Origin of the sequence: Geothrix sp. 21YS21S-2 (assembly GCF_030846775.1) — a bacterium.
Taxonomy (GTDB): Bacteria; Acidobacteriota; Holophagae; order Holophagales; family Holophagaceae; genus Mesoterricola.
In genome coordinates this window covers 168,448-215,000 of sequence record NZ_CP132910.1, presented here as the reverse complement: position 1 = coordinate 215,000, position 46,553 = coordinate 168,448, and the positions used below count along the sequence as shown (strand labels likewise).

41 protein-coding genes (2 of these 41 only partly in view) are annotated in these 46,553 nt (G+C 67.3%); 16 read left to right on the top strand and 25 right to left on the bottom strand.

All coding sequences use genetic code 11. From position 1 onward, the window contains the following. A protein-coding gene (gene trmFO / locus RAH40_RS00995) for a methylenetetrahydrofolate--tRNA-(uracil(54)-C(5))-methyltransferase (FADH(2)-oxidizing) TrmFO (protein ID WP_306600182.1) crosses the window boundary here: on the top strand, positions 1-290 show its end. It extends 1,054 nt beyond the left edge of the window; the window shows 290 of its 1,344 coding nt (coding positions 1,055-1,344); its start codon lies beyond the left edge, outside the window; it ends in the stop codon at positions 288-290. 29 nt (positions 291-319) lie between these two features. Continuing rightward, positions 320-1,513 carry a hypothetical protein gene (locus tag RAH40_RS00990; protein ID WP_306600181.1) on the top strand — a complete coding sequence of 398 codons (1,194 nt, stop codon included), beginning with the start codon at positions 320-322 and terminating at the stop codon, positions 1,511-1,513. Positions 1,514-1,642: 129 nt separating this feature from the next. Here RAH40_RS00990 and RAH40_RS00985 read toward each other — a convergent pair whose 3' ends face one another. The 16 genes from RAH40_RS00985 to hpt form a co-directional block, all read right to left on the bottom strand. Beyond that, positions 1,643-2,944 (bottom strand): IS701 family transposase, encoded by a 1,302-nt coding sequence (locus RAH40_RS00985; RefSeq protein WP_306600180.1) that lies wholly within the window; start codon positions 2,942-2,944, stop codon positions 1,643-1,645. A gap of 463 nt (positions 2,945-3,407) precedes the next feature. Then, positions 3,408-4,709: an IS701 family transposase gene (locus RAH40_RS00980; protein ID WP_306598195.1), complete on the bottom strand. Its 1,302-nt coding sequence runs from the start codon at positions 4,707-4,709 to the stop codon at positions 3,408-3,410. A gap of 64 nt (positions 4,710-4,773) precedes the next feature. Next, the gene (gene flgL, locus RAH40_RS00975) at positions 4,774-5,709 is read right to left on the bottom strand and encodes a flagellar hook-associated protein FlgL (protein ID WP_306600179.1); all 936 of its coding nucleotides are present in this window, start codon (positions 5,707-5,709) and stop codon (positions 4,774-4,776) included. A 14-nt stretch (positions 5,710-5,723) separates the two neighbouring features. Next, positions 5,724-7,247, bottom strand: a complete 1,524-nt coding sequence (gene flgK, locus RAH40_RS00970; protein WP_306600178.1) for a flagellar hook-associated protein FlgK — start codon at positions 7,245-7,247, stop codon at positions 5,724-5,726. Between the two features lie 9 nt (positions 7,248-7,256). Beyond that, the gene (locus RAH40_RS00965) at positions 7,257-7,553 is read right to left on the bottom strand and encodes a hypothetical protein (protein WP_306600177.1); all 297 of its coding nucleotides are present in this window, start codon (positions 7,551-7,553) and stop codon (positions 7,257-7,259) included. A 45-nt stretch (positions 7,554-7,598) separates the two neighbouring features. Beyond that, on the bottom strand, positions 7,599-7,904 hold the full coding sequence (locus tag RAH40_RS00960) for a hypothetical protein (RefSeq protein WP_306600176.1): 306 nt from the start codon (positions 7,902-7,904) through the stop codon (positions 7,599-7,601). Between the two features lie 10 nt (positions 7,905-7,914). Further along, positions 7,915-8,211: a flagellar biosynthesis anti-sigma factor FlgM gene (gene flgM / locus RAH40_RS00955; protein ID WP_306600175.1), complete on the bottom strand. Its 297-nt coding sequence runs from the start codon at positions 8,209-8,211 to the stop codon at positions 7,915-7,917. 57 nt (positions 8,212-8,268) lie between these two features. Further along, entirely contained in the window at positions 8,269-8,577 is a 309-nt protein-coding gene (locus RAH40_RS00950) for a rod-binding protein (protein WP_306600174.1), read from the bottom strand. Beyond that, positions 8,574-9,674: a flagellar basal body P-ring protein FlgI gene (locus RAH40_RS00945; protein WP_306600173.1), complete on the bottom strand. Its 1,101-nt coding sequence runs from the start codon at positions 9,672-9,674 to the stop codon at positions 8,574-8,576. Before RAH40_RS00945 ends, RAH40_RS00950 begins: the two co-directional genes overlap by 4 nt. A 9-nt stretch (positions 9,675-9,683) precedes the next feature. Continuing rightward, positions 9,684-10,364, bottom strand: a complete 681-nt coding sequence (locus RAH40_RS00940; RefSeq protein WP_306600172.1) for a flagellar basal body L-ring protein FlgH — start codon at positions 10,362-10,364, stop codon at positions 9,684-9,686. Between the two features lie 40 nt (positions 10,365-10,404). Then, positions 10,405-11,235, bottom strand: coding sequence for a peptide chain release factor N(5)-glutamine methyltransferase (prmC, locus tag RAH40_RS00935; protein WP_306600171.1), 831 nt, complete (start codon positions 11,233-11,235; stop codon positions 10,405-10,407). Positions 11,236-11,376: 141 nt separating this feature from the next. Next, positions 11,377-11,961 (bottom strand): FumA C-terminus/TtdB family hydratase beta subunit, encoded by a 585-nt coding sequence (locus RAH40_RS00930; protein ID WP_306600170.1) that lies wholly within the window; start codon positions 11,959-11,961, stop codon positions 11,377-11,379. A 9-nt stretch (positions 11,962-11,970) separates the two neighbouring features. Next, positions 11,971-12,951, bottom strand: coding sequence for a fumarate hydratase (locus RAH40_RS00925; protein ID WP_306600169.1), 981 nt, complete (start codon positions 12,949-12,951; stop codon positions 11,971-11,973). 64 nt (positions 12,952-13,015) lie between these two features. Continuing rightward, complete coding sequence (holA, locus tag RAH40_RS00920) at positions 13,016-14,044, bottom strand: DNA polymerase III subunit delta (protein ID WP_306600168.1); 1,029 nt, start codon at positions 14,042-14,044, stop codon at positions 13,016-13,018. Continuing rightward, positions 14,045-14,593 (bottom strand): LPS assembly lipoprotein LptE, encoded by a 549-nt coding sequence (gene lptE / locus RAH40_RS00915; RefSeq protein WP_306600167.1) that lies wholly within the window; start codon positions 14,591-14,593, stop codon positions 14,045-14,047. 9 nt (positions 14,594-14,602) lie between these two features. Beyond that, positions 14,603-15,136 (bottom strand): hypoxanthine phosphoribosyltransferase, encoded by a 534-nt coding sequence (gene hpt, locus RAH40_RS00910; RefSeq protein ID WP_306600166.1) that lies wholly within the window; start codon positions 15,134-15,136, stop codon positions 14,603-14,605. 141 nt (positions 15,137-15,277) lie between these two features. On the opposite strand from hpt, the gene RAH40_RS00905 reads away from it, so the two are divergent. The 3 genes from RAH40_RS00905 to RAH40_RS00895 are packed head-to-tail and all read left to right on the top strand — an operon-like array spanning position 15,278 to position 16,862. Continuing rightward, the gene (locus tag RAH40_RS00905; protein ID WP_306600164.1) at positions 15,278-15,865 is read left to right on the top strand and encodes an RNA polymerase sigma factor; all 588 of its coding nucleotides are present in this window, start codon (positions 15,278-15,280) and stop codon (positions 15,863-15,865) included. Beyond that, positions 15,865-16,344, top strand: coding sequence for a hypothetical protein (locus RAH40_RS00900; RefSeq protein WP_306600163.1), 480 nt, complete (start codon positions 15,865-15,867; stop codon positions 16,342-16,344). The genes RAH40_RS00905 and RAH40_RS00900 overlap by 1 nt, the downstream gene beginning before the upstream one ends. A gap of 23 nt (positions 16,345-16,367) precedes the next feature. Next, positions 16,368-16,862, top strand: a complete 495-nt coding sequence (locus RAH40_RS00895; RefSeq protein WP_306600161.1) for a hypothetical protein — start codon at positions 16,368-16,370, stop codon at positions 16,860-16,862. 46 nt (positions 16,863-16,908) lie between these two features. Here the strand turns inward: RAH40_RS00895 and RAH40_RS00890 are convergent, their stop codons facing one another. From RAH40_RS00890 to RAH40_RS00865, 6 genes are all read right to left on the bottom strand, one after another. Next, positions 16,909-18,675: a ribonuclease J gene (locus tag RAH40_RS00890; protein ID WP_306600160.1), complete on the bottom strand. Its 1,767-nt coding sequence runs from the start codon at positions 18,673-18,675 to the stop codon at positions 16,909-16,911. Between the two features lie 9 nt (positions 18,676-18,684). Further along, complete coding sequence (rsmA, locus tag RAH40_RS00885) at positions 18,685-19,482, bottom strand: 16S rRNA (adenine(1518)-N(6)/adenine(1519)-N(6))-dimethyltransferase RsmA (protein WP_306600159.1); 798 nt, start codon at positions 19,480-19,482, stop codon at positions 18,685-18,687. A 26-nt stretch (positions 19,483-19,508) separates the two neighbouring features. Continuing rightward, the gene (locus tag RAH40_RS00880; protein WP_306600158.1) at positions 19,509-19,976 is read right to left on the bottom strand and encodes a hypothetical protein; all 468 of its coding nucleotides are present in this window, start codon (positions 19,974-19,976) and stop codon (positions 19,509-19,511) included. After that, complete coding sequence (locus RAH40_RS00875; RefSeq protein ID WP_306600157.1) at positions 19,973-20,605, bottom strand: hypothetical protein; 633 nt, start codon at positions 20,603-20,605, stop codon at positions 19,973-19,975. Before RAH40_RS00875 ends, RAH40_RS00880 begins: the two co-directional genes overlap by 4 nt. Positions 20,606-20,723: 118 nt before the next feature. Continuing rightward, positions 20,724-21,017 (bottom strand): prepilin-type N-terminal cleavage/methylation domain-containing protein, encoded by a 294-nt coding sequence (locus RAH40_RS00870; RefSeq protein ID WP_306600156.1) that lies wholly within the window; start codon positions 21,015-21,017, stop codon positions 20,724-20,726. Between the two features lie 148 nt (positions 21,018-21,165). Continuing rightward, on the bottom strand, positions 21,166-21,594 hold the full coding sequence (locus RAH40_RS00865; protein WP_306600155.1) for a type IV pilin protein: 429 nt from the start codon (positions 21,592-21,594) through the stop codon (positions 21,166-21,168). Between the two features lie 277 nt (positions 21,595-21,871). Between RAH40_RS00865 and RAH40_RS00860 the strand changes: the two genes are divergently transcribed. The 5 genes from RAH40_RS00860 to RAH40_RS00840 are packed head-to-tail and all read left to right on the top strand — an operon-like array spanning position 21,872 to position 30,040. Next, positions 21,872-22,591, top strand: coding sequence for a Tfp pilus assembly protein FimT/FimU (locus RAH40_RS00860; protein WP_306600154.1), 720 nt, complete (start codon positions 21,872-21,874; stop codon positions 22,589-22,591). Continuing rightward, the gene (locus RAH40_RS00855) at positions 22,591-23,157 is read left to right on the top strand and encodes a prepilin-type N-terminal cleavage/methylation domain-containing protein (protein ID WP_306600153.1); all 567 of its coding nucleotides are present in this window, start codon (positions 22,591-22,593) and stop codon (positions 23,155-23,157) included. Before RAH40_RS00860 ends, RAH40_RS00855 begins: the two co-directional genes overlap by 1 nt. Then, entirely contained in the window at positions 23,150-24,325 is a 1,176-nt protein-coding gene (locus RAH40_RS00850) for a PilW family protein (RefSeq protein ID WP_306600152.1), read from the top strand. Before RAH40_RS00855 ends, RAH40_RS00850 begins: the two co-directional genes overlap by 8 nt. Before the next feature lie 12 nt (positions 24,326-24,337). Next, complete coding sequence (locus tag RAH40_RS00845; RefSeq protein ID WP_306600151.1) at positions 24,338-24,970, top strand: pilus assembly PilX N-terminal domain-containing protein; 633 nt, start codon at positions 24,338-24,340, stop codon at positions 24,968-24,970. 9 nt (positions 24,971-24,979) lie between these two features. After that, positions 24,980-30,040 (top strand): hypothetical protein, encoded by a 5,061-nt coding sequence (locus RAH40_RS00840; RefSeq protein ID WP_306600150.1) that lies wholly within the window; start codon positions 24,980-24,982, stop codon positions 30,038-30,040. Positions 30,041-30,096: 56 nt separating this feature from the next. On the opposite strand, the gene RAH40_RS00835 is transcribed toward RAH40_RS00840, so the two are convergent. Then, a complete protein-coding gene (locus RAH40_RS00835; RefSeq protein ID WP_306600149.1) occupies positions 30,097-31,065 on the bottom strand; it encodes a DUF1573 domain-containing protein in 969 nt (322 codons plus the stop codon). Between the two features lie 29 nt (positions 31,066-31,094). Continuing rightward, positions 31,095-33,380, bottom strand: coding sequence for a primosomal protein N' (gene priA / locus RAH40_RS00830; RefSeq protein ID WP_306600148.1), 2,286 nt, complete (start codon positions 33,378-33,380; stop codon positions 31,095-31,097). Between the two features lie 116 nt (positions 33,381-33,496). Here priA and RAH40_RS00825 point away from each other — a divergent pair, with 116 nt between their 5' ends. The 6 genes from RAH40_RS00825 to RAH40_RS00800 all read left to right on the top strand — a co-directional run bounded on the left by RAH40_RS00825 (position 33,497) and on the right by RAH40_RS00800 (position 45,870). Then, entirely contained in the window at positions 33,497-34,237 is a 741-nt protein-coding gene (locus RAH40_RS00825) for a response regulator (protein WP_306600147.1), read from the top strand. Positions 34,238-34,422: 185 nt separating this feature from the next. Next, positions 34,423-38,196, top strand: coding sequence for a response regulator (locus RAH40_RS00820; protein ID WP_306600146.1), 3,774 nt, complete (start codon positions 34,423-34,425; stop codon positions 38,194-38,196). A gap of 177 nt (positions 38,197-38,373) precedes the next feature. Further along, positions 38,374-38,688, top strand: a complete 315-nt coding sequence (locus RAH40_RS00815) for an STAS domain-containing protein (RefSeq protein WP_306600145.1) — start codon at positions 38,374-38,376, stop codon at positions 38,686-38,688. Continuing rightward, positions 38,689-41,409, top strand: a complete 2,721-nt coding sequence (locus RAH40_RS00810; protein ID WP_306600144.1) for a chemotaxis protein CheA — start codon at positions 38,689-38,691, stop codon at positions 41,407-41,409. Next, positions 41,406-41,867, top strand: coding sequence for a chemotaxis protein CheW (locus RAH40_RS00805; protein ID WP_306600143.1), 462 nt, complete (start codon positions 41,406-41,408; stop codon positions 41,865-41,867). Before RAH40_RS00810 ends, RAH40_RS00805 begins: the two co-directional genes overlap by 4 nt. Positions 41,868-41,928: 61 nt before the next feature. Beyond that, a complete protein-coding gene (locus RAH40_RS00800) occupies positions 41,929-45,870 on the top strand; it encodes a methyl-accepting chemotaxis protein (RefSeq protein WP_306600142.1) in 3,942 nt (1,313 codons plus the stop codon). On the opposite strand, the gene RAH40_RS00795 is transcribed toward RAH40_RS00800, so the two are convergent. Continuing rightward, positions 45,867-46,553 carry the 3' portion of a DUF5777 family beta-barrel protein gene (locus tag RAH40_RS00795; RefSeq protein WP_306600141.1) on the bottom strand. The gene runs 90 nt beyond the window's last position, so the window shows 687 of its 777 coding nt (coding positions 91-777); the start codon falls outside the window, past its right edge; its stop codon occupies positions 45,867-45,869. The genes RAH40_RS00800 and RAH40_RS00795 overlap by 4 nt on opposite strands.

Below are 46,553 nucleotides of genomic sequence, written 5' to 3'. Positions count from 1 at the left end.
CGGCGTCGCTCTTCATGCGCCAGCACGCGCTGGGCGTCGAGCCCGCGCCCCTCCCGAGGGCGACGATGCTGGGGTCGCTGCTGCACTACCTGGCCCACGCCTCGCCCAAGGACTTCTGCCCCACCAATGCCATGATCGGGCTGCTCCCCGAGATCCCCGACGGGATCCTGGACCACAGGATGCTGAAAAGGGCCGGCGGACTTCGCGGCCTCAAGCAGGCCAAGGGGGCTTATCATCGTGAGCGGGCCCTGGCGGCGCTGGAGGCCCATATCGCGGAGGCGAAGCTGTGAGACCGATCCTTCCCGTAGGGCTGGGAGTCATGCTGCTGCTGGCCGCAGGCGTCTACCTCGGCACCCGCCACCAGCCGTCGGGCTCGCTCCTTGACGAACCGGCCAACCCCTTCGGCGTCGAGGCCGCCCAGCCCGGGTGGCGCGTCAAGTTCGTGGACTCCCAGATCCCGCTGCGGGCCCTGAAATGGCTCGCTCCCCGCCAGCCCGGGATCCTGGTGGCGCAGGTGCAGACCCAGAGCGATCGGCAGCTGGTGGCCGTCTTCCGCGACGGGTCGGCGGCGGCCTCCCTCCAGGTGGCCCGGCCCCAGGGCGTCAGCGAGGGATTCTGGCGCTTCGCGCAGCTCCTGGACGCGTGGGTCGCTCCGGACGGCACGGTGGTGCTCCTCTACCGCGGGGAGGCCTCCAGCACGGAGCCCGCCCTGGCCATGGCCCTGGAGCCCGGCGCGCCCGAGCCGCGCTGGGTCCACCGCGGCTTCTACGACCGCATGGCGGTGGGCGGCGGCACGGAGTCCGCGGTGTTCCTCTTCGGGGCCAAGGGCCCCGTCCAGCGGCTGCCGCTGGCCGGGGACGTCCGGCGCCCCATCGCCAAGGACATCGACCTGCCGCCGGAAGTGCCCGAGCTCGAGGACCTGCTGCCCACCGGGGCCTGGACCTTCCTGGCCTCCACGCGCAACGGGCTGTCGGCCTTCCTTGGAACCAGGGGCTGGAGCCACGTCCCGGCCCCCGAGGACAAGGGCGTGCCCTGTGCGGGCTGGCGCTCCTCGCTGGCCCAGGCCGGCAGGCGATTCTGGTGGCAGCCCGCGCCGGGCAAGGTCGTGCAGGTGGCCCAGGACGGCTCGGTGGTGGCGGACCGCGAGGTGACGGGCTTCGCGCCGGAGGATGTCCTCGCCCGCGATGCCAAGCTGCTCCGGCTGCTCGGGGCGGACGCCTCGGGGCGGCTCTGGTTCGGCCTCGCCATGCCCGTCGCCCAGCCGGCCGCTATGGAGGACTGGGCGGCCTACGCGGCCCTGGGCCTCGGCCGGGTCTATCGCTGGAACCCCGACAAGGAGGGCCTGGAGCGCCTGCTCTGGAGCCAGGCCTGGGCCTCGCTGAACCCGCCGCCCGAGGTGGCCCTGGGCGCGCCGGTGCTGCATCCCGCGGCCGGCACCATGCTGCTGGAAGGAAGCCGGGCCGGGTGGTGGCTGCCGCTGGGGTCCCTGCCCTTCAAGAATTGTGCGAGCTAGCTCTAGCACTACTGTGTCATAAACTAGGCGCATTGGCTTTTCCCGCATGTCGGACAGTATGCGAGAGAACCCACGAGAATTCGCTCCAGCCTTCGACGTAGCGTCGTGATGGAATAAGGCGAATGCCGCTCAGGGCGGAAGGGCGCGGTGTCCTCTGGGAAGGGGGGCGGGCTGGGGTGGTGCGTGAATGAAGCCAAAGATGGATTGGATCGTAGGGGGGGAAAGGCGGCTTCGTTCCGCCACAATGAAGGCATACGTGGCGGCGCATAGACTCAAATGATGGTGGAATCCCCTCCATCCACGGCCCTCATAGTGGTCCAGGCCGAGTTCGTCTTTCATTTCCTGGTAGTCCCGCTCGATCCGCCAGCGCAGTTTAGTGACCCGGACCAATTGCCGGAGTGGCGTGGCCTCAGGCAGGGTCGAAAACCAATACTTGGTGGGCTCCTGCTCGGATTCGGGCCACTCAATCAACAACCACTCCTCCGGGTGCATTTCCGCTCGGGTGTTGTCTCGATGAGCGGGACGAACGCGGAGCGCCGCGAACCGGGATTCCATGATGCCCCGGGTTCCCTCTCCCCACGGCACCTTCGCCCAGGCGGCCTTGGGCAGGGCCTCCGCCAGGGCTTTGACCGTCTCGGGCTGATGCTCATCATCCCTCCTCAGTCTCTTGGCCGGATGTCCCTTTCCGCCGGGCTTTCTGGGAGGCAGCGGCCCTTTGCCGTTCGCCCAGACGGTCGTGGTTTTGCTGACCCCCACAGCGTAGACGAGGTGCCGTTCCGTCAACCCTTCCCTGAAACCGAAAATGTCGCCGTAGCCCGCATCAGCCAGCACGGGCAGGTCAGGTTCCTTGTCCGTGCGCTGACCATCAATGAGGGCGAGCGCAATTTGCCATTTGGGCTGAAAGACAACCGCCTCGGGAACACCGGCCTCGGCCCGGCGTTCCATATCCTTGGCCCAGGCCTCCGGAAGATACAACCGGAACGCCACGGGCACGCTGCTCCAGCGGGAGGCCATGGACAGGCTGACGGCACATTGGCAGTTGGAGGTCTTTCCGAATGGTCCGCAATACTGGTGGGCCACGCCAACTGAGTGCGTCCCCTTTTTGGGGAAACCGGTGTCATCAACAATCCAGGCTTCAATCGGCCCCTGGATCTCCATGGCTTCGCGAGCGTAGTCCCGGGCCACCCGGAGAACCGCGTCATCACTCCAACCCGCTTGAGCCACCAGGTGGTGCAAGGATTGGTGCCGGGCCTGGACGTGCACCGGGTCCAACCGCGCTGCCATCGGCTCAACGCTTTTTCGATCCCCAGGCAGGATCAAACCCTGGCAATAGAGCGCCATTGGCTTACGGCGATCGGCATGGCCAGCGGCCTTCGCCAGCAATCCGGCGTAGGCATCGAAACGCGCTCGGCTTTCGGCAGTGTCAACCATAGGTAGCCCTAGCCTATAGGATAGGCAGGGCGTCGAGGTTGTCAAGACTTATGACACAGTAGTGCTAGGAGCCTGTCTACGTAATAGGAGGCCCCGCGATGATGGCACCGGGGCTAGCAAATCAAGGAAGGCGAGGAAAGCCGCAGCGGGACTGCGGTTGACGAGCCTGACGCAGAGTTGCTGGCCCCGCTGCCATCACCCGAAGGGCGGCGCCCAGAAGCGCGCTTATCGTGTGCAAGTCCCTTGAAGGATTGACCTAATCCTCCTGCGGGCCTTGCGCTCGATAATCACGCTTCTGGGCGCCGTCGCGGGGCCTCCTATTACGTAGACAGGCTCCTAGCACTACTGTGTCATAATATTGGCGCCTTGGTTTTTCCCACATGTCGGACAGTAGGCGAGAGAACCCACGAGAATCCGCTCCAGCCTTCGACGTAGCGTCGTTATGGAATAGGGCGAATGCCGCTCAGGGCGGAAGGGCGCGGTGTCCTCTGGGAAGGGGGGCGGGCTGGGGTGGTGCGTGAATGAAGCCAAAGATGGATTGGATCGTAGGGGGGGAAAGGCGGCTTCGTTCCGCCACAATGAAGGCATACGTGGCGGCGCATAGACTCAAGTGATGGTGGAATCCCCGCCATCCACGGCCCTCATAGTGGTCCAGGCCGAGTTCGTCTTTCATCTCCTGGTAGTCCCGCTCGATCCGCCAGCGCAGTTTCGTGACCCGGACCAATTGCCGGAGTGGCGTGGCCTCTGGCAGGGTCGAAAACCAATACTTGGTGGGCTCCTGCTCGGATTCGGGCCACTCAATCAACAACCACTCCTCCGGGTGCATTTCTGCTCGAGTGTTGTCTCGATGAGCGGGACGAACGCGCAGCGCCGCGAACCGGGATTCCATGATGCCCCGGGTTCCCTCTCCCCACGGCACCTTCGCCCAGGCGGCCTTGGGCAGGGCCTCCGCCAGGGCTTTGACCGTCTCGGGCTGATGCTCATCATCCCTCCTCAGTCTCTTGGCCGGATGTCCCTTTCCGCCGGGTTTTCTGGGGGGCAGCGGCCCATTGCCGTTCGCCCAGACGGTCGTGGTTTTGCTGACCCCCACTGCGTAGACGAGGTGCCGTTCCGTCAACCCTTCCCTGAAACCGAAAATGTCGCCGTAGCCCGCATCAGCCAGCACGGGCAGGTCAGGTTCCTTGTCCGTGCGCTGACCATCAATGAGGGCGAGCGCAATTTGCCATTTGGGCTGAAAGACAACCGCCTCGGGAACACCGGCCTCGGCACGGCGTTCCATGTCCTTGGCCCAGGCCTCCGGAAGATACAACCGGAACGCCACGGGCACACTGCTCCAGCGGGAGGCCATGGACAAGCTCACGGCGCATTGGCAATTGGAGGTCTTTCCGAATGGCCCGCAATACTGATGGGCCACGCCAACCGAGTGCGTCCCCTTTTTGGGGAAACCTGTGTCATCGACAATCCAGGCTTCAATCGGCCCCTGGATCTCCATGGCTTCGCGAGCATAGTCCCGGGCCACCCGGAGAACCGCGTCATCACTCCAACCCGCTTGAGCCACCAGGTGGTGCAAGGATTGGTGCCGGGCCTGGACGTGCACCGGGTCCAACCGCGCTGCCATCGGCTCAACGCTTTTTCGATCCCCGGGCAGGATCAAACCCTGGCAATAGAGCGCCATTGGCTCACGGCGATCGGCATGGCCGGCCGCCTTCGCCAGTAATCCGGCGTAGGCATCGAAACGCGCACGGCTTTCGGCAGTCTCAACCATAGGTAGCCCTAGCCTATAGGATAGGCAGGGCGGGGAGGCTGTCAATACTTATGACACAGTAGTGCTAGGCCAGGTAGTCGAACAGGCTCTTGCTGCCGATTTTCGCCATGACGCTCAGGGTCGCGGACTGCGCGGTGCTCTCCCTCGTGAACCCGGTGATGGCGCTGGGGTAGTCCACGCCCTCCACCGTGTCCTGCACGGCCTTCAGGTTCGTGTTGATGTCGGCGAGGCTCGTCTTGATGTTGTCGATGCCGTTCTGGAGCCCGCCCAGCTGGGTGATGGAGTCGTTGAGGTGGGCGCTGATGGCCTGGAGGTTGGTGTAGGCGGTCTGGATGGCGGCGGTGTTGCCGGCGGTGAGGGCCTGGCTCAGCGACTTGGTGGCGTTGAAGAGGTCCAGGTTGCCGCCGTAGGCGGCGGGCGCGGCGCCGCCCAGGAAGAGGGTGTCGCCGGCGATGTTGGTGGCGGAAGTGGCGCTGGCCCCGACGGTGAAGTTGATGGTCGCGTTGTTGCCGTTGTAGGTGATGGAATTGGGGGAGCCCGCGGGGGCCGTGGCGGAATCGAAGGGGACGGTGGTCGTGTTGGTGCCGGCGAAGATGTACTTGCCCTGCACCTTGGTGTTGGCGAGGTTCACCAGGCTGGTGAAGATGCCGTCCACCTCGGAGGCGATGGCGCCGCGGCTGGTTGCGCTCTGGGTCCCGTTCATGCCGCTCTGGGCCAGCTCCATGAGGCGGGTGACCTGGGTCTGCACGGAGGTGGCGACGGTCTCCGAGTTCTGGAGGAACCCGGTGGCGGCGTCGATCTGGCTCATGAACTGGCTGTTCTGGTCGATGGAGGCCTGGAAGTTCAGGATGGCGGCGGAGCCCGCCGGGTCGTCCCCGACGTTCACGATGGCCTTGCCCGTGGTGAGCTGCGTGGCGTAGTTGGAGTAGCGCTCCTTGGAGCGCTGCAGGTCCAGAAGCATCTGGGAGGAGTTGATGGGGTTGGGGGTGCGGATGGTCATGGTTCCTCTCCCGCCTAGACGCCGAGGTTGTTGATGAGCTGGTCGGTGAGCTGGCTGATTACGGACACGAACCGGGCCGAGGCCTGGTAGCCCCGCTGGTAGGTGATGAGATTCGCGGCCTCGGTGTCGAGGTCCACGGCGGAGACGCTGTCGCGCTGGGTCGTGAGGGCCGTGGTGATGTTCTCCACGTTGGTGGAGGTGATCTTCCACTGGGAGGCGTCGGTGCCCACCTTGGTGACCAGGCCCGTGATGAAGGTGCTGAAAGGGCCGGTGACGGCGCCCGCGGGACCCACGCCGGTGCTGTCCACCGTGGAGGCCGAGGTCTGCAGGGCCACCATGGCCTGGACGTTCCGGTTGTCGCCCACGGCGCCGGTGGAGCTGGCGGCGAAGAGGGAGGGGTTGGCCACGATGGCCGCGTTCACCGAGAGGGCCAGGACCATCCCCTTGTAGTCGTTGGCGGGCACCTGCGCGCCCGCGTCCGGGGGAACCTGGATGGCCGACGGCAGGTGGTTGGTGTTGCCCCCCGCGTTCTGGAAGAAGTCCAGGTTGTGCTGGACGCCGTCCAGGGAGTAGCCGCCGCTCTGCAGGACGTTCATGTTGTAGGCGACGCCCGCGGCCAGCTCATCCATCTGCTTCTCGTAGCCGGCGATGAGGTTGTCCCTCAGGTCCAGCTGGGCGCCCATTTCGCCGTTGGTGATGGAGGCGGTGACGTCGGTGAAGGGGGCCGTGCCGCCGAGGCTCACCTCCACGGCGTTGTAGAAGGGCGCGGTGGCGGGGGGCGTGTTGTTCTGGATCGAGGTCATGGTGTAGGCCGTGCCCCCGATCACCAGGGGCGCCACGCCGCCGTCCAGGTTGATGTTCATCTGGCCCTTGCCGTCGATGTAGGTCTGGATCCCCACGATCTTGGCCAGCTGGTTGGCGAGGTCCTGCCGCTGGTCGATGGAGGTGTTGTCCTGGGAGGGGTTCACTTCGCCGGCCAGCTTCTTGTTGAGGGCGGCGATCTGGGCGGTGAGGGTGTTGACGGTGGGCACCAGGGTCGCCACCTGCTGGTCCGCGCTGGTCTGGGCGTCCCGCAGCGACTGGTACTTGGTCTGGAGGGTGCTGATCAGGTTCTGGGCCGAGCCCACCAGGTTGGTGCGCAGGGAGGCGTCCTCGGGCTGCGCGGAGACCTTCTGGAGGCTCGTGAAGAAGGCGTTGAGCTGGGAGCTGATGCCCGAGGTGCCGTCGTCGGTGAAGATGCTCGAGATGGTCTGGAGTCCCTGGTACCGGGCCTGGGCCCCGCTCTGCTGGGCGGTGCTCACGGTGATCTGGAGGTTCAGGAGCTGGTCGCGGATGCCCTGGATGGCCTGGAGGTTGACGCCGGTGCCGTAGACCAGGCCGCCGAAGCTGGAGGAGCCGGCGGTGGCCAGCTGCGCGATCTGCCGGCTGTAGCCGGGAGTGTTGACGTTGGCGATGTTGTGGCCGATGACGTCCAGGGAGTTCTGGGCCGCCGTGAGGCCCGAGAGGCCGATGTTCAGTCCTGCGGTCAAGCCCGGCATGGGGATCTCCTAGGCGTTCTGGTGGAGGCGGATGGAGACGGTGGGCGGGAGCGGCACGCCGCCCCGGGCGGCGTACGTGGCGCCGTCGCTCAGTTTCGAGAGGGTGGCCCGAAGCGGCGCCTCCAGGGTGTTGATGAGGAGCCTCAGGTTCCGGAGCCGGGTCTGCAGGCGCAGGGCCTCGTCCCGGTCCCTGGGCCACCCGATGACCTCCTGCCACCGGACGGTGGCCAGAAGGGGGATGGGATCCTCGCCCGCGATGAGCCTGGCCTCAAGGTCGTTGAGCAGGGCGGGCAGCGAGTGCAGCATGAAGAGCCTCCAGGCCCTCCCTGCGCAAAGGCTGTGCCGGAGCCGTCAGGCCAGCAAATCCAGGTGTCCTTCGGCAGGAATTGCCTGCTCCAGGTCCTCGGCGTCCGGTTCCTCGTCCTCGCGCTCGCTCTTTCCCTGGCCCGGTTGCTGCTGCCTGCCCTTGCGTTCCTCGGTGCGGAGCGCGTCGGCCTTGGGAATTAATGGAACATTGTTCTGCTCCAGCGCCGTTTGCTCGCCCACGTCCCGCCTGCGCGCGGCGTCCCTAGCCTGCAGCTCATGGACCCCCTGGGCTTCCCGGAGGGCTTCCAGATTGGCGTTCTGAAACGACTGGCGCAGGGTGAGTGGGTTCATCTGCGGCCCGTCAGGGCTCCTGCCGGGCCGGGGTGTGCTCCCGCACCAGGCCGTCGGCCACAGCCTCCCCGTCGGGGTTGTAGGCATCGGCGTCGATCCTCGCGCGGATGGCCTCGACCTTCTCCTGGCGCACATCGGGGATGGCGTCCAGGCGGGCCCGGGCGACGGCGATGAAATGGGCCCCGTTGGAGACGCTGAACGCATCCGCCGGAACGGTGGCCCCCACAGGGCCCGCCGAGGTCGGCTGGGGTCCGCCCCCCACCTTCTGGGATGCCGCTGGCGCCCCGGTCTTGATTGAAACCCTCATCACTCACCTCAACTCGATTCTAGTATCGGCAGAGACGGGGTTCCAATTAAGTCCTGTTCATCTATTTTGCTTGGCAGACTTTAAGGAGGACTCCAGGCGTTCACTCAGGCCCCACGTTTTCCCACTTTCCATGGCGTGGTTGACAACGGCCTGGTCAAGCAAATATTCATATGTGCCCCGGGCGGAGTCGCTGGTGCCGAACAGCCCGGAGGGGTGGACGGTCTTGCGCATTTCCTTGAAAAGATTGGCCATCAGCAGGCCCTCGAACTGCCTTGCCGCCTCCTTCGCGTCCTTCCCGCCCGGGATGGCCGGGGCCACCAGATCCTGGGCCGGGGCGGACGTGGAACTGAGGATGGGGGAGCTCACAGGACCCTCAGCTCGGCATTGAGGGCGCCGGCGTCCTTCATGGCCTGGAGGATGGCCACCAGGTCCCGGGGGGTGACCCCCACATTGTTGAGCATCTCGGCGAGCCGGCCCACGGTGGTGCCGGGTTCGAGGGTGAGGGACTTGACCTTCTCGTCCTCGGCCTTCACCTCGCCGGTGGTGGTGGTGGCGGTCTTGCCCTTGCTGAGCGGCCTGGGCTGGCTCACCTGGCTCGCGCTCGTGACGGAGATGGAGAGGCCGGCCTGGACGATGCTCACGGCGCCGATGCGCACGTCCGAGCCCATGATCACGGTGCCGGTCTTCTCGTTGACCACCACCCGGGCATGGGACTGAAGCTCGATCTGCAGGTTCTCGAGCCGGGCCACCAGTTCGACGATCCGCCCCTGGAACTCGGAAGGCACGGGCACCTCGATGGTGCGCGCGTCCAGGGCCCGGGCCGAGGCCGAGGGCAGCTCCTGGTTGATGGCCTTGACCACGCGCACGGCGGTGGTGAAGTCCTCCATCAGCAGGCTGTACCGGAGCACCTTGCGGTCGTTGAAGTTGCCGCCCACCTCGCGCTCCACCAGGCCCCCTTCCGGGATGCGCCCGGCGGTGGGGTGGTTCTTGGTGTTGGAGGCCCCGGCGGTGGCCACGGAGAAGCCGCCCACCAGGAGGGAGCCCTGGGCCACCACATAGACCTGGCCGTCGGGGCCCTGGAGGGGGGTCATGAGGAGGGTGCCCCCGGCCAGGGACGAGGAGTCCCCGTTGGAACTGACCGTGACGTCCACCCGCTGGCCGGGCCTCCCGAAGGCGGGCAGTTCGGCGGTGACGATCACCGAGGCGACGTTCTTCACGTTCACGCCCGTGGTGGGGATGCTGATGCCCTGGCGGGCCATGAGGTTGGCCAGGCTCTGGATCGTGAACTTGGACTGGATGGTGTCGCCGGTGCCCTTGAGGCCCACCACGAGGCCGTAGCCCATGAGCATGTTGCCGCGAACGCCCTGGAGGGAGGCGACTTCCCGCAGGGGGAGGCCGATCCCCTTGTCGGGGATGGCCGCCGTCAGGAGGAGGGGGGCGAGGAGAAGGAGGAGTCTGCGCATGTGCCTGCCTCAGAACGGCCAGATGAAGGACAGGAGACGGCTTATGTAGCCCGGTTTCAGGGTTTCGTCCACCACGCCCTGGCCGCCGTAGCCCACGCGCAACTCGGCCACTTGTGCCGAGCCGATGGTGTTGGCGGTGTCCAGGCGCGCGGGGTCGAGCATCCCGGCCACGTACAGGCGCTGCTTCTCGTTGTTGAGCTGGATGTCCCGGTAGCCTTCGAAGATCAGGTTGCCGTTGCCCAGGACCTTCACCACCCGGGCGGTGATGGTGGTGGTGAAGAGGGCGCTGCGGTCGGTGACGCCGTTTCCGGCGTACTTGTTCGTGGTGGCGGTCTTGAACCCTCCGGTGGCCGCGGCGCCGCTGCCGACGCCCACGCTGGCCAGGCGGCTGAAGAGGGACGGGGCGGTGAGGGTGTTGGAACCGGACCGGGAGGTCGTGACGTCGGCCTTGGACGTGGCGGTGGTGGACTCGGTGATCTTGATGGTCACCAGGTCGTTGAGGCGGTGGGCGCGCAGATCGGCCACCGTCTGCCGGTCCTGCCAGAGGGAGCCGTCCGACAGCGGCGCGGCGGCCGGCCCCTCCTCGGCGTAGGGGATCCGGGGCTGCTTGGTCAGACTGGGATCATGGGCCTTGGGAATGGAGCACCCCAGGACCAGAACTCCGATCGCGATGGGCAAAAGATACCGCATGACCTGCCTCCACTCCCAGTCATGGCAGAGGTCGTGCCAGTTAAAGAAGCGCCATGAGGCACCGGTCGTGGCCTGCCAGATCCTGGTGCACCACGGCGCGCTTCCAGCCCGAGGCCAGGGCCCGGGCCGTGAGTTCCTCCCCCTGCCCCGCGCCGATCTCCAGGACGCAGCCGGGGGCGGCCCGCCGCCGGGCTTCGCGCAGGATCTCCGCCGACAGGGCCAGGCCCCGGTCGGGGGCGAACAGGGCCGTGGCGGGCTCGAAGGCCAGCTCCCGCTGGAGCCCGGGGGCGTCGGCGGGGTCCACGTAGGGGGGGTTGGACACCACGAGGCCCAGGGGGTCCTTGAGGGGGGCCAGGAGGTGCCCCCGCTGGAAGGCCACCTTGGCCCCCAGGGCCGCGGCGTTGGCCCGGGCGGCCTTCAGGGCCCCCAGGCTGATGTCGGAGGCCTGGACCTCCCAGTCGGTCTCCAGGGCCATGCACACCGCGAGGATGCCCGTGCCGGTGCCCACGTCGCACGCGTGGAGCACGCCCAGCCGCCGCCCCACCTCCAGGGCCGCCTCCAGCACCAGCTCCGTTTCGGGCCTGGGGATCAGGGTGTCCCGGGTCACCTGGAACCGGCGCCCCCGGAACTCGCACCAGCCGAGGATGTAGGACCAGGGCTCGCCCTGCCTGCGACGTTCCAGCCAAAGCCCCACCTTGGCCGCGTCCTCCTCGGGCACGGGGTCGTCGCCGTGGACCAGGAGCCAGGACGCGGGCAGCCCCAGCCCCTCCTGGAACCACCGCCGGCTCTCGGCGCGGGCCTCGGCCAGGTCGAGGAACCCGGCCAGGGCCGAGGCAAGGTCGCTGGCAAGCTGCGAGTAGGAAATGTGCATAGGCAGTCCGGGCCTTCCGGGGAGGGACAGAATTTTTTTTATCCTTTTTCATCCCCGTTCATCCCCGGCAAATCAAGCGCTTGATTTGCCGGGGATGAACGGGGATGGACGGGGATGAAGAGGATGATAAAAGATCTCCGCTTACTTTGCCGCCATCAATTCCTTGGCGCGCTCCTGGCTCGTGCGGGCCACTTCCTCGTGGAGGCTGCCGCCGTGGCTGTCCATGGTGACGACCAGGGGGAAGTCCTCCACTTCGATGATCCAGAAGGCCTCGGGGCTGCCGAACTCCTCGAGCATCTTCACGTCCACCACCCGCTTGACCCGCTCGGCCAGGAGGGCCCCGGCGCCGCCGGTGGCGTGGAGGTAGCAGGCGCCCACCTTGCCCAGGGCGTCCGAGGTCTTCTTGCCCATGCCGCCCTTGCCGATGACGCCGCGGACGGTGTAGGTCTCGAGGACATCCGCCTGGTAGGGCTCTTCGCGGATGCTGGTGGTGGGGCCGGCGGAGACGAAGGACCAGTGCCCGTCCTCGTGGTGGGCCACGACGGGCCCGCAGTGGTAGATGACGGCCTCGTGCAGCAGGGGCTTGAGCCAGTCGGGCTTCTTCTCGACCATGAACTTGTGGCCGATGTCCCGGGAGAGGACCACGCGGCCGCTGAGGAGGATCTCGTCGCCGACCTTGAGGTCGCGGACGACGGCTTCGGAAATGGGGGTCGTGATGCGCTTCACGGGAGTCTCCTAGCGGTACAGGGCTGAGCCGGTTTCATCGACGACCAGGTCCATGCGCCGGCTCGACCAGCACATGTAGCTGATGCTCACGAAGAAGCTGGCGGGATGGCGGAACATCTCGGACACGAGCACGCCCAGGACCGTGGTGCGTCCGCCGTAGCCCATGGGCCCGATGCCCAGGGTGTTGATCTCCTCGGTGAGCTTGCGCTCGAAGGCGTCCAGCCTGGGATCGGGGTTCGGGGTGCCCAGCTTGCGGAGGATGACCTCCTTGCTGCGCTCGTAGCCGGTGACCCGGTCACCGCCGATGGCCACGCCGAGGATGCCCGGGGAGCAGCCCTGGCCCTGCGCCTTGGTGACGGCGTCGATGACGCACTTTCGCACCCCGCCCAGGTCGCGGCCCGCGCCCAGGGAGGCCTCGGGGAGGCGGTACTGGGCGCCCACGTTCTCGCAGCCGCCGCCCTTGAGCATGATGGAGACCTCGACGCCGGGCTCCTCGCGCTCCTCGAAGTGGATGACGGGGTGGCCTTCGAGGAAGGGGTCCATGTTGTTGCCCGGGTTCCTCCCGGACAGGCTCTCCACGCAGTTGGGGCGAAGCCAGGACTGGGCGGTGGCGTCGGCCACGGCCCTGCGGATCTGCTCCTTCACCTTGCGCTGGGAGAGGCCGAAGGGATGGCGCACCCAGAAGATGATGGTGCCGGTGTCCTGGCAGAGCGGCGACACGTGGTCGTCGGCCAGGGTGATGTTCTCGATCATCGTGTCCAGGGTGTTGGCGGCCCGGGAGCCCTCGGCCTCCAGGTTCCGGTTGGCCACCACGGCTTCGATGATGTCCTGGGGCAGCCTGCTGGTCGTCCGGCGGATGAGCTCCATCACGGGGAGGGTCAGGTCCAGGCTGGCGAGGTCGGTCAGGTCGGCTTTCCAGCCTTTCGGCAGCACCGACTTGGATTCGACCGTCCCCAGGGACGTGAGGTTGGGCATGGAACAGGCGGTCATGGGTCCCCCTTGGCGTGCTCTAGGTGTAGGTCCGATTCAAAAGATTAACAACTCTTTTTTCGTTTCAGGAGGACCAGGCCCGGCACAGGGCGGTGGTGAGGTTCAGAAGGGGGCTGGGACTGCGGCTGATGGCCATTCCCTTCAGGTCCATGTCCGTCTGGTTCACCAGGTGCAGCAGGCGGGCCGCCCCCTCGGGGCCGATGCGGTTCAGGACCCGGTCATAGCCGTCGAACAGGAATGCCTGATTGGGCCCCAGGCCCAGGGCGGCCACCTGCCCGTCGCGGCTCTTGACGCCGTTGCGCCGGGCGTCGGTGAGCCGGCAGAGGCGCTCCACTTCGCGCCGGGCCTGGCCCAGGAGCATCAGGGGGGCGCCGCTCGGGTCGTCCTCCACGGCCTGCCGCAGGGCGGCGAAGGCCGTGGGGGCGGAACCGCCCTGCCAGGCCTTGGACCAGGCGAAGGCGGTCTGCTCGCCCAGTCGGAAGGTCGCCTTGTCCACCAGATCGGCCTCCACCCGGCGGTCGTCGGCAAGCAGGTCCAGGACCTCCAGGCAGCGGCGCAGGATGCCGGGGTTGCCGCCCATGCGGGCGGCGATGCGCTTGGCCACGCCCGAACCGAGGCGCAGGCCCATGCGGGCGGCCTCGGCCTCCACCCAGGCGGGGGCCTCCTTGTCGTCCATGGCGCCCAGCTTCAGGACCCTGCCCTGCTTGGCCCAGTCGCTGAAGGGCTTGGCCCCGAGGATCTTGCCGGGGCCCGCGGAGAGGGTGCCCCGGGCCACCAGAAGCAGGCGGGTCGCCGGCAGGGGCTCGAGGATGAGGCGCTTCACGGAAGGGGGCAGCTCCTTGGCCTTTTCCAGGAGGTTGTCCGCCTGGGGCACCAGGACCACGCGGTCGGCGCCCAGGGGGGCGGATTCGGTGAGGGCGTTGACCACCTCGGCCCAGGGGCAGCCCTCGGCGCAGACCGTGAAGGAGAACACCTCCCACTCCGGGTCCACGTGCACGGCCTTCCAGGCCTCCACCGCCGCCCTGCGGCCGTCGCTGTCCTCCCCGTGGAGGAGGGCGAAGGGCGAGTCCAGCCAGGTCTTGGGAATGGCCATTCAGTCGCTCCCTTCCAGCAGCTGGGTCAGGAAGCTCTCGGCGAAGTCGTCGGACAGGGTGCCCAGCACCCGCAGCTCCTGGTTGTTGAAGCTGGCGAAGTTCTGGTCGACCCGGTACTGGTTCGAGAAGGTCAGCCGGGGCCGCTGGATGACCACGTCGCCGGTGACGCCGTCCAGCAGCTGCACGGAGGCCACCACCACCACCTCCACCCGGGTGGCGCTGCCGGCGGAGCCCTTCACGGAGTCGCTGCCCAGGGAGAGGCCCAGGGCGCGCACCTCGTACCGCTCGATGGCGCCCTGCAGCACCCAGCGGCTGGCGGCGCTCTGGGGCACCAGGCGCCACGGGGACGCGGCCACGATGCGGTTCTCCAGGGCCTTGCGGAAGGTCTCCTCGGCCCCCAGCTTGGGGGTGTTGTTGCGGAAGGCGGCGATGCGGACGGTCTGCCCCTTCACCATCCAGGCCGCGGCCCGGGGGCGGTTGTCCAGCCGGTGGTAGCCGCAGCCCAGCAGGAGGAATCCGGCCAGCGCCGGCGCGAAATGACGGGCCATGGCTCCCTTTCAGGCGGGATTGTAGATGCCCACGTAGGGGAGGTTGCGCAGCTTGCCCTCCAGGTCCAGGCCGTAGCCCACCACGAAGTGGTCCTCGATGGAAAAGCCCGTGTAGTCCACGGGGACCTCCACCCGGCGCCGGCTGGGCTTGCTGAGGAGGGTGCAGATCTTCAGGCTGGCGGGCTCGCGGTCCAGCAGCAGGTTGCGCACCTTGTGGAGGGTCAGGCCCGTGTCGACGATGTCCTCCACCACCAGGGCGTGGCGGCCCCGGATGGACTTGTCGATGTCGGTGAGGATCTTCACCTCGCCGGTGGACTCCAGGCCGTGGCCGTAGCTGGCCACCCGCATGAAGTTCACGTCCATGTCGAGCTTGATCGCCCGGGTCAGGTCGGCGAAGAAGGGGTAGACGCCGTTCAGGAGGCCGATGACGACCAGGTCCTTGCCCGCGTAGTCGCGGGAGATCTCCTCACCCAGCTCCTGGACGCGGGCGGCGATCTGGGCTTCGGTGAGCAGGGGGTAGATGCGGCTGAGGGAAGCGGACATGGGTTTCTCCAGATTCTTTATACCATTCAACCCGGGCCCGGCCCCCGGGGTCTAGTAGGCAGGACCCAAGTCCGGGTCTTGTGCTTTGCGGGTGGGCCCTTGATGATATCCCTAGCTATCCCAGCCAGAGACGAGAGGTTGATGCAGCAGGCCGCCCTGGATTCCCCGTACCACGGTCCCGAGATCCAGGAATGGGTCGTGGCCGCGCAGGCCGGAGACCAGGCCGCCTTCGCCAACCTGGTGGAGCGGTTCCAGCGGGACGTCTACGGCAAGGCCTTCTCCATCCTCAAGAACCACCTGGACGCGGACGACGTGGTCCAGGAGACCTTCCTCCGGGTCTACCGGGCCCTGCCCGGCTTCCGGTTCGAATCCTCCTTCCGCACCTGGCTCATCACCATCACCACCCGCCAGGCGCTCAATTTCCTCGGGCGGACCCGCTCCAGCCACGAAAGCCTGGACGCCACGCCCGACGGCCCGGAGCATCTGGCGCTCCGGGTGGAGGACAACCAGATGTCCACGCTCCTGGACCAGGAGTCCAGGCGCCTGCTCCGGGAGGCCCTCCCGCGGCTGCCCAAGCGCCAGCGCCAGGCCCTCACGCTCAAGATCGAGAATGATTGGAAATATGAACAGATCGCCTCGGAGATGAACATTTCCGTGGGCAGCGTGAAGGCCCATGTGTTCCACGCCATCCAGAACCTATCGCAACTCATCAAAGGGGGAAGGCCATGATGAACTGCCTTGAAGCCCTCGCCGCCATCGAAGTGGATCCCCTGGACCTGCCGCCCGAGGTGGAGGCCCACGTGAAGGCCTGCGCCGGCTGCTCCGAGGCCCGGGTGACCTGGCTGGCCATGGAGGACGCCCCCGCCGCCGTGGCGCCGGCGGGCTATTTCGATCAGCTTCCCGGGCGCGTCCTTCGCAAGCTGCCCAGCCGCCCCCGCGCGGGCGACCGCCCCTCGGCCCTCTGGGCCCTGGCCGCCGCCCTCCTCATGGCCGTGGGCTTCGGCGGCTTCTGGCTGGGCCGGGCCAACCGCCAGCCCCTGGTGGAGGCCACCTACACGCCGCCGGCCGCGGAGCTCCCGGCCGCGCTGCCCGAGACCCCCTTCATGGAAGGGGATGACGAGGTGGCCCAGCTGCGCAGGCTCCCCCCCGACAAGGCCGCCACGGTCCTCGAGGGCCTGGAGCCCAAGCCGGCCAAGGATTCCAAGTGATGACCCACCCGGAGGCGCCCGTGATGAGAATGGCACTGCTGCTCGGCCTTTCCGCCACCCTGGCCGCCCAGGCGCCCCGGGCCCCGCAGACCCCCCACCGGACCGAAGCCCCCTCCCCCAGCCGGGTCCAGGATCCGCATTTCATGGCCCGCCTCTTCCAGTGGCGGGTGAGCCGCATCACCAAGGTGCTTGGCCTCCCTGAGGACCGGGCCCGGGTGATGGCCGAGAAGTGGGGCCGCTGGGACCGCGAGCACATGGAGCGGGGCCAGCAGACCGCTGAGCTCCGCAGGCAGTTCCACCAGATCCTCATGGGACCCGAGGCCGAGGACGAGAAGAACGCCCGGCTCAAGCCGGTGGTGGACCAGTACATGACCCTGCGGCGGGCCCAGGAGGCCGGCCGCAAGCAGTTCGAGGAGGACATCCGCTCCGGCCTCGCCCCCGCCCAGCAGGCCCGCCTCATCCTCGTGATGGAGGAGATCCAGCAGCGGCTGAGGGAAGGGCTGAAGGACGCGAAGTAGCCGTTCGAAGCCTGGCCTGCCCTGCTTTTCCCGGCGAACCCGCTCGTTACCTGCGGGTTCGTTTCTTCTGTTTCGCGGCAGGAGGTGCAGGTTCGCCGCTTCCGGTCTCCAGGATCATCGGCACCACCACGGGCCGGGTCTGGGTGGTCTTGCGGATGGTGCGGCGCAGGGACTGGCGCAGGAATTCCACCAGCAGGTCCTTGTCCTTCCGGATCTCCCGCGGGGCCTCCTCGAAGGCGTTCTTGACGGTGGCCCGGAGCAGTTCGGAATAGGCCTGGTCGTCGTTGAGCACCACGAAACCGCGGGTGAGGATGGAGGGCTCCGCGGCCAGGTCCCCGGTCTCGGGGTCGACGACCAGCGTGGCGATGACGATGCCGTCCTCCTGGAGGATGAGGCGGTCGTGGATGACCCGGGCGTCCACCATGTGGTCCACGCCCTGGTCCACGAAGCACTTGCCCACGGGGACGCTGCCGGCCTCCTTGACCCTGCCGTCCTTGAAGAGGCGCAGGCACTCGCCGCCGTCCAGGAAGAGGATGTGCTCCTTGTCGTAGCCCATGGACGCGGCCAGTTGGGCGTGGACCTTGAGGTTCCGGTAGGTGCCGTGCACGGGCACCATGTGGCGCGGGCGCACCATGGCGATCATCTCGGCGGAGTCGGGGCGGTGGCCGTGGCCCGTGGCGTGGACGACGCCCAGGCCCTCCAGGGTGGTCTCCGCGCCCAGGCGGGCCGCGGTGTCCAGCGTGCGGGAGATGCTCACCTCGTTGCCGGGGATGGCGCGGGAGCTGAGCAGGAGCCGGTCGCCTTCGACCATCTTGATGCCCTTGACCTCGCCCTTGAGGATGCGCTGCAGGGCGGCCATCTCCTCGCCCTGGGAGCCGGTGCAGAGCACGGCGACCTTCTTCGGGGGGAAGAGGGGGACCTCCTTGGGCTCGATGAAGAGGTCGTCGGGAAGCGAAAGGCGCTTCAGGGTCCGGGCCACGGCCACGTTGCGCTCCATGGAGCGCCCCAGGAGGCAGACCTTGCGGCCCTCCTCGTAGGCCAGGTCCAAAAATATCTGGATGCGGTGGATGTTCGAGCTGAAGGTGGCCGTGAAGAGCTTGCCCTTGGTGGCGCGGAACGCGTCCCGCAGGCCGCCGCGGCAGTCCTCCTCGCTGGGGGTGGGCTTCGTGTTGAGGATGTTGGTGGAGTCCGACAGGAGCACGGCCACGCCCGCGTCGCCGAGCTCCTTCAGCCGCGCGGTGCCGGTGAGGCGCCCGTCGACGGGGGTGGGGTCCAGCTTGTAGTCGCCGGTGTGCACCACCACGCCCCAGGGGGTGTGCAGGGCGATGGCGCACGCGTCGGGGATGCTGTGGGTGACGGGGATCCATTCCGCCTGGATCTCGCCGCGGCCCACCTTGATCCGGGCGAAGTCCTCCACCACGTGCATGTGCCGGGAGCTCCAGAGTTCGTGCTCCCTCAGCTTTCCCTCGAGGATGCCCATGGTGAAGGCGGTGCCGTACACCGGCACCGGCCAGCGCTCCAGGAAGTAGGGCAGCGCGCCCAGGTGGTCCTCGTGGCCGTGGGTGAGCAGCACCGCGTCGATGCGGTCGGCGAAGGGCTCCAGGTAGGCGAAGTCCGGGATGATGCTGTCGATGCCGGGCTGGTCCTCGGAGGGGAAGAGCTGCCCGCAGTCCACCAGGAAAAGGCTCTTGGCGGTGTGGACGACCAGGGCGTTCATGCCGAATTCCCCGAGGCCGCCGATGGGGATGAGCCTCAGCTCGTCCTTCGCGGGGGGGTTCTGCCAGTCGATGAAGGGGGGTGAGGCGAAATCCATTTAATGCTTTCAGGAAAGGGCACGGAACAGTTCGAGCCACGTGCGGGGGGGGATCGCTTCCGCCCGGATGGCGGGCGCGAGGCCCTGCGAGGCGAGGAGATCCTGGATCTTTTCGGGGGGCAGCCAGCCCTGCCAGTTGTTGGCGAGGGTCTTGCGGCGGTGGTTGAAGCTCCGGTGCAGGAGGGCCAGCAGCGAAGCGCGGACCTCCAGGGCCGGCGCGCCCGGGAGGGGCTCGAAGAGCAGCACGGCCGAATCCACCTTGGGCGCCGGCCGGAAGGCCCCCGGCCCCAGCTTGAGGACCCGGGTGACCCGGCAGCAGAGCTGGGCCAGGATGGAGAGCGGACCGTAGTCCTTGGTGCCGGGCCGGCCCAGGATCTTCCGGGCCACCTCCAGCTGGAACATGAAGACCATCCGCTCCCAGGGCACGGGCTCCACCAGGAAGCGGCCCAGGATGGCGGTGGAGGCGTTGTAGGGCAGGTTCCCCGCCACGGTGAAGGCGGGGCCCTCCGGCAGGGCGGCGTGCACCGCGTCCCCCGGGATCAGGTGGAAGCGCTCGACCCCCTGGAACCGCTGGTCCAGGACGGCCACCGCCTCCGGATCCAGCTCCACCGCCCACAGGGGACGCCCGTCCTCCAGAAGCGGCGCGGTGAGCACGCCGGGGCCGGGGCCGATCTCCAGGATCCGGGTGGCCGGGCTGGCCAGCACGGACCCGACGATGGCCTTGATGGCGGATGCCTGCACAAGGAAATGCTGGCCGAACCCTTTCTTCGGTGTCAGTTTCAGGGGTTCAGCGATATCAAGCTCCACGGGTTCAGCTTAACAGGCTCACGCGTTCAGCGGAGGATCCGCCACGCACGCTTGGTCGGTGGTCCCCTTTCATCCGGAACGGTGACGTAGACTTCCCGGGTCTTCACGAAGAGCCGGGGGCCCCGCACCCGGCCCACCACGGTCAGGCGCCAGAGGCAGGTGCCTGGCCACCGGCTGGAGGGGCCGAGGAAGCGGACAAGCACCTCCCCGTCCTGGGCGGGTTCCCGAGGGAAGACCCCGGGCGGGACCGGCAGGGCCAGGCCGGCCCTTGCGTCCCATCCCTGCCCCGGCGCCGGCCGCGGCGGAAGGGCCTTCCAGCCCTCCTGCAGGAACCAGGCCTCGGCGCTGTCGGCGGCGAGGGCCGCCCAGGCACCCCGCAGGGCCTCCCCTTCCACGGCCAGTTCCCGGAGCACGGTACGTTGCATCATCCAGGCTGCCGCCGCGGACAGCGCCAGGACCGCCACGGCCATGAGCAGGGTCGCGCCCCCCCTCATGGCGGGGCCCCGTTGCGGGGGACCCGGGTCAGGGTCAAGGCGCACCGCTCCCCGGCGGGGCCCCGGGCCTCCAGGGTCACCAACGCCGCCGGGGGCGCTCCCAGGTCTACCCGGAAGGCCGCCACGCGGTCCGCCAGAACCCGCCCCCTTTCCTCGCCGCACCGGCGGACCAGAAGCGATCCCTCCAGCCGCCAAACCACCCTGTGAAGCGGACGCAGGAAGGAAACGGGCGCCCCATCTCCGTGGGCCCGGGGAACCTCCCCCTCCAGGACGGTCCCGATCCCCTCCCCCACCTCCCGGGGCTGAAGTTCCAGCGGGCCCGCCAGCCTGAGGCCCTCCCAGGCCCCGTCCTCCACGAGCAGGACATCGCCCGCCACCAGCCGCACACGCCCCTCGGCGCTGAGCCGCACCCGGCGGGAGAGGGGGACCGGGTCCCCCACCGGAAGCGGAGCGCACAGGTGGCCCCGAACCGGTACCACCTCGTCCATAATAATGATCAAGTCGCCGGACGAGCCCTGGGCCAGGGCCGGTTCCCCGGGGGGAGCCCCGCAGGGCACCTGGAACCCCGCCTCCTGAAGGTCGTCCGACAGCTGGTCCGCGGCCCGCCGCAGGCCCCGCCGGAGTTCCACCCGCTCCAAGGTCCGGCCCAGGGTTCCGTAGCAGGCCCCAAGGAACCGGAGCAGGCCAGCAGTCAGGCATAAAAGCAGGCAGAGTGAAACCGCCAGTTCCAAAAGGGAGTGACCCCGTTCATTCATAACCCACCCATACCTCCAGCCGGAGGGCGCCCTCGGGCCAGGACGCCCTGGCCTCCCGCCGCCCCCCTTCCGCGGCCACCTGCACGCGGATGGGCTCCCGGGAGGCCCGGACCGTCCCCCGTTCCAAGGCACCGATGGCTTCCCAGCGGGCCTTCAGGCGATACTCCACGCCTGCGCCGGCCCGGGCGGTTCCTTCCACCAGCCGGACGATTCCCCCCAGGGCCAGGCCGGCCACCGCCATGACCGTGAGCACCTCGATCAAGGAGAACCCGCCGCGCCCGCCCATCGCCCACCTCCGGTGGACAGCATGGGCCCGGAACCACCGCCGGGCCCGGATTGCGCAGGTGATGCACGCGCGGAACCTCGGCCTGCGCCAGCCCGACCCATTCCGCGGTGGGCGGGGGCGGATGTTCCCTTAGGTTCCAGCGAACGGTCTAGTGGAGTTCGTACACGGAGGAGCCGTTCTGGTTGGTGGTGTAGACCGTGATTCCGCCCAGGGTGGTGTCCTTGACGTCCAGCCGGTAGGTGATGCCCAGGGAGCCCACGGTGACGGTGTAGTTCATCATGGTGGTCGCCTTGTTGACAGCAAAGGCCGGGGCCGGATTCACGGAGGCGGCGGGGGCGGTGGAGGCCGTCCAGTCATACGTGGCGTTGGCGGGGCCGTAGATCCCCGCGTCGGCCTTTCGGGTCTCCAAGGCCATGCGCAGGACGGCTGCGTTGGCCTTGGCGTCGCCGATCATGCGGGCCCTCCGCCGCTGGCCGAGGAAGGAGGGGATGGCGATGGCCGAAATGATCCCGATGATGGCCAGGACCAGGAGCAGCTCGATCAGGGAGAAGCCTGCTGACGCTCGAGTACGGTTCATGCCTGGGCTCCTTGAGTGCAGTCTGCGGGACCGTCGCCCCCAATGATAAGGGATCAACCATAAAGATAATCCACCCAGGCCTCCCGCAACGCGGAAAAGGGAGATTCCCTGAGTGACAAATCCCGTCATTGGCGATGTATAAAAAATAGTCATACCCCTCCTCTCCTATCGCCAGGAGGATTTTGACAAAATATAAATATTGTAAAAAGGGATGTTAAAAATTTTTTGAACGCTTTTCCCCGTAATTCATTCTTTTATGAAGCTCAAAGGATGCTCCATGGCCCCTCCCTCCCGAAACTACGACGGCTATAGCCTGGTCGAAATGATCGTGGTCCTGGCCATCGTCGGCATCCTTGCCATTGCCGGCGCGACCATGCTCGGAGACCGCCCAGGCACTGCGGTGCGGTCCCTCCTCGACGACCTGGAGGGCACCTTGGCCAACGCCCACAAAACCTCGGTGGCAAGCGGCAATGACGTGCTGCTGGCGACCCGGGGCGACTGGGCGGCCACCAACCCCCTTCTCCTGGCCTTCGGAAATGCCAACCTGGGTACCGCCACGGTCCTCGCCAACGGCGGGACCTCCTCTGAGTCGTTCCGGGTGGCGACCACGGCCACCGGACTCCAGGCAGTGCATCAAGGCGCTGGGATCGTCACCAATGCCAACGCGTCATGGTGGGCAACGGCCGCGACGGGCTCCCAGGACATCACCACGGTCCGTCCCTTCAACCTGACCACTTCCGGCTTCAATGGCATCCTGGCCCTCCCCGCCGACAACCTGTTCCAGGGAGGCAGCAACGTCAACGCCATCCGCATCAGTGGATTCAGCAAGCGGTTCACCTCCACCTTCTGGATCGAGGTGGTTTCCCTTCGCAACGGCGTGCCCGTTTCCGGTGGCCCCATGGGCCTCCTGGTGGGCCTCAACAATGGGGCGACGATCTACAAGTTCTACAACCCGGGGGTCCTTAGTGGGAGATCCGGCCAGTGGAGGAAGCTCTGATGACCAGCCATCCAACCGAAACCCGGCGCAGGAGCCAGGCAGGATTCAGCATGGTGGAGATGCTCATGGCCGCGTTCATTCTGGCCATCGGCATCCTGGGCCTTTCGATGCTCCAGACCATGTCCCTGAAGGCCGGCCGCGGAAGCCAGAGCATGGCCAACGCCGTGAAGATCGCGGACAGGATCATGGACCAGGTTGAAGCGGAGGGCCGCCTGAGCTGGCTGTCCATCACCAACACCCCCCTGCAGATCCCGGAGACCTTGTCGGACCTTCAATACATCGGGCAGGGCACCCGCTATCAGGGCTTCGGGGAGGTCCTGGACGCTTCGACCAACCTGGTCAAGATTACCCCGGTCTCCACGGCCCCTGTCGGGTCCAAGCCGGAGCTGTCGTCAACGGTGAGGTACATCGCCACCTTCACGGAGGCGAACAACGTCAACAACGCGGGGGGCATCGGCCAAACCTCCGATTACAGCGTCACGGTTGAGTTCGCCGATGACGTCAACAAGACCGGCACGGCCGTTCTGCGCACCGTGAACATCGCCCGGAGAATCATCCATGGCTAAGCGGCTTTCCAGGAAGGCCTCGCGAGGCTTCTCGCTGGTGGAGATGCTCGTGGCGCTCGTTTTCACCCTCATCCTCATGGCTGGCATGTCAGCCGTTTTCAAATCCACCCTGACGACCTTCGCCACGGCCGGTGAGAAGCTTTCCAGCGCCCGGCGCAACCGGATGTCCCTCGACATGGTTTATGACGACTTGAACAATGCCGGGATGTATCTCGTGGACCTGGCGTCGGCCCCGGCATTTTCCACGGCCAACGAAGGCTTCCGGGTCATGCCGGATCCCCAGGCCCAGGCCGGAACACCGATCCCCGGCGTCACGCAGGGCGCGGACGAACTCTATTTCTACATGGACGAACCCCTTCCCTTCGAAGGGTCCCTGACGAGCACCAGCGCCCGGGTCGCCGGGGCCTTGGCCCTGGCGGGCCAGGCTGCGACCGCGACCGATTTCACCTATTCGATCGACTGCAAGGACCTGTCCTACGCCAACCTCGTCAAGCCGGGCCAGGTGATCCTGTTCAAGGACTCCTTTGATGCCGGATATGTCAACTCCGTCACATCGTCCGGAAGCTCCGTGACGGTGGTGCTGGGGGCCGATCCCATGGCATCCATTACGGGCTCCGGGCTTTCTGGCGAAGCTCCCCGGTTCCAGCATATCACCGCGAGCGGAACGACCCCCGGGTGCGGTGTGGTCTTCGTCCGGCCCGCCCAGATGGTGAGGTATTCCCTCCAGGCCCTCAGCCTCGATCCGGCCAGTTCAGCGGCCTCGACCCTGTGCCTCGTGCGCGACCAGGGGACCTACTCCACCTCGGGTTTCACGCCCGACCCCAACATCCCCCAGCAGGTCGTCACGGAGAACATCGCTGGATTCCGGGTCTACCTGAGCGCCGATTCGGGACGGAACTGGGTAGGCGGACCCGGCTACACCAGTTGGGCGGCCATCAAGACCGGCCTGGACACGCAACTAAGTACCTCCGGCCGCACGGGGTACACCTCCCTGGGTACCAACCTCAACTGGTTCAGATCGACTCCGGTGCTGGTGAGGGTGGACGTCACGACCCGGACCGCCGTGCAGCGGGCGGAGTATTCCCCCGGCAACAACACGCTCTCCTACAAGGAGCAGTTGCAGAGCATCGTCATGGTCCCCCGCCACTTCGGCCTTTCCATCAACTAAGCGGAGCTCGCCATGCGCAATGACTGCGAACGCCCCAGCAGCAACCGGGAGACCGGTGGCATCACCATCCTGGTGGCCCTGATGCTGCTGGTATTCATCACCCTGACCGCCGTGGGGATGTCGCGGAATTCGTTCCGGGAAGTCGTCATCTCCGGAACCACGCGCCAGGGGGCACTGGCGCGGAACGTGGCCGATTCGGGCGTCGAATGGTCGATCTACTGGATGACCCTGGAGAACGCCCCCTACGCCGCCGGGCCCTCGGCCAAGCTCAAGGATCTCAAGGCCACCCTGCTCGCGACCCCTTCCCTTTCCGGGCGCTCCTGGAACGTGATGTCCACGGATCTGACGGCGCCCTCCATTTACAATCCCCAATCCGCCACCCAGGCCGTCACCCTCGACCCCATCACCACGTCCGGCGGAACGACGGTCACGCAGGGCTACGCCATCGGCCTGACCTCCATGGGCAAGATGCTCGTCACAAACATGAGCCAGGGCCTCGGAAGCGGTGCCTTCGCGCCGGCGACCGGCAACGAATCCAAGCAGGCTCCCGACCTCTGGGCGGTTCGCAGCGACGCCCGGGTTGGCGTCGGGGCGGTGTCGTTCGTGCATGCCAAGGAACTCTGGATCTCAACCCCAGTGCAGTAGGAGAACACCATGTCCAACCGGTTCCTGGCTCCGATCACGGTCCTCATGCTGGGTCTCGCGCTGCTCTGCCAGCCCCTGGGCGCGCAGTTGAGCCCCAAGCTCCAGACCAGCAAGACGGATTTCCTCAACCTCTACCAGCAGTCCACCAACACGCGGGTGAAGCCCGAGGTCCTCACCATCTTCGACTTTTCGGGATCAATGGAAGCCTTGATGTTCCACCCGCTGTTCGTGAACAGCGACACCAACGACACCAGTGGCGTGAGCATGCGGTTCGTTCTCACGCCCGCGGTTGCGGGGGTCCCTGCCAACAATACCTACACCATCACGGCCAGGTCCATCCAGAACACGAACGCTTACGTGAGCTGGACGTTGACCGTGGGCGGAACCGTCAACGCGCCCGTCTCCAGCGGGGCCCAGTCGCAGCAAAAGGGAACCAGAACCGTCAGGTACCTCTATACCACGGTGACCGGGACCGCCGTCGGCGGCACGATCTCAGGCAATGCGACCTACACTTTCAACGCCAATCTTGCAATGAGGGCGACGAACTCCTCCGGGACCGCGATCACCCTGGGAACCTACGCCTCCGCCTCCACTGCGGCCACCCTGAACGGGGGCCTGACCTGGACGGTCACCGGGGGTTCGACCTCCACCGCCTCCACTTCGGCCACCGTCGACACCGCCGTCAACAGCTGGAATTCAAACCAGTCCTGCAACTGGACGGTGCCGGCCTACGACGGCTCCACCACGCCCGGAACGCCAGCCTACGTCACCGCCACGCTCCCCGTCGCCGTGGGAAACAAGTCCTCCCTGACCAGCACCATCCTCGTCAAGCCCGACGGCACCCAGGTCACGGCCTCCGACGCCGCGGCCACCACCGATTCGACCCAGTACGGCGCCAATTCGGGCCAGGGCGCCGGCGATGTGCGGAATTGGGTCCGTGCGGCCAGCCACGTGCGCTTCTCGACCACGGTGGATTCTTCGGTCCTGAGAACCATTGACGTACCCATCGCATGGAAGATCACCAACGCCGGTTCCACGGGGAATCCCCTAAGCTCAGTGACAAAACTCGACCTCCAGGTCAAGACGGCCCCCAATGGAAACGTCACGAACTACGGCAGCGGAGCCGCCATCGAGCTGGACAAGAACTGGTCCATCGCCAACGGCACCCGGGTCTTCAGCTCCGCAAGCAACTCCACCAACGTCGGCACCAGCGGCACCCAGACCGGCACCCAGGTCCTGACCGTGACGTACCGTCCCGACTACGTGGTTTGGCTGTTCACCGGCAAATACCAGGATGGAACCTATGCGAACCTCGCGAAGAATTACATCGTATTTGACGCGGCCGACGCCACCTTGTCGCCCGTCCAGGGCGCGGTGAGTTGGGGCCAGGGCTACGGGAACGCCGCCACCGGCAGTTCCATCAAGGTCCCCAACTACAATATCGATGGCACCTATAGCGGAACCGAAACATCCTCGGATGCCTCGGTCAATATCGTCCCTGCCCTGACCCGCGTTCAAGCAGTCAAGCGTGCGGCCATAACCACCTGGATCAATCACCAGGCGGACGTGCTCTGGGCCTTCCGTTTCCTCGATGCCGGCACGGAAGCCGCAAGTGGCAACGCGACTACAATCAACAACAACTCCTCGACCACCTTCAACGTGACCGCGGGCGCCGTCACGACGTACCAGACGGGTAAGGATTCCGCGTGGACCGTCCTCAACAACACCAGCAGCCAGGGGATCACTTCGACTTCGGGCAACTCGGTGACGGGCATGGGGCGCATCGCCAGCCTCTTCGCGGGGAACAATACCCCCTTGACCTACGCCATGGCCCGCGGCCTCGCCCAGTTCACGGATCCCAGGAGCGTCTTCAATGCCGTTGAGACCGGCAGCGACGCCCCCTCCCAGTGCATGAACCACTTCCTCATCCTGTTCACGGACGGCCTCGACAACAACGCCACCAACAACCTGAACGACAACGCGGACTGCCCCTACTACATCGCCTCCGGCTCCACCTTCAAGATCGACGCCCTCATCGGCAATCACTCGGTCATTGGGAGCCCGGCCAATGTAAACCGCAATGGATCATGGTGGAACCTGTTCACCTTCGCCGGGATCGCGGCCCACCTGGGCGACACGTCCCTGGGCGTGACCGGAACGGACTACCTTCCGCCCATCGACCCGGGGTCCACGCCCTCCGGTTCGGTTTCCCCTTCCAGCCTGCTTCCCCTTTCCCTCTACAAGCGCAATGCCACGCTGTTCACCAAGCCCCACCTGGTGACGACCATGACCGTGGGAGTCAGCCTTGGCGGCACCCTGGCGGCAGGCGGCCCCAAGCGCAGCCTGTTCATCGCCGCGGCCGTGGGCGACCCGACCCTGTCGACCTGGGCCGACACCAGCACCTTGTCCCCCTTCAAGTGGGATCCCACCGCCAATTCCGGCAACGGTGGCCGCGTGTCAGGGTCCATCTACTACTTCGATGCCACCAACCCGGACAAACTGAGCACGAGCCTGGACTACGCGATCCTTTCCGCCATCGGCGCCTCGAACATCAACACCTCGTCAAGTCCCAGCACCCCTTACATCGGTGCGGCCCTGGGCGGGGAGATGTTCATCGGCAAGTTCCAGCCGCCCCTCAACGGCGGCGCGATCTGGACCGGGGATCTCCTGATGTTCGGAACCAGGCTGGTCAATGACAACCTGCAGATCCTGAACAAGAGCGGCACGGTCACCACGGCCGTGGACTCCTCCACCGCCCAGTGGTCGGCGGGCGTGGCCCTGGCCAACAACCGCCTGTGGAAGGACCGCCACCTCTACACCCGCATTCCCGGCAACGCCACGACCCCCGAACCCGGCCTCACGGCCTTCTCGGATACCGGCACCGCCTTCACGGCCCCGACCACAGGCCTTCAGAATTTCATAAGCCGGGCCGCCGACAGTCCTAGCCTGGCCTCCTACGGGGTGGGCAGCACGGCCCAGAAGCTGGTGACCCAGTGGGTCATGGGCGGCGACACCACCCTCCTGGACTCCTCTTCACGAGCCACGGCCAATCGCCCCAACATCATGGGCGACATCATCAACTCCTCGCCCGCGGTCCTGGAATACAATTTCGGCGATGTTTCCTCGGGCCTGACCTCCAACCTCGCGGCCGTCGGCGGCAACCGCTTCCGCCTCATCCTGGTGGGCACCAACCAGGGCTGGCTCCACGCCTTCGGGGAAGTCACCAAGCAGGAGAACGCCGTCACGGGCGACACGTCCACCCCCAAGATCGTCAAGGGCGATGTCGACGAGCTCTGGGCCTTCATGCCCACGGATTTCCTGGGCTATCTGGACCAGTTGACGGTCAGCAGCAACCCGCACCGCTTCCTGGTCGACGGCGCTCCCGCCATCTACCACCTCGACCTTCCTCCAGCCACCGGCGGCGCCGCGAACGGGGTGGTCGAAGTGACCTCCGCCCCGGGTCCCGAACGCGCCATGGTCATCATCGGTCTGGGAAAGGGCGGACGCAGCTATTACGCCCTGGATATCCACAACCCCTACACCCCGACCCTGAGGTGGTCCATCGTGCCGGATGAGGTCGATGTGAAGGACGGTACGGGCAACCCGGCCCTCCAGGCCCGGATTCTCGCCCGGCCCGGGGCACCCTCCATCGACACGGTTCAGAAAGTCATAAGGAAGATGGGTTTCTCCACCTGCACTCCGGGCATCGGCCGCATAACCCTGACGGATTCCACGGGCCTCCCCGTGGTGCGGGACGCCGTCTTCCTCGGCGGCGGCTTCAGTCTCCCCGAGGTGGAAGCCAATTTCCCGGACGCATCCGGCAACCCCACGCCCATGGGGCGATCCGTCCTTGTCCTGGATGCCTATTCCGGCCTGATCCTCGCCGCCGTCGACCTCAGCGGCAGGACTGCCTCGGACGGCCAAAGCGGCATCCTGCGCCCAGGCCCGATCGCCCGCGGCGTCGTGCCCTTCGAGTTCATTCTCAATTCAGGAATGGCCCAACGCGCCTACTTCCTGGACTACTGGGGCGGACTGTGGTCGTGGGGCTGCCAGAAGACGGATACCGCATCCACGCTTCCGGCGAACGGCTCGCCCAATCCCACATACCAGTACCGCATGGACAGTTCGGACCTCTCCGCCTGGACCTTTGATGGGGCCGCCACCTCCGACCCCGGGATCCGTCTGGTCGCCAAGGACATCAGCGGCAGCCTGATCACCCAGTACGGCTACACCGACAGCCAGAAATTCTACAGTGAAGCGCTCTATACGACCCTTCCCGCGCCCTTCCGGGTCGGCTCGTTCCCGGGCCACCCCAAGTCCTCCACCAGTCCGATCCCCGCCGTGGTGGGAATCGCCATCGAAAGCGGCGACCGGAACAACCCCCTCGACTACAACTACACCACAACGGCGACCACCGGATCGACGGCGAACCCCGCCACGAAGCCCAACCATCACCGGATCTCGGTGGTCTTCGACCGGCAGGACAGCCTCGCCTGGGGCACCGTGGTCAACCCGATCCTCATTTCGCCCGCGTCCACTGCAGTCCTGGACGTCTATCCGGGCCACACCTCCTACCAGGCCAACAATGCCCTGATCACCCCCTACAGCAGCACGTATTTCCTGGGTCCCAACAACTCGGCGGACACCAAATTCGGGTTTTTCGCAAATTTCCCCGACATCCTGACGCCCCCAGGCTTGATTCCCAAAGGCATCAACAACCCCGCCGTGGTCTCAGGCAGCCTCTACTACTCGGTTTTCGTCCCCACGGCCGCCGATCCCTGCACGGGCGGTTCGGGCAAGACCCAGACCAGCATCATGTGCGACCTGCTCAATCCCATCGTGGCCGACTCCCGCACCAACCAGAACTGCACCAGCGGCGTGGTCTGGGAGCCCATCGGCATCGCGTCCGACTTCTCGGCCCTGGGGACCCGCGGCGTGATCCAGATCGGCACCACCGCCGTCAACAACCCCGGGGCGGGTGCCAGCGCAACCACCCTGGCCACCAAGACCATCACCGGAAAGAGCACCGACCGGTATCCCAAGGCCCGGGTCTGGCGAACCGTCCACTAGGCTCCTATTGACGGCGCCCCCGCCGCCACCGCAAGGTGGCCGCGGGGGCCGGCCGTTCAATCCACGGCCGCGGTCACCCGGACCTCGAGGAACCGCTGGGATGGGTCATCAAGCCCCAGGATCACCTTCTCGTCATAGGTCCCTGGCGAGGCCGCTCCCGACAGCACGACCTTGATCGCGTGGCTGGGGGCAGCCCCCCCTGGCAGGGTGGGCACAGAAAGGAGCGAACTGGTCGTGCGGGCAGAGAGCACGCGGAAGGGCTTCCCTTGCCGGTGCTTCACCACCATTCGTCCGTACAGTTCCAGGCCGGCCTTGCCCGCCAATGCCACCCGGGCCGGGGAGGCAAGGATCGGCATCCGCCGGTCCCAGTTGACCCGCACCGTGATGACCGATTCCCGGGGGTTGGACAGGTGGAGGTCGATGAAATCCGTCCCGGAGAACTTCTCCGAGGGCAGGCGGTCCGCCACCAGGACCAGGTCCAGGAATGCCGCGGTGCCGCTCTCCCGGGTGGCCACTCCCAGCCAGGGCGCGGGCGAAAGCTGGACATCGTCGATCCGGATGGGCTGCCCGGTGGCCGACTCAAGCTTGACCACGGCCTTCCGCCGATCCTTCGCCTTCAGGTCCTGGAAGAACACAATGTCCTGACCGATGAGGACGTCCATCCGGACTTCCGCCTTGAGCGTGAGCGTCTGGATCGGATTCGCCGGGTCATCCGAGTGGATCTCGACAAATTTCGTGACCTCGCCCCGGAGCCCCGCGGCCATGAAGGCGACTTCCAGTTCCGTGGACTCCCCCGGCAGAAGGATTTCCTTGCCGACGACCGTGGACGTGCACCCGCAGGACGGCTTGACGCCCAGGATCCGAAGCGGGCCGCCACCCGCATTGGTCACCTTGAACCGGAACCGGCTGGTGCTCTCCCTTTCCACCTTCCCGAAATCGTGACGAAGCGTGTCCAGAACCATCCGGGGCGGGGCCTGGGCAAAACAAAGCGCCGGCATCAACACCGCGATCAGGGCAGGCCGCATGGAAATCCCTTCGACCCCCAGATTCTAGCCTAGACGCCGAAATTGAGGGGATCCCGGTCCAGCGTCACGGGCCCCCCCGGCTCCAGCGGCGCGGCGCGCATGGCCTCCCCCAGGGGGCCCCGGGCCGCCGCCTTGAGGATGAGCTGCATGCGGTAGCGGTCCTTCACCTTGGGGATGGGCGACTCCAGGGGGCCCAGGATGCGCAGGCCCGGGACCGTCTCCAGGCGCGCCCGCAGCCTGCGCAGCGGCTCCAGGGCCTCCCGGGGGCTGTCGCCCTCGCTGCGGTAGAGGCTCATGGCGGCGTAGGGGGGATAGCCCAGGGCCTCCCGGTAGGGCAGCTCCTCGGCGGCGAAGGCTTCGAAGTTCTGGGCCACGGCGTGGACGATGGCGGGGTGGTCGGGGCTGTAGGTCTGCAGGAGGACCCGCCCGCTGAGCTCGGCCCGCCCCGCCCTGCCCGCCACCTGGGTGAGGAGCTGGAAGGTGCGCTCGGCGGCCCTGAAGTCGGGGATCTTGAGGCCCAGGTCCGCATTGAGGATGCCCACCAGGGTCAGCTTGGGGAAGGTGTGGCCCTTGGCCAGCATCTGGGTGCCCACGAGGATGTCCACCTCGCCCGACTCCGCCGCCAGGAGGCCGGCCTCCAGGGAGCCCCGCCGGGTGGTGGTGTCGCGGTCCAGGCGCAGGATGCGGGCCTCCGGGAACAGGAGCCGCAGCTGGTCCTCGATCTGCTCGGTGCCCTCGCCCACGCCGCGCAGGTGCTCGGCCCCGCAGTGGATGCAGACCTCCGGAGGGGCCGTTTCATAGCCGCAGAGGTGGCAACGGAGGCGGAAGGCGCCCTTGTGGTAGGTGAGGCTCAGCGCGCAGTGGGGGCAGTCGAAGGTCTTCCCGCAGGCCCGGCACATCCAGAAGTTCTCGAAGCCCCGGCGGTTGAGGAGGAGCATGCACTGCTGGCCCAGGGCCAGCGCCTCCCGCATGCCCTTGAGCAGCATGGGCGAGAACACCACCTTCCTGCGCTCCTCCTTGTAGCATTCCCGCAGGTCCACCACCTTCACCGTGGGCAGGGTCACCCCCGCGGGCCGCTCCATGAGGCGAAGCAGGTTGTACCGGCCGTTCTGGGCCGCGTGCCAGCTCTCCAGGGACGGGGTGGCGCTGCCCAGGACCACGGGGCACCCCTCGAGCTGGGCGCGCTTGACCGCGAGGTCCCGGGCGTTGATGCGGGGATGCTCCTCGCTCTTGTACGAGCCCTCCTGCTCCTCGTCCACGATCACCAGGCCGATGTCCTTCAGGGGCGCCAGCACGGCGTTGCGCACCCCCACGAAAAGCGGCGCCTCGTCCTGGAGCAGGCGCAGCACGTCGGCCTGCTTTTCGGTGGCGTTCAGGCCCGCGTGGCCCACGGCCACCTTCCCCGGGAAACGGGCCTCCAGCCTCGCCAGGAGCCGCGGCGTCAGCCCGATCTCCGGCACCAGCCACAGGACCCGCCTGCCCCGCGCCAGCACCTTGCCGGCCAGTTCCAGGTAGACCTCGGTCTTGCCGCTGCCCGTGATGCCGTAGAGGAGGGTGCCGGAGAAGGCGTCCAGGTCCACGGCGGCCACGGCCCGCCGCTGCTCCTCGTTCAGGACGACGGTGCGGTCCGCGCCCTCCTCCCGGCGCTGGCTCATGAGGTCCAGGCGCTTCACCCGCTCCAGCACCCCCTGCTTGACGAGGTTGGCCACCACGGCCGGGCCCACGGCGCAGGCCTCCAGGAGCGGGGCTTCCAGCATGGCGCCCCCGGCGCCCTCCAGGGCCAGGAGGACCTTGGCCTGGGAGGGGGTCACCCGGGGCGGGTTGGGCGCGGCGGTGCGCCGCACCTCCGTGACGCCCGCGCCCCGCAGGCCCCGGCGGTGGAAGAGGGTGGGCAGGTCCAGGGTCCCGGCCTGCCACGCGGCTCCGGCCTCCGCCAGGCCCGCCCAGTCCCCCGCCTCCCGCAGGTCGCAGAGCCGGATCCCGGAAGGAAGGGGCGTCTCCCAGTCGGCCACCACCGCGTGGGGCAGGCAAAGGGGCAGCAGGTGCGCCAGTCCGCAGCCGTAGTAGCGCCCGGCGAAGTCCAGCAGCTCCCACAGCCGGGGCGGCAGGAGCGGGAAGGGGTCCAGGACCGTGTCCACGGGCTTGAGCTTCACGGCCGGCGGGGCCGGGTCCGGACCCAGCACCACGCCCAGGGTCCGGCCCGCGCGCAGGCGCACTTCCACCCGCATTCCGGGCTGGAGTCCGGCGGGAGCGAGGTACGTGAGCGGGGGGAGGGGCCTGGCGAGCTCGATGCGGGTGGGGATCAGGGAATCCATGCAGGGCGATGATAGCGCGGCCGGGGCCCCGCAAAGGAATCCCCGGACACCCCCGGAGGCGGTTAAACTGCATAACCGCATAACTCCCCCCATCCCCCGAATTCCCAAGGTCCTCCATGGAAACCAAAGGCCATCTCCTCATTGCCGACGACGAGGAAGCGTACCTCCGGACCATCGCCCAGCTCCTCACCCTCCATGGGTTCACCGTGGACTGCGCGTCCAGCGCCACGGAGGCGAGGGAGAGGCTGGAGGCCTGCCGGTACGATGTCCTGGTGTCGGACATCCAGATGCCGGGCCCCCCGGTCCTGGACCTCATGCGCCAGATCCCGGCCCTGAACGCCGGCCTGCCGGTGGTGCTCATGACCGGCCACCCGTCCATGGACACCGCCCTGGAGGCCATGGGCAACGCCGTCCTGGCCTACCTGGTCAAGCCGGTGGATACCCAGGAACTCGTGATGCACATCCAGACCGGGGTGCGCCTGAGGAAGGTTCAGGCGCTCGCCCTGGAGTCCTCCATCCGCCTCCAGTCCTGGGCCAACGAGATGAAGGCCATCGAGGCCGACATCCGCTCGGCCCCCGCCTCCATGGGGGTCATGCCCCTCAGCGGCCTGGTGGGCCTGGTGCTCGGGAACCTAGCCTCCTCGACCCTCGAACTCAAGCAGTTGCTGGATCTGGCCCTCCAGGCGAACCCGGGCCAGGGGGTGTGCGGCATCCGCGAATGCCCCAGGCTCGGGCTATACCAGGAGACCATCCGCTCGGGCGTGGAGACCCTGGAACACACCAAGAGCGCCTTCAAATCAAAGGAACTCGGGGAGCTGCGCAAGAAGTTCTCGGCATTGCTCGAGGGAACGGTCTAGCGGCATCTGGTTCTTGACAATTTGAACGGTCTTCCGATAATTGGCCTGTTCAATCCGTCCCTTGGGGACACCCGTCTTGGCGGGCAGGATCCAGTCCTGCAAGTTGAAGGCGCCCACCTGGAGCTACCGTTTTTCTGGCTGCCGGGTCGTGCTTCCTCTTGACGCCTTGAGATCCGGGATCCCCCATGCACGTGAAAATCCTCCTCGTCGAGAATTCCGAGGCCCAGGCGCAGCTGGTCCTGCGCCCCCTCCGGGAGGCCGGCCTCGAGTTCGCCAGCGAGCGGGTCGCCTCCTCCCAGGATCTCCGCGCGGCCCTGGACCGCGGGACCTGGGACCTGATCCTGTGCCAGCACGCCCTGCCGGGCCTTTCCTACACCAAGGTGCTTTCGGACGTGCAGGCCCTCGCCCCGGCCCTGCCCTGCATCGTCATCGCCAATTCGGGCGACGAGGACCTGGTGAGCCGGGCCTTGCGCCTGGGCGCACGGGACTTCATCTCCATGGGCCGGCTGGCCAGGCTGCCCCAGGCGGTCAAGCGGGAACTCGCCAACACGCCCCGCCGGAGCCTGGGCTCGCCCGACCTCCCAGCCGCTGACACCGGCCTCCTCGAGGACCTGATGGACGAGGCCTACGGCCTCCACGAGGTGATCTTCGACGACCAGGGGCAGCCCGTGGATTTCCGCTTCGTCAAGCTGAACCCGGCCTACGAGCGGCTCACGGGCATCAGGGCCTCGGAAGTGGTCGGGCGCACGGCCCTGGAACTCGTCCCCGGGCTCTCCCGCACCTGGATCCGGAAATTCGGGAACGTGGCCCTGTCCGGTCAACCGCTTGCGGTCGACGACTACCGGAGCTTGCGGGGACGGACCTTCGCCGGCATCGCCTTCTGCCCCCAGCCGGGCCACTTCGCGGTGCTGTTCAACGACGTCACCGCGACCCTCGCCCTGGAGACGACCAAGGAGAGGCTGGCCACGGCCGTGGAGCAGATCACCGAGGGGATCTTCATCGCCGACCTGCAGGGGACCCTCCTCTACGCCAACCCCGCCCTGGAGCGCATTCTGGGCGCCGCTCCCGGCGGGACCCTGGGGCAGCCCGTGGCCAGGGTCCTGCCGGGCCTCCCCCTGGAGGACGCGGGCTCCGCCTGGCAGGGGCGCTTCCCCGGGCAGCCCGCGGACGGCAGCTCCCAGATCCTGGAATGCACGCTGGCCCCGGTGCGGGACGCCTCCGGGACGCCCACCTCCCGGGTGGGCATCGTGCACGACGTGACCAGCGAGGCCGACACCGAGCGCAGCCTTCGGCAGATGGAGAAGATGAAGGCCCTGGCGGAAGTGGCCGGAGGCGTCTCCCACGACTTCAACAACCTGCTCACCGCAATCCTCAGCGCCACCGAGCTCATCGAATGGCAGCTGGCCGCCGACAGCCCCATCCGCCTCAAGCTCCAGGTGATCTACCAGGCCGTGATGAGGGCCAGCGAGCTCAACCGGCAGATACTCGCGTTCAGCCGCAACAGCGAGGAGAAGTCCGCGCCCCTCGACCTCTCCCAGGTGGTGAAGGAGGCCATCCACCTCGTGCGGTCCACGTTCCCCGCCACGGTGCAGGTGCGCTCGACCCTCGCGCCCGGCCTCTGGACCACGGGCAACGCCAGCCAGATCCACCAGATCGTCATGAACCTGTCCATCAACGCCCTGCAGGCCATGCTCCCCGCCGGCGGCACCCTGGAGTTCAGCCTGGAGGACCGATCGGGCACGTCGGCCGTCCTCACCGTGAAGGACTCCGGCTGCGGCATGGAGCCGGCCGTCATGGAGCGGATCTTCGAGCCCTTCTTCACCACCAAGGAGCGAACCGAGGGCAAGGGCCTGGGCCTGTCCGTCGTCCACGGCATCGTGGACGCCCACGGCGGGTCCATCTCCGTGCGCAGCGAGCCGGGCCAGGGCAGCGTCTTCCAGGTGGTCCTCCCCTGCAGCATCCCCGAGGCGCCCGCGTCCCTCGAACCGGTCCCCGAGGAGCCCACGGGCCACGAACGCATCCTCTTCGTGGACGACGAGGAGGTGCTCAGCGCCCTGGGCAAGCAGGGCCTGCAGATGCTGGGCTACCGCGTCACCTCCCGCTCCGACAGCCAGGAGGCCCTGGAGGAGGTCAGCCACCACCCCCAGGACTTCGACCTCCTGGTCACCGACCTCTCCATGCCCCACATGTCGGGCGTGGAACTCACCCAGCAGATCCGGAAGATCCGCCCGGACATGCCCGCCATCCTCATCACCGGCGCCTTCCAGGACCCCATGCCGCTGGAGGGCATGTCCACGCCCTTCGCCCAGGTGCTCCTCAAGCCGGTGACCATCCTGGACATGGCCAAGGCCATCCGGAAGGTCATGAACCTGCGTCCCGCGGCGCGCTCGCGGCAGGACCAGGCCGCGGAGCCGCGGCCCGAAGGGGCCTCGGTCATCCTTCTCGCCGAGGACAGCCAGACCACGAGGAGCCTGCTGCGCAGCTGGCTGGTGAAGGCCGGCTACGTGGTGGACGAGGCCCGGGACGGCCAGGAGGCCTGGGAGGCCATGGAGAAGAACCCCGGGCGCTACTCCATCCTCGTCACGGACATCGTCATGCCCAGGCTGGACGGGCTGCGGCTCTCGGGCAGGGTCCGCAAGCTGGACGCCTCCATCCCCATCCTGATGCTCTCCTCCTCCGACGACACCGAATCCGTCAAGGAGGCCCTCCACCTGCACGTGAACGAATTCCTCACCAAGCCCTTCGAGTCGGCGATGCTCGTCTCGACCGTGGAGCGCCTCTGCGCGGACCAGGCCACGCGGGTGAAGTTCATGCGCAGCCACGAGACCGCCCAGGCCGTGCGCATGGCCCAGCGCGCCATGGAGGCCATCCCCGAGAAGGACATGCCCATCTACTCCATCTCGGAACCCCTCACCGACGCGGGCGGCGACGTGTTCAGGGCCTTCCGCAGGGAGGACGGCTCGATCTTTTTCGCCATCGCCGACGTGGCGGGGCATTCGGTCATCAGCTCCTACGCGGTGGCGGCCTACCTGGGCATGCTCACCAACTTCCTCGCCTCCGACCTGGACCTCCGGGCCCTGGCCTTCAAGCTGAACCGGGCCATCCAGGCCGGTCCCTTCTCGGAGGTGCCCATCTGCGGCCTGTTCGGACACTGGAACCCGGGCACCGGGCGCCTCCACCTCCTGAACGCCGGCATCCCCCACGCCCTGTGGCACCGGGCCACCCGCGGCGCGACGCGGCCCATCGCCATCAACGGGGCCCCCCTGGGCATCCTGGACGAACCCATCGTGGAGGAGAAGGTGGTGGTCCTCGCCCCCGGGGACCGGCTGCTCCTGGGCAGCGACGGCTTCTTCGACGCCCCCTCGGCCGAGAAGCAGGCCTTCCTCGAACTCGCCGGGCCCATCTGGGAGAACCTGCGGGGCACCGACATCTTCCAGGCCATCAACCTGGTTTCCGAGGCGGCCCGGGCGCACGCCGGGGGCAACTTCGGCGACGACCTGCTCGTGGTGGCCCTGGAACAGCCCCCCCTGCCCCCCGACCCCGACCACCTGACCCTGGACCTGCCCGCCGACCTCCAGGCCATCGACGGCGCCTGCGCCGCCCTGGAGGCCTTCCTGGACAGCCGGGGCTGGACCGCCGCCCCGGGCGCCCAGGATCGCTACGACACGCTCCTGGCCGTGCGGGAGGCCCTTTCCAACGCCGTCCTCCACGGCTCCCCCGGCGAAGGCGCCCCCTTCGTCCAGCTCTGGGCCCACCGGTTCCCGGGAGACGGCTTCCGGATCGCGGTCGTGGACGAGGGCCAGGGGTTCGACCTGGCCGCCCATAGGCCCCCGGACACCGCCTCCTCGGAGCGGGGGCGCGGGATCCCGCTCATCCAGTTCTTCGCCACCCGGGTCGCGATGGTCGGCGGGGAGCTCACCATGGATTTCCGCCAGAACCAACCCTCTTTTATCGATTGACATGTCCGGCCACCGTCCGATACTGACTTCGATTTCAACCGCCCATTCGGTGCGGACTGTCTTGACGGGCGGGGCCAGGACCTGCAAGTTGGGGGCGCAATTTCACGGACCTTCAGGGATGCCGTGGGTTGGGCCCCCTTTTCCATTTCAACCAGCCCCATGAACCGGAGGATCGAGATGCCAGCGAACAACCCCAGCCCCACCGATTCCAGCACCCTCAGGATCCCCTCCGGCGGGAACCTGGTGGCCAGCACCGTGGAAGCCCGGCGCAAGGCCGCCATGGAGGCGCTGGCGGCCCCCTGCACGGAGGCGGTCCTGGACCTTTCCGAGTCGGAGGTCGTGGACTCCCTGGGCATCACCCTCATCCTCGGCCTGTTCAAGACCTGCCAGCAGCGGAAGATCGGTTTCCGGGTGGAGGGGGCCAACGCGGACCTGATGCGCGTGTTCAAGCTGTTCAGCCTCCCCAAGCTGTTCCCCATCAAGGAGAGATAGATGGCCAGCCTGGCTGATGAAAGCATCATCGCCGATTTCGTGGCCGAGAGCAGGGAGCACCTCAGCACCATCGAGCCCGACCTCCTGGCCATGGAAGACCTGGGATCCAAGGTCTCCCAGGAGGTCATCAACCGGGTCTTCCGGGCCATCCACAGCCTCAAGGGCGGCGCGGGATTCTTCGCCTTCGAGGCCCTCAAGCGCCTCAGCCACGCCATGGAGAGCGTGCTGATGCTCGTGCGGGACGGCAAGCTCCATCCCACCCCCGAGCTCATGGACAGCCTGTTCACGGGCGTGGACCGGCTGCGGGCCATGCTCGACGACATCCACGCCAGCGACAGCGTTCCCTACGCCAAGGAGCTCGCCGGCCTGGAGGCCATCCTCAGCGGCCAGGGCGTGAACCTGTCCGAGACGGTCAAGGGGCGGGAGAAGGGCACCAAGCGGGACTTCGACCTGGACGCCGAGGGGGTCCGCTCCGCCCTGCGCCGGGGCATGAACCTCTACCGGGCCATCGCCTACCTTCACCATGACATCAAGGACCAGGGCCTGGCCCCCCTGCAGTTCCTCAACAACGCCATGTCGGTGGGCACCTGCCTGGACGCCTTCATCGACATCGAGGTCATCGCGGACCTGGAGCACTGCCTGGAGCAGGACCTGCCCGTGACCCTCCTCTTCGCCAGCGTCCTGGAACCGGATCTGGCCGCCCTGGCCCTGAAGCTCCCCGTGGAGCAGGTCAAGGTGCTGGAGGTCAAGGCCCTCAAGGAGATGCTCAAGGCCAAGACCAAGGCGGCCAAGCCCTCCGAGGCCGCTCCCCCCCCGCCCCCGCCGCCCCCCGTGGAGGAGGCCCAGCCCGAGGCCGAGGCCGTCCCCGAGGACAAGCCCGAGGCCCGGGGGCCCGCGGCCAAGGAAGGCGGCAACGAGACCCTCCGCGTCCGCGTCGACCTGCTCACGAACCTCATGAACCTCGCCGGCGAGCTGGTGCTGGGCCGCAACCAGCTGGTGCGCGCCATCTCCGAGTACAAGGGCGAGATCCCCGGCCTGGGCGCGATCCTGCAGAACGTGAACCAGGTGACCACCGAGATGCAGGAAGGCATCATGCAGACGCGCATGCAGCCCATCGGGACGGTCTTCAGCCGCTTCCCCCGCATCATCCGGGACATGAGCCGGCAGCTCGGCAAGCAGATCGAGGTGCATATCGAGGGCGCCGAGGTGGAGCTGGACAAGTCCATCGTCGAGATGCTGGTGGACCCCCTCACCCATATCATCCGCAACTGCGCCGACCACGCCATCGAGGGCCCGGCGGAGCGCAAGAAGGCCAAGAAGAACCCCACCGGGGCCATCCACCTCCACGCCTTCCACGAGGGCGGCCAGATCAACATCGCCGTCCACGACGACGGCCGGGGCATCGATTCGAAGAAGGTCCTGGAGAAGGCCCTGGCCAAGGGCCTGGTCACCAAGGCCCAGGCCGCCGAGATGACGGAGCGGGAGATCGTCCACCTGGTCTTCGCGCCGGGCTTCTCCACGGCCGAGACCGTGTCGGACATCTCCGGCCGGGGCGTGGGCATGGACGTGGTCCGCACCAACGTCGAGAAGCTGGGCGGCCACGTGGAGGTGGAGACGGAGGTGGGCATGGGCACCACCGTCCGGTTGCGCCTGCCGCTGACGCTCGCGATCATCCCTTCCATGATCGTGGGGGTCGCCGACCACCGCTTCGCCATCCCGCAGGTCAACGTCGTCGAGTTCGTGTGGGTCAAGGCCTCCGAAGTGGTCCAGCGCATCGAGCAGGTGCAGGGCGCCCTCGTCCTCCGCCTGCGGGACAAGCTCCTGCCCCTGGTGCGCCTCGCGGACGTGCTGGGCATCCAGCGGGTGTTCACCCATCCGGCGACCGGCGAGGAGCTCCCGGACCGCCGCACCTCCATCGCCGACCGCCGCGCAGAAGCGTCCGCCGAGGATGCCGAGGCCTTCACCCGGGAAGGTGACCGCAGGGCCGATTGGCGCAGCGACCACAACATCATCGTGCTGCGGGTGGGCAAGAACCAGTACGGCGTCATCGTCGACGAGCTCTACGACATCGAGGAGATCGTCGTCAAGCCTCTGTCCAGCTTCATCCAGGGCACCAAGTGCTTCTCCGGGGCCACCATCCTGGGCGACGGCCGCGTGATCATGATCCTGGACGCCGGCGGCCTCTCCACCGCCGCCCTGCTCCACTTCTCCGACCTCCAGGCCGAGGAGCTGCGCCGGGCCGAGGAGGAGAAGCGCAACGCGGCCCTCAAGGCCTCCCGCCGCCGGTCCGTCATCCTCTTCGAGGGGGCCAGGGGAGAGCGGTTCGCCGTGCCCCAGGACCACGTGCTCCGGCTGGAGCGGATCCTCCGGAGCAAGATCGAGCTCATCGGGGAGCGCGAGTACATCGAATACCGCGGAGAGGGCCTGCCCCTCCTGCGCCTGGACCAGCACCTGGAGGTGCGGCCGCTGGCGAAGGACCTGGAGGAGCTCTTCCTGGTCATCCCCAAGATCCCCGGCCAGAACTCCACGGCCCGGCCCCCGGCGGGCATCCTCATCTCCGAGATCCTGGACGCGCTGGACGTCGAGGTCGAGCTCAAGAAGGTCGAGTTCGAGGGCCCGGGCCTCCTGGGTTCCGCGGTCGTCCAGAACCACCTGACCCTCTTCCTGGACCCGGTGAACCTGCTCCGGGCCGCGGGCCTCATGGGAGGTGACGCCGCATGAGCCAGTTCGCCACCTTCCGCGTCGGAGAGCGCCTGTTCGGCCTGGACATCCTCGGGGTCCGGGAGATCATCCGGGTCTTCAACATCACCGCCGTGCCCCGCGCTGACACCCACATCCGGGGCCTCATCAACCTGCGGGGCCAGATCGTCACCATCCTCGACCTGTCGGTGCGGCTGGGCCACGAGCCCGCGCCCATCCGGGACTCCAGCCACATCGTCATCCTCAAGCACGCCGCCAACACCATCCAGGTCAACGGCCACTCCCAGGGCGGCACCTCCGACCTCATGGGCCTCCTGGTGGACGCCATCGGCGACGTGGTGGAGGCCGAGGCCGCCCTGGCCGAGGCGCCCCCCGCCAACCTCACCGACGCGGAGGAGCGCTTCCTCTCCGGGGTCCTGAAGACCGACGCGGGACTGCTGGTGCTGCTCAACGTCCAGGAACTCCTTTCCAGCGGCTAAGACCCTCCTCCTCCCAGGATCCGTTCCACTGCCACGCACGAACCCACGCCAGGAGATCCCCATGCAATTCCTCGACAACATCAAGATGGGCCCCAAGCTCATCGCCTCGTTCCTGATCACGGCCCTCATAACCGTCCTGGTGGGCACCTTCGGCGCGATCAAGCTGAAGAACGCCGATGATTCGGACGAGATGCTCTACCAGAAGATGCTCGTCCCCGTCGGCATCCTGGGCGACATCATGCAGTCCAACCAGCGCATGCGCGTGAACATGCGCGACGCCTACCTCTCGGGTGATCTGGACCGGTTCCAGACCCGGTACCAGGAACTCGAGCAGCAGGCCGCCAAGGCCGAGGACGCCTACGAGAAGACGCTGGTCTCCGAGGTGGGCAGGGTCGCCTTCAAGAAATACCTCGAGATCAAGAAGAGCTCCACCGAATCCAACAACACCTACTTCGCGCTCCTCCGGGCCGGCAAGAAGGCCCAGGCGGAAGACATGCTCTACAAGAGCAACTACAAGATCGTGCAGGACCTGAACGCGGCTTCGGCAGAGCTCATGAAGACGAAGATGGATCTCGCCAAGCAGACCTCCGACCACAACACCGAGCAGGCCTCTTCGGCCATCCATGCCATGGAGATCCTGATGGTGTTCGCCGCCATCCTGGGCGTGCTCCTGGGCATCGTCATCGCCCGGTCCATCACCCGGCCCATGGCCCTGGGCGTGGACATGATGAACGAGATGTCCAAGGGGCACCTCGGCAAGCGCCTGAAGATGGAGCGCAAGGACGAGATCGGGGAGCTGGCCCGCGCCATGGACGGCTTCGCCGACAACCTCCAGGGGGTGGTCGGCGGGCTCGCCGAGATCGCCAAGGGCGACCTGACCCGCGACTGGACCGCAACGGACGCCCAGGACGAGATCAACCCGGCCCTCAAGACCGTGCGCGCGAACCTGCTCGCCATGGTCGAGGACGCCGCCATGCTCAACAAGGCCGCGCTCGAGGGCAAGCTGGCCACCCGAGCCGACGCCACGCGCCACCAGGGCGACTACCGCCGGATCGTGCAGGGCGTCAACGACACCCTCGACGCCGTCATCGGCCCCCTCAACGTCTCCGCCGGCTATGTGGATCGCATCTCCAAGGGCGACATCCCCCCCAAGATCACCGACAAGTACAACGGCGACTTCAACGAGATCAAGAACAACCTCAACACCTGCGTGGACGCCGTGAACGCGCTGGTCGCCGACGCGGTCATGCTCGGCAAGGCCGCCGTGGACGGCAAGCTCGCCACCCGCGCCGACGCCACCAAGCACCAGGGCGACTTCCGCAAGATCGTCCAGGGCGTCAACGACACCCTCGACGCCGTCATCGGACCCCTCAACGTCACCGCCGATTATGTGGACAAGTGCGCCAAGGGCATCATCCCGCCCGTGATCACCGACAACTACAACGGCGATTTCAACGTCATCAAGGGCAACCTGAACAAGATGGTCGTCATGATGAGCGACCTGCTCTCCGAGACGGACAAGATCATCAAGGCCGCCGCGGACGGTCAGCTCGACACCCGAGCCGATGCCTCCAAGTTCGTGGGCGGCTGGAACCAGCTGGTCTCGGGCGTCAACGACACCATCACCAACATCGTCAATCCGCTCAACGTCACCGCCGACTACGTGGAGAAGTGCAGCAAGGGCATCATCCCGCCGGTCATCACCACCGAGTACAAGGGCCAGTACAACGTCATCAAGGTGAACCTGAACGCCATGGTCACGATGATGTCCGAGCTCCTCAAGGAGACCGACAAGATCATCCGGGCCGCCGCGGACGGCCAGCTCGACACCCGCGCCGACGCCTCCAAGTTCGTGGGCGGCTGGAACCAGCTGGTCTCGGGCGTCAACGACACCATCACCAACATCGTCAATCCGCTCAACGTCACCGCCGACTACGTGGAGAAGTGCAGCAAGGGCATCATCCCGCCGGTCATCACCACCGAGTACAAGGGCCAGTACAACGTCATCAAGGTGAACCTGAACGCCATGGTCACGATGATGTCCGAGCTCCTCAAGGAGACCGACAAGATCATCCGGGCCGCCGCGGACGGCCAGCTCGACACCCGCGCCGACGCCTCCAAGTTCGTGGGCGGCTGGAACCAGCTGGTCTCGGGCGTCAACGACACCATCACCAACATCGTGAACCCGCTCAACGTCACCGCCGACTACGTGGACAAGGTCTCCAAGGGCGTCATCCCGCCCGTCATCACCACGGAGTACAAGGGCCAGTACAACGTCATCAAGGGCAACCTGAACAACATGGTGGCCATGATGTCGGACCTCCTCGCCGAGACCGACGGCCTCGTGCAGGCCGCCATCGGCGGGCGCCTGGCGACTCGAGCCACGGCCACCAAGTTCGTGGGCGGCTGGTTCCAGCTGGTGGACGGGGTCAACAAGACCCTGGACGCGGTCATCGTGCCCCTCAACGTCTCGGCGGGCTACGTGGACCGCATCTCCAAGGGCGACATCCCGCCCAAGATCACCGACAAGTACAACGGCGACTTCAACGAGATCAAGAACAACCTGAACACCTGCGTGGACGCGGTCAACTCCATGGTGGCCGACGCCGCCATGCTGGCCAAGGCCGCCACCGAAGGCAAGCTGGCCACCCGCGCCGACGCCACCCGCCACCAGGGCGATTTCCGCAAGATCGTGCAGGGCGTCAACGACACCCTGGACGCGGTGATCAACCCCATCAACGAAGTGCAGCGGGTCATGGGCGCCATGGAGCAGGGGGACCTCACGGCGCGCATCACCGCCGACTACAAGGGGGACCTCCAGAACCTGCGCAACGCCGTGAACAACAGCGCCTCCAAGCTCGCCCAGGCCCTCACCGACATCAGCAGCGCCTCCAACACCCTGGCCTCCAGCGCCGACGAGCTCACCGCCACCTCGGCCACCATGACCAGCAGCGCTGAGCAGATGACCATGCAGGCCAATACCGCCGCCGCGGGGACGGAGCAGGCCTCCGCCAACGTGAAGAACATGGCGGCGGGCGTCGAGGAGATGAGCGCCAACGCGAACACCGTGGCCTCGGCCTCGGAGCAGGTCACCGCCAACCTGCGCACCGTGGGCGCGGCCGTGGAGCAGATGTCCTCGAACATGAAGACCATCGCGGCCTCCACGGAGCAGATGACGGGTTCGGTGAACACGGTGGCCACGGCCATCGAGGAGATGAGCGTCAGCCTGAACGAGGTCTCCAAGAACTCGGGCCAGGCCGCCACCGTGGCCGGCAAGGCCTCCAAGAGCGCGGCGAACACGGCAGAGACCGTGAACAAGCTCGGACGCAGCGCCCAGGAGATCGGCAAGGTGGTGGACATGATCAAGGGCATCGCCGCCCAGACCAACCTCCTGGCCCTGAACGCGACCATCGAGGCCGCCAGCGCCGGCGAGGCCGGCAAGGGCTTCGCCGTGGTGGCCAACGAGGTGAAGGAGCTCGCCAAGCAGACCGCGGGCGCCACCGAGGAGATCCGCGCCCAGGTGGAGGACATGCAGGGCAACACGCAGCAGGCCGTCAAGGCCATCGACGACATCGTGCAGATCATCGGCGAGATCAACGCCATCTCGGCCAACATCGCCGCGTCGGTGGAGGAGCAGACCGCCACCACCAACGAGATCTCCAAGAACGTCGGCTACGCCGCCCGGGGCGCGGCCGAAGTGGCCCGCAACGTCCAGCAGGCCGCCACCGGCACCAACGAGGTCAGCCGCAACGTCCAGGAGGCCGTCAAGGGCGTCACCGACATCTCCCGCAACATCAACCAGCTCGCCCAGGGCGCCGGGGATGTGGCGAAGAACGCCGGTGAGGCCTCGAAGGGCATGAACGACGTCTCCCGCAACGTGGCCCACGTCAGCACCGCGGCCAAGGACACCACGCGGGGCGCCGGCGACACCAACAACGCCTCGAAGGAACTCGCCAGGCTGGCCGAGAAGCTCCAGCAGAACGTCTCCCGGTTCAAGCTCTAGAAGACGCGCACCAGGTTGAAGCCGAGGGCCCAGCGGTTCACGCCTCTGGGCCCTCCGCCGTAGTCGCCCCCGAGCACCTGGTGGGTGGTGGTGCCGTTGGCGGTGGTGGCCAGCAGGGTGAACCGGTGCTTGCGAGTGCCGAAGCGGTAGCCGAGGCTGCCGCCCGCGGAGTACGTGGCGGCGTCGAGCCGGGAGGGGCGCGGGTAGTATTCGGCCAGGACCTGATGGCTGGGCGCGATCTGCCACCGCAGGCCCGCGCCGAACGTGAACAGGGCCCGGTCCGACGACGACGTGCGCGTCAGCCAGGTGGGCACCACCAGCAGGGTCACGGGGCCCCGGCGGAATTCCGCCGGGAGCTGGAGGGCGGCCCCGGAGATGCCGATGGTGCCCAGGGGCAGCCGGACCTGCTTCACGGTCTCGTCGAACCGCTCCACCCTGGCTGCCAGACGGAGGCTGGGCCCGTCCAGCAGCTGCTCCTGCAGGGCCAGGGTGACGGTCTTGTTGTCGGAGGTCCGGTAGAGCTGCGCGTTCAGGCCGGGCACGGCCCGGATCCCGACGTCCAGGCCAAGGCCCGGATAGGTGCCGCCGTCCAGGCCGTAGAGGTCCTTCCCCGCGCCCCGGGCGGGCTCCAGGAACCGGTGGGTGAACCGGATCCCGAGGTCCCAGTCCCGGAGCCGGTCGGC

Bases quoted from the DNA above. Each gene is read 5' to 3' on its own strand.
- RAH40_RS00855 (WP_306600153.1), top strand. From the start codon at position 22,591: ATGACCAGCCATCCAACCGAAACCCGGCGCAGGAGCCAGGCAGGATTC.
- RAH40_RS00870 (WP_306600156.1), bottom strand. From the start codon at position 21,017: ATGGGCGGGCGCGGCGGGTTCTCCTTGATCGAGGTGCTCACGGTCATG.
- flgM (WP_306600175.1), bottom strand. From the start codon at position 8,211: ATGAGGGTTTCAATCAAGACCGGGGCGCCAGCGGCATCCCAGAAGGTG.
- RAH40_RS00965 (WP_306600177.1), bottom strand. From the start codon at position 7,553: ATGCTGCACTCGCTGCCCGCCCTGCTCAACGACCTTGAGGCCAGGCTC.
- RAH40_RS00850 (WP_306600152.1), top strand. From the start codon at position 23,150: ATGGCTAAGCGGCTTTCCAGGAAGGCCTCGCGAGGCTTCTCGCTGGTG.
- RAH40_RS00940 (WP_306600172.1), bottom strand. From the start codon at position 10,364: ATGCGGTATCTTTTGCCCATCGCGATCGGAGTTCTGGTCCTGGGGTGC.
- RAH40_RS00925 (WP_306600169.1), bottom strand. From the start codon at position 12,951: ATGACCGCCTGTTCCATGCCCAACCTCACGTCCCTGGGGACGGTCGAA.
- RAH40_RS00825 (WP_306600147.1), top strand. From the start codon at position 33,497: ATGGAAACCAAAGGCCATCTCCTCATTGCCGACGACGAGGAAGCGTAC.
- RAH40_RS00890 (WP_306600160.1), bottom strand. From the start codon at position 18,675: ATGGATTTCGCCTCACCCCCCTTCATCGACTGGCAGAACCCCCCCGCG.
- RAH40_RS00900 (WP_306600163.1), top strand. From the start codon at position 15,865: ATGAACTGCCTTGAAGCCCTCGCCGCCATCGAAGTGGATCCCCTGGAC.
- RAH40_RS00800 (WP_306600142.1), top strand. From the start codon at position 41,929: ATGCAATTCCTCGACAACATCAAGATGGGCCCCAAGCTCATCGCCTCG.
- RAH40_RS00840 (WP_306600150.1), top strand. From the start codon at position 24,980: ATGTCCAACCGGTTCCTGGCTCCGATCACGGTCCTCATGCTGGGTCTC.
- RAH40_RS00880 (WP_306600158.1), bottom strand. From the start codon at position 19,976: ATGAGGGGGGGCGCGACCCTGCTCATGGCCGTGGCGGTCCTGGCGCTG.
- RAH40_RS00945 (WP_306600173.1), bottom strand. From the start codon at position 9,674: ATGCGCAGACTCCTCCTTCTCCTCGCCCCCCTCCTCCTGACGGCGGCC.
- hpt (WP_306600166.1), bottom strand. From the start codon at position 15,136: ATGTCCGCTTCCCTCAGCCGCATCTACCCCCTGCTCACCGAAGCCCAG.
- RAH40_RS00865 (WP_306600155.1), bottom strand. From the start codon at position 21,594: ATGAACCGTACTCGAGCGTCAGCAGGCTTCTCCCTGATCGAGCTGCTC.
- RAH40_RS00895 (WP_306600161.1), top strand. From the start codon at position 16,368: ATGAGAATGGCACTGCTGCTCGGCCTTTCCGCCACCCTGGCCGCCCAG.
- RAH40_RS00820 (WP_306600146.1), top strand. From the start codon at position 34,423: ATGCACGTGAAAATCCTCCTCGTCGAGAATTCCGAGGCCCAGGCGCAG.
- RAH40_RS00815 (WP_306600145.1), top strand. From the start codon at position 38,374: ATGCCAGCGAACAACCCCAGCCCCACCGATTCCAGCACCCTCAGGATC.
- RAH40_RS00960 (WP_306600176.1), bottom strand. From the start codon at position 7,904: ATGAACCCACTCACCCTGCGCCAGTCGTTTCAGAACGCCAATCTGGAA.
- RAH40_RS00905 (WP_306600164.1), top strand. From the start codon at position 15,278: ATGCAGCAGGCCGCCCTGGATTCCCCGTACCACGGTCCCGAGATCCAG.
- RAH40_RS00990 (WP_306600181.1), top strand. From the start codon at position 320: ATGCTGCTGCTGGCCGCAGGCGTCTACCTCGGCACCCGCCACCAGCCG.
- flgK (WP_306600178.1), bottom strand. From the start codon at position 7,247: ATGCCGGGCTTGACCGCAGGACTGAACATCGGCCTCTCGGGCCTCACG.
- prmC (WP_306600171.1), bottom strand. From the start codon at position 11,235: ATGCACATTTCCTACTCGCAGCTTGCCAGCGACCTTGCCTCGGCCCTG.
- RAH40_RS00810 (WP_306600144.1), top strand. From the start codon at position 38,689: ATGGCCAGCCTGGCTGATGAAAGCATCATCGCCGATTTCGTGGCCGAG.
- priA (WP_306600148.1), bottom strand. From the start codon at position 33,380: ATGGATTCCCTGATCCCCACCCGCATCGAGCTCGCCAGGCCCCTCCCC.
- flgL (WP_306600179.1), bottom strand. From the start codon at position 5,709: ATGACCATCCGCACCCCCAACCCCATCAACTCCTCCCAGATGCTTCTG.
- RAH40_RS00860 (WP_306600154.1), top strand. From the start codon at position 21,872: ATGGCCCCTCCCTCCCGAAACTACGACGGCTATAGCCTGGTCGAAATG.
- lptE (WP_306600167.1), bottom strand. From the start codon at position 14,593: ATGGCCCGTCATTTCGCGCCGGCGCTGGCCGGATTCCTCCTGCTGGGC.
- RAH40_RS00835 (WP_306600149.1), bottom strand. From the start codon at position 31,065: ATGCGGCCTGCCCTGATCGCGGTGTTGATGCCGGCGCTTTGTTTTGCC.
- RAH40_RS00805 (WP_306600143.1), top strand. From the start codon at position 41,406: ATGAGCCAGTTCGCCACCTTCCGCGTCGGAGAGCGCCTGTTCGGCCTG.
- RAH40_RS00980 (WP_306598195.1), bottom strand. From the start codon at position 4,709: ATGGTTGAGACTGCCGAAAGCCGTGCGCGTTTCGATGCCTACGCCGGA.
- RAH40_RS00845 (WP_306600151.1), top strand. From the start codon at position 24,338: ATGCGCAATGACTGCGAACGCCCCAGCAGCAACCGGGAGACCGGTGGC.
- holA (WP_306600168.1), bottom strand. From the start codon at position 14,044: ATGGCCATTCCCAAGACCTGGCTGGACTCGCCCTTCGCCCTCCTCCAC.
- RAH40_RS00985 (WP_306600180.1), bottom strand. From the start codon at position 2,944: ATGGTTGACACTGCCGAAAGCCGAGCGCGTTTCGATGCCTACGCCGGA.